The sequence below is a fragment of the Xanthobacter versatilis genome, from assembly GCF_043193975.1.
Lineage (GTDB): Bacteria > Pseudomonadota > Alphaproteobacteria > Rhizobiales > Xanthobacteraceae > Xanthobacter > Xanthobacter autotrophicus_E.
In genome coordinates this window covers 56,657-113,283 of record NZ_JBAFVB010000006.1, presented here as the reverse complement: position 1 = coordinate 113,283, position 56,627 = coordinate 56,657, and the positions used below count along the sequence as shown (strand labels likewise).

Annotated in this window: 51 protein-coding genes and 1 pseudogene (2 of these 52 running past the window's edge); 31 read left to right on the top strand and 21 right to left on the bottom strand. The window is 66.5% G+C overall.

The window, feature by feature from the left end; all coding sequences use genetic code 11:
- Positions 1–2,457, bottom strand: partial view of a type I DNA topoisomerase gene (gene topA, locus V5F66_RS13460; protein ID WP_394000163.1) — the 5' portion only. Its footprint begins 249 nt before the window's first position; 2,457 of the gene's 2,706 nt are visible here — the first part of the coding sequence; the start codon lies at positions 2,455–2,457; its stop codon lies off the left edge, out of view.
- A gap of 321 nt (positions 2,458–2,778) precedes the next feature.
- Between topA and V5F66_RS13455 the strand changes: the two genes are divergently transcribed.
- On the top strand, positions 2,779–2,997 hold the full coding sequence (locus V5F66_RS13455; RefSeq protein ID WP_394094025.1) for a hypothetical protein: 219 nt from the start codon (positions 2,779–2,781) through the stop codon (positions 2,995–2,997).
- Between the two features lie 21 nt (positions 2,998–3,018).
- On the opposite strand, the pseudogene dprA reads toward V5F66_RS13455, so the two are convergent.
- The 4 genes and pseudogenes from dprA to V5F66_RS13435 form a co-directional block, all read right to left on the bottom strand.
- A pseudogene (dprA, locus tag V5F66_RS13450) lies at positions 3,019–4,154 on the bottom strand (DNA-processing protein DprA).
- Positions 4,155–4,161: 7 nt separating this feature from the next.
- Positions 4,162–4,770: a glycerol-3-phosphate 1-O-acyltransferase PlsY gene (gene plsY, locus V5F66_RS13445; protein ID WP_394005934.1), complete on the bottom strand. Its 609-nt coding sequence runs from the start codon at positions 4,768–4,770 to the stop codon at positions 4,162–4,164.
- A gap of 135 nt (positions 4,771–4,905) precedes the next feature.
- Complete coding sequence (locus tag V5F66_RS13440; protein WP_012115890.1) at positions 4,906–6,222, bottom strand: dihydroorotase; 1,317 nt, start codon at positions 6,220–6,222, stop codon at positions 4,906–4,908.
- Positions 6,215–7,162: an aspartate carbamoyltransferase catalytic subunit gene (locus tag V5F66_RS13435; protein WP_394050766.1), complete on the bottom strand. Its 948-nt coding sequence runs from the start codon at positions 7,160–7,162 to the stop codon at positions 6,215–6,217. The genes V5F66_RS13440 and V5F66_RS13435 overlap by 8 nt, the downstream gene beginning before the upstream one ends.
- Positions 7,163–7,442: 280 nt before the next feature.
- On the opposite strand from V5F66_RS13435, the gene V5F66_RS13430 reads away from it, so the two are divergent.
- Positions 7,443–7,898, top strand: a complete 456-nt coding sequence (locus tag V5F66_RS13430) for a hypothetical protein (RefSeq protein WP_012115892.1) — start codon at positions 7,443–7,445, stop codon at positions 7,896–7,898.
- A gap of 83 nt (positions 7,899–7,981) precedes the next feature.
- Here the strand turns inward: V5F66_RS13430 and V5F66_RS13425 are convergent, their stop codons facing one another.
- The 4 genes from V5F66_RS13425 to V5F66_RS13410 form a co-directional block, all read right to left on the bottom strand.
- Positions 7,982–8,917 carry an AEC family transporter gene (locus tag V5F66_RS13425; protein WP_394094024.1) on the bottom strand — a complete coding sequence of 312 codons (936 nt, stop codon included), beginning with the start codon at positions 8,915–8,917 and terminating at the stop codon, positions 7,982–7,984.
- 173 nt (positions 8,918–9,090) lie between these two features.
- Positions 9,091–9,621, bottom strand: coding sequence for a Holliday junction resolvase RuvX (gene ruvX / locus V5F66_RS13420; RefSeq protein WP_394000151.1), 531 nt, complete (start codon positions 9,619–9,621; stop codon positions 9,091–9,093).
- Between the two features lie 53 nt (positions 9,622–9,674).
- A complete protein-coding gene (locus V5F66_RS13415) occupies positions 9,675–10,040 on the bottom strand; it encodes a type II toxin-antitoxin system VapC family toxin (protein WP_394094023.1) in 366 nt (121 codons plus the stop codon).
- The gene (locus tag V5F66_RS13410; protein ID WP_012115896.1) at positions 10,037–10,234 is read right to left on the bottom strand and encodes a type II toxin-antitoxin system VapB family antitoxin; all 198 of its coding nucleotides are present in this window, start codon (positions 10,232–10,234) and stop codon (positions 10,037–10,039) included. Before V5F66_RS13410 ends, V5F66_RS13415 begins: the two co-directional genes overlap by 4 nt.
- Positions 10,235–10,406: 172 nt before the next feature.
- On the opposite strand from V5F66_RS13410, the gene gatC reads away from it, so the two are divergent.
- Both gatC and gatA read left to right on the top strand, forming a co-directional pair.
- Positions 10,407–10,694, top strand: a complete 288-nt coding sequence (gatC, locus tag V5F66_RS13405) for an Asp-tRNA(Asn)/Glu-tRNA(Gln) amidotransferase subunit GatC (protein WP_012115897.1) — start codon at positions 10,407–10,409, stop codon at positions 10,692–10,694.
- Positions 10,691–12,175: an Asp-tRNA(Asn)/Glu-tRNA(Gln) amidotransferase subunit GatA gene (gene gatA / locus V5F66_RS13400; RefSeq protein WP_012115898.1), complete on the top strand. Its 1,485-nt coding sequence runs from the start codon at positions 10,691–10,693 to the stop codon at positions 12,173–12,175. The genes gatC and gatA overlap by 4 nt, the downstream gene beginning before the upstream one ends.
- Positions 12,176–12,353: 178 nt before the next feature.
- Here gatA and V5F66_RS13395 read toward each other — a convergent pair whose 3' ends face one another.
- Positions 12,354–13,490 carry a glycosyltransferase family 2 protein gene (locus V5F66_RS13395; protein ID WP_394094022.1) on the bottom strand — a complete coding sequence of 379 codons (1,137 nt, stop codon included), beginning with the start codon at positions 13,488–13,490 and terminating at the stop codon, positions 12,354–12,356.
- A 174-nt stretch (positions 13,491–13,664) separates the two neighbouring features.
- Between V5F66_RS13395 and gatB the strand changes: the two genes are divergently transcribed.
- Complete coding sequence (gene gatB / locus V5F66_RS13390) at positions 13,665–15,155, top strand: Asp-tRNA(Asn)/Glu-tRNA(Gln) amidotransferase subunit GatB (RefSeq protein WP_012115900.1); 1,491 nt, start codon at positions 13,665–13,667, stop codon at positions 15,153–15,155.
- Between the two features lie 146 nt (positions 15,156–15,301).
- Here gatB and lldD read toward each other — a convergent pair whose 3' ends face one another.
- Positions 15,302–16,468, bottom strand: coding sequence for an FMN-dependent L-lactate dehydrogenase LldD (gene lldD, locus V5F66_RS13385; RefSeq protein ID WP_012115901.1), 1,167 nt, complete (start codon positions 16,466–16,468; stop codon positions 15,302–15,304).
- Complete coding sequence (locus V5F66_RS13380) at positions 16,465–17,223, bottom strand: FCD domain-containing protein (RefSeq protein WP_012115902.1); 759 nt, start codon at positions 17,221–17,223, stop codon at positions 16,465–16,467. The genes lldD and V5F66_RS13380 overlap by 4 nt, the downstream gene beginning before the upstream one ends.
- A 214-nt stretch (positions 17,224–17,437) precedes the next feature.
- On the opposite strand from V5F66_RS13380, the gene V5F66_RS13375 reads away from it, so the two are divergent.
- Positions 17,438–19,327 (top strand): FUSC family protein, encoded by a 1,890-nt coding sequence (locus V5F66_RS13375; protein WP_394094021.1) that lies wholly within the window; start codon positions 17,438–17,440, stop codon positions 19,325–19,327.
- On the opposite strand, the gene V5F66_RS13370 is transcribed toward V5F66_RS13375, so the two are convergent.
- The 3 genes from V5F66_RS13370 to V5F66_RS13360 are packed head-to-tail and all read right to left on the bottom strand — an operon-like array spanning position 19,315 to position 22,891.
- The gene (locus V5F66_RS13370; RefSeq protein ID WP_394094020.1) at positions 19,315–20,583 is read right to left on the bottom strand and encodes a complex I 51 kDa subunit family protein; all 1,269 of its coding nucleotides are present in this window, start codon (positions 20,581–20,583) and stop codon (positions 19,315–19,317) included. The genes V5F66_RS13375 and V5F66_RS13370 overlap by 13 nt on opposite strands.
- 5 nt (positions 20,584–20,588) lie before the next feature.
- Positions 20,589–22,223, bottom strand: a complete 1,635-nt coding sequence (locus tag V5F66_RS13365; protein ID WP_394094019.1) for an FAD-binding protein — start codon at positions 22,221–22,223, stop codon at positions 20,589–20,591.
- A 5-nt stretch (positions 22,224–22,228) separates the two neighbouring features.
- Entirely contained in the window at positions 22,229–22,891 is a 663-nt protein-coding gene (locus V5F66_RS13360) for a 4Fe-4S dicluster domain-containing protein (RefSeq protein ID WP_012115906.1), read from the bottom strand.
- Between the two features lie 315 nt (positions 22,892–23,206).
- Between V5F66_RS13360 and V5F66_RS13355 the strand changes: the two genes are divergently transcribed.
- From V5F66_RS13355 to V5F66_RS13330, 6 genes are all read left to right on the top strand, one after another.
- Positions 23,207–23,365, top strand: coding sequence for a hypothetical protein (locus tag V5F66_RS13355; RefSeq protein WP_394094018.1), 159 nt, complete (start codon positions 23,207–23,209; stop codon positions 23,363–23,365).
- A 135-nt stretch (positions 23,366–23,500) separates the two neighbouring features.
- Entirely contained in the window at positions 23,501–25,387 is a 1,887-nt protein-coding gene (locus tag V5F66_RS13350) for a sensor histidine kinase (protein WP_394094017.1), read from the top strand.
- Positions 25,380–26,705 carry a sigma-54-dependent transcriptional regulator gene (locus V5F66_RS13345; protein ID WP_394094016.1) on the top strand — a complete coding sequence of 442 codons (1,326 nt, stop codon included), beginning with the start codon at positions 25,380–25,382 and terminating at the stop codon, positions 26,703–26,705. The genes V5F66_RS13350 and V5F66_RS13345 overlap by 8 nt, the downstream gene beginning before the upstream one ends.
- A 420-nt stretch (positions 26,706–27,125) precedes the next feature.
- Positions 27,126–28,778, top strand: coding sequence for an NAD-dependent malic enzyme (locus V5F66_RS13340; RefSeq protein ID WP_394094015.1), 1,653 nt, complete (start codon positions 27,126–27,128; stop codon positions 28,776–28,778).
- A 112-nt stretch (positions 28,779–28,890) separates the two neighbouring features.
- Positions 28,891–30,570 (top strand): aspartate:alanine exchanger family transporter, encoded by a 1,680-nt coding sequence (locus tag V5F66_RS13335; protein ID WP_012115910.1) that lies wholly within the window; start codon positions 28,891–28,893, stop codon positions 30,568–30,570.
- Between the two features lie 102 nt (positions 30,571–30,672).
- Positions 30,673–31,557 (top strand): LysR family transcriptional regulator, encoded by an 885-nt coding sequence (locus tag V5F66_RS13330; protein WP_394000377.1) that lies wholly within the window; start codon positions 30,673–30,675, stop codon positions 31,555–31,557.
- A 140-nt stretch (positions 31,558–31,697) separates the two neighbouring features.
- Here V5F66_RS13330 and V5F66_RS13325 read toward each other — a convergent pair whose 3' ends face one another.
- A complete protein-coding gene (locus tag V5F66_RS13325) occupies positions 31,698–31,958 on the bottom strand; it encodes a hypothetical protein (protein ID WP_394000127.1) in 261 nt (86 codons plus the stop codon).
- A 156-nt stretch (positions 31,959–32,114) separates the two neighbouring features.
- Here V5F66_RS13325 and V5F66_RS13320 point away from each other — a divergent pair, with 156 nt between their 5' ends.
- The 10 genes from V5F66_RS13320 to V5F66_RS13275 all read left to right on the top strand — a co-directional run bounded on the left by V5F66_RS13320 (position 32,115) and on the right by V5F66_RS13275 (position 42,443).
- The gene (locus tag V5F66_RS13320; RefSeq protein ID WP_149577635.1) at positions 32,115–32,414 is read left to right on the top strand and encodes an ArsR/SmtB family transcription factor; all 300 of its coding nucleotides are present in this window, start codon (positions 32,115–32,117) and stop codon (positions 32,412–32,414) included.
- On the top strand, positions 32,411–33,475 hold the full coding sequence (locus V5F66_RS13315; RefSeq protein WP_149577636.1) for a permease: 1,065 nt from the start codon (positions 32,411–32,413) through the stop codon (positions 33,473–33,475). Before V5F66_RS13320 ends, V5F66_RS13315 begins: the two co-directional genes overlap by 4 nt.
- Positions 33,476–33,494: 19 nt before the next feature.
- Positions 33,495–33,731, top strand: coding sequence for a thioredoxin family protein (locus tag V5F66_RS13310; protein ID WP_394094014.1), 237 nt, complete (start codon positions 33,495–33,497; stop codon positions 33,729–33,731).
- Positions 33,728–34,144, top strand: a complete 417-nt coding sequence (locus tag V5F66_RS13305) for an OsmC family protein (protein ID WP_432445298.1) — start codon at positions 33,728–33,730, stop codon at positions 34,142–34,144. The genes V5F66_RS13310 and V5F66_RS13305 overlap by 4 nt, the downstream gene beginning before the upstream one ends.
- A gap of 67 nt (positions 34,145–34,211) precedes the next feature.
- Complete coding sequence (locus tag V5F66_RS13300) at positions 34,212–35,399, top strand: thiolase family protein (RefSeq protein ID WP_149577639.1); 1,188 nt, start codon at positions 34,212–34,214, stop codon at positions 35,397–35,399.
- A 232-nt stretch (positions 35,400–35,631) separates the two neighbouring features.
- Complete coding sequence (locus V5F66_RS13295) at positions 35,632–36,507, top strand: substrate-binding domain-containing protein (RefSeq protein ID WP_149577640.1); 876 nt, start codon at positions 35,632–35,634, stop codon at positions 36,505–36,507.
- A 5-nt stretch (positions 36,508–36,512) separates the two neighbouring features.
- Positions 36,513–37,964, top strand: a complete 1,452-nt coding sequence (locus V5F66_RS13290) for a sensor histidine kinase (protein WP_149577641.1) — start codon at positions 36,513–36,515, stop codon at positions 37,962–37,964.
- Entirely contained in the window at positions 37,954–39,276 is a 1,323-nt protein-coding gene (locus V5F66_RS13285; protein WP_149577642.1) for a sigma-54-dependent transcriptional regulator, read from the top strand. Before V5F66_RS13290 ends, V5F66_RS13285 begins: the two co-directional genes overlap by 11 nt.
- A 171-nt stretch (positions 39,277–39,447) precedes the next feature.
- Positions 39,448–39,969, top strand: a complete 522-nt coding sequence (locus V5F66_RS13280) for an arsenate reductase (azurin) small subunit (RefSeq protein WP_012115921.1) — start codon at positions 39,448–39,450, stop codon at positions 39,967–39,969.
- An 11-nt stretch (positions 39,970–39,980) separates the two neighbouring features.
- Positions 39,981–42,443, top strand: a complete 2,463-nt coding sequence (locus V5F66_RS13275) for an arsenate reductase (azurin) large subunit (protein ID WP_149577643.1) — start codon at positions 39,981–39,983, stop codon at positions 42,441–42,443.
- Positions 42,444–42,491: 48 nt separating this feature from the next.
- Here V5F66_RS13275 and V5F66_RS13270 read toward each other — a convergent pair whose 3' ends face one another.
- A complete protein-coding gene (locus V5F66_RS13270; RefSeq protein WP_149577644.1) occupies positions 42,492–43,340 on the bottom strand; it encodes a sulfite exporter TauE/SafE family protein in 849 nt (282 codons plus the stop codon).
- Positions 43,341–43,567: 227 nt separating this feature from the next.
- On the opposite strand from V5F66_RS13270, the gene V5F66_RS13265 reads away from it, so the two are divergent.
- Complete coding sequence (locus V5F66_RS13265; RefSeq protein ID WP_149577645.1) at positions 43,568–44,521, top strand: substrate-binding domain-containing protein; 954 nt, start codon at positions 43,568–43,570, stop codon at positions 44,519–44,521.
- Positions 44,522–44,605: 84 nt separating this feature from the next.
- On the opposite strand, the gene pstB is transcribed toward V5F66_RS13265, so the two are convergent.
- From pstB to V5F66_RS13245, 4 genes are all read right to left on the bottom strand, one after another.
- A complete protein-coding gene (gene pstB / locus V5F66_RS13260) occupies positions 44,606–45,445 on the bottom strand; it encodes a phosphate ABC transporter ATP-binding protein PstB (protein ID WP_012115925.1) in 840 nt (279 codons plus the stop codon).
- The gene (gene pstA / locus V5F66_RS13255; RefSeq protein WP_049776014.1) at positions 45,445–46,386 is read right to left on the bottom strand and encodes a phosphate ABC transporter permease PstA; all 942 of its coding nucleotides are present in this window, start codon (positions 46,384–46,386) and stop codon (positions 45,445–45,447) included. The genes pstB and pstA overlap by 1 nt, the downstream gene beginning before the upstream one ends.
- Before the next feature lie 4 nt (positions 46,387–46,390).
- The gene (pstC, locus tag V5F66_RS13250) at positions 46,391–47,242 is read right to left on the bottom strand and encodes a phosphate ABC transporter permease subunit PstC (RefSeq protein ID WP_081437185.1); all 852 of its coding nucleotides are present in this window, start codon (positions 47,240–47,242) and stop codon (positions 46,391–46,393) included.
- Between the two features lie 162 nt (positions 47,243–47,404).
- A complete protein-coding gene (locus V5F66_RS13245) occupies positions 47,405–48,406 on the bottom strand; it encodes a PstS family phosphate ABC transporter substrate-binding protein (RefSeq protein ID WP_012115928.1) in 1,002 nt (333 codons plus the stop codon).
- A gap of 545 nt (positions 48,407–48,951) precedes the next feature.
- On the opposite strand from V5F66_RS13245, the gene pstS reads away from it, so the two are divergent.
- The 8 genes from pstS to phnE form a co-directional block, all read left to right on the top strand.
- Entirely contained in the window at positions 48,952–49,980 is a 1,029-nt protein-coding gene (gene pstS / locus V5F66_RS13240; RefSeq protein WP_012115929.1) for a phosphate ABC transporter substrate-binding protein PstS, read from the top strand.
- A 45-nt stretch (positions 49,981–50,025) separates the two neighbouring features.
- Positions 50,026–50,913, top strand: a complete 888-nt coding sequence (locus V5F66_RS13235; RefSeq protein WP_149577646.1) for an arsenate reductase/protein-tyrosine-phosphatase family protein — start codon at positions 50,026–50,028, stop codon at positions 50,911–50,913.
- Between the two features lie 81 nt (positions 50,914–50,994).
- Positions 50,995–52,056, top strand: a complete 1,062-nt coding sequence (arsB, locus tag V5F66_RS13230) for an ACR3 family arsenite efflux transporter (RefSeq protein ID WP_149577647.1) — start codon at positions 50,995–50,997, stop codon at positions 52,054–52,056.
- Between the two features lie 52 nt (positions 52,057–52,108).
- Positions 52,109–53,152 carry an ArsJ-associated glyceraldehyde-3-phosphate dehydrogenase gene (locus tag V5F66_RS13225; protein WP_149577648.1) on the top strand — a complete coding sequence of 348 codons (1,044 nt, stop codon included), beginning with the start codon at positions 52,109–52,111 and terminating at the stop codon, positions 53,150–53,152.
- A 1-nt stretch (position 53,153) separates the two neighbouring features.
- Complete coding sequence (arsJ, locus tag V5F66_RS13220; RefSeq protein ID WP_149577649.1) at positions 53,154–54,413, top strand: organoarsenical effux MFS transporter ArsJ; 1,260 nt, start codon at positions 53,154–53,156, stop codon at positions 54,411–54,413.
- A gap of 66 nt (positions 54,414–54,479) precedes the next feature.
- Positions 54,480–55,448: a phosphate/phosphite/phosphonate ABC transporter substrate-binding protein gene (gene phnD, locus V5F66_RS13215; protein ID WP_149577650.1), complete on the top strand. Its 969-nt coding sequence runs from the start codon at positions 54,480–54,482 to the stop codon at positions 55,446–55,448.
- Positions 55,449–55,471: 23 nt separating this feature from the next.
- A complete protein-coding gene (gene phnC / locus V5F66_RS13210; RefSeq protein WP_394070222.1) occupies positions 55,472–56,326 on the top strand; it encodes a phosphonate ABC transporter ATP-binding protein in 855 nt (284 codons plus the stop codon).
- Positions 56,323–56,627: the start of a phosphonate ABC transporter, permease protein PhnE gene (phnE, locus tag V5F66_RS13205; protein WP_149577652.1), read on the top strand. It continues 502 nt past the right edge of the window; the window shows 305 of its 807 coding nt (coding positions 1–305); it begins with the start codon at positions 56,323–56,325; its stop codon lies beyond the right edge, outside the window. Before phnC ends, phnE begins: the two co-directional genes overlap by 4 nt.

Genomic DNA, 56,627 nt, shown 5'->3' with positions numbered 1-56,627 from the left:
GGCTTCGGGATCCACCGATTTGGGCAGGGTGGCGTTGACCTTGCCGTGGTTCACATAAGGCCCGAAGCGGCCAGGCCGCACCGTGACCGGTCCGCCGAGGGTGGGATGATCGCCCAGGGTCCGCCCCGGCGTCGCCGCCCCGCGCCCGCCGCGGCCCTTGGACTGCTTCTCGGCGATCAGCACCACCGCCCGGTTGAGGCCGATGGCGAGAATGTCGTCGCCGTCCTCGATGTTGGCGTAGGTCCGCCCGTGCTGCACATAAGGTCCATAGCGCCCGATGCCGGCGAGGATGGGCTCGCCGTCCTCGGGATGCTTGCCCACCTCACGCGGCAGGGCCAGCAGCTTCAGCGCGGTTTCCAGGTCCACGTCCGCCGGGGCGAGGCCTTTGGGCAGGGAGGAGCGCTTGGGTTTCTCCCCATCCTTGCCCTCGCCGAGCTGGAGATAGGTGCCGAAGCGCCCGGCGCGGATGGTCACGTCCTCGCCGCTCTCTGGATCGATGCCCAGCTCGCGCTTGCCGTCGCCCTCGGGGGCGCCGTCGCCGGTGAGGGGGCGGGTGTGGCGGCACTCGGGATAGTTCGAGCAGCCGATGAAGGCGCCGAACTTGCCCATCTTCAGCGACAGCCGCCCGTTGCCGCAGGTGGGGCAAAGGCGCGGGTCGGAACCGTCCTGGGTCGGCGGGAAGATGTGGGCGGTGAGCATCTCGTCCAGGGCGTCGAGCACCTGGGAGACGCGCAGGTCCTTGGTGGCCTCCACGGCGGTGTGGAAGTCCTGCCAGAAGGCGCGCAGCACCTCCTTCCAGTCGAGTTCGGCGGCGGAGACCTCGTCCAGCTTCTCTTCGAGATCGGCTGTGAAGTCGTATTCCACGTAGCGCTTGAAGAAGCTTTCGAGGAAGGCGGTGACGAGCCGGCCCTTGTCCTCCGGCACCAGGCGCTTCTTCTCAAGCTTCACATATTCGCGGTCGCGCAGCACCGCGAGCACGGCGGCATAGGTGGAGGGCCGGCCGATGCCCAGCTCCTCCATGCGCTTCACCAGCGAGGCTTCCGAATAGCGCGGCGGCGGCTCGGTAAAGTGCTGGGTGGTGAGGATGTCGCGCCGGTCGAGCTTTTCGTTGGCGCTCATGGCCGGCAGGCGGCGGCTCTCCTCGTCGTCGTCCTCGTCGTCCTTGCCCTCGCGATAGAGGGTGAGGAAGCCGTCAAACTTCACCACCGTGCCGGTGGCGGTCAGGTCGAGGGTGCGGCCGCCGGCTTTCGCCTCGATATCGGCGGTGGTGCGCTCCAGCTCCGCCGATTCCATCTGGCTAGCCACGGTGCGGATCCAGATCAGCTCATAGAGCTTGGCCTGCTCGCCATCGAGATGGCGCGCCACCTCGCGCGGATGGCGCGACGGGTCGGTGGGGCGGATGGCTTCGTGGGCTTCCTGGGCGTTCTTGGCCTTGGTGGTGTATTTGCGCGGCACGCCGGGCAGATACTTCGGCCCGAACTGCTTGCCGATGGCGCTGCGGGTGGCGGCCACCGCCTCGGGCGCCATGTCCACGCCGTCGGTTCGCATATAGGTGATGAGACCCACCGTCTCGCCGCCCACATCCACGCCCTCGTAGAGGCGCTGGGCGATCTGCATGGTGCGGGCGGGGGCAAGGCCCAGCTTGCGGCTGGCCTCCTGCTGCAGGGTGGAGGTGGTGAAGGGCGGCTGCGGATGGCGCCGCATGGGCTTGGCTTCCACCGAGCGCACGCGGAAGTCGGCCGCCTCCAGTGCCGCGCGGAAGGCTTTCGCCTCCTCGGCCGTGCCCACGGAGAGGCGGGTGATCTTCTTGCCGTCGGCGCCCGTCAGGCGGGCCTCGAACTCCTCGGCGCGGGGCGTCGCGAGCCTGGCGAGGATGGACCAGTATTCCTTCTGGACGAAGGTTTCGATCTCGCGCTCGCGGTCGCAGACGAGGCGCAGCGCCACCGACTGCACCCGGCCCGCCGAGCGGGCGCCGGGCAGCTTGCGCCATAGCACCGGGGACAGCGTGAAGCCCACCAGATAGTCGAGGGCGCGGCGGGCGAGGTAGGCGTCCACCAGCGCCACGTCGATGGCGCGGGGCGCCTTCATGGCGTCCAGCACGGCCTGCTTGGTGATGGCGTTGAAGACCACGCGCTCGACCTTCTGGTCCTTGAGCGCCTTCTTCTGCTTCAGCACCTCCAGCACGTGCCAGGAGATGGCCTCGCCCTCGCGATCCGGGTCGGTGGCGAGGATGAGGCCGTCGGCCCCCTTTACTGCGGTGGCGATCTCGTTCAGCCGCTTCTGCGCCTTGGGGTCCACCTCCCACAGCATGCGGAAATCCGCATCGGGGTCGACGGAGCCATCCTTGGAGGGCAGGTCGCGCACGTGGCCGTAGGAGGCGATCACCTCGTAGCCGGGACCGAGATATTTGTTGATCGTCTTCGCCTTAGCCGGCGATTCGACGATGACGACCTGCATGACGGACCGTGTCTTTCATAGGGCCGCCGCCCCAGTGCGCGGCCTCAATTGGAATGGCTTCGCCGACGGAACGATCCGCTTACGCGCATCATGTTCCGTCGTGGGACTGCCGGCTTCCGCAACGCGATCCTGATCCCCCGCCGGCCGGATCGCGACACCGGGAAGCGGCCGCAACATGGGGAGCGGATCGGCGCGTGTCAAATTCTGCCCCCGTCTCCAGGCGGTGGCCGCATCCGGCGAACTTACAACCTAAGGTATGTTTTAATATGCATCTCAATCTATAAGACGTGAAGGGCTATCAGTTTTGCCGACGGACGGGCCATGACCGAAGTGTCCTCCTCTCGCCCACGGGGCGACCCCGCCTCTGCGGCCGCCTATATTGCGACCTTCACGGCGGAATTGTCTCGCCTTGCCGAAAGCCATGGGCTCACCACGCTCGCCTATATTCTCGAAATGGCACGGCTTGAGGCTAAGAGCCTGGCCGACGATCCGCTAGCGGGGTCTGAAGGCGGCCTGCCGCGCGGGGACGGCCGAACCTGATCGCTCTCCCGTGCGCGCGGCCTATTTGAGCGCCACCCGCCCCGTACCGGGCCGGTCAAGCCGGCCGGCGAGATCGAGTTCCAGCAGCACGATCTGCACGCCGCCACGCTGCAGCCGGACAGGCGCACCAGATCGTCGATGAGGGTCGGGACCGGCCCGAGCAGCCCGATGATGCGCGCGCGGGCATCCTCTCCCGGCATGGCGGGCTCCATGGTTGGGCCTTCCGCCTCGATGGCATCCGGGCCCTGCCGCCCGGCCATGGGGGTGAGGACAGAGATGACATCGGCGGCTTCGGTGACCAGGGTCGCGCCCTGCTTCAGCAGGCGGTTGGTGCCGCCGGCCCGTGGGTCGAGGGGGGAGCCGGGAACCGCGAACACCTCGCGGCCCTGCTCACCGGCGAGGCGCGCGGTGATCAGCGAGCCTGAGCGCTCGGCCGCCTCCACAACCACCACGCCCAGCGCCATGCCCGACACCAGCCGGTTCCGGCGCGGAAAGTCGCGCGCTCTCGGCTCCCAGTTGAGCGGCATCTCGGAGACGATGGCGCCGGTTGCCGCCACTTTCTCGATCAGGCCCAGATTCTCCGGCGGATAGGGCCGCGCCAGGCCGCCGGCGAAGACGCCCACCGTGCCACCATCGAGGCTGGCCTCATGGGCCGCCGCATCGATGCCACGGGCAAGGCCCGAGACCACCACCCAACCGGCGCCCGCCAGATCCCGCGCCAGCCGCGCGGCGAAGGAGCGGCCGGCGGCGGAAGCGTTGCGCGCGCCGACGATGGCCACCATGGGGCGTTGCAGCACCTCGCCGCGCCCCTTCACGCAGATCAACGGCGGAGCATCGTCGAGCTGGCGCAGGGCGAGCGGATAATCGGCCTCGCCGGTGGCCACCACCCGGGCGCCGAGGCGGGCGAGGGCGGCCATCTCCGCTTCGGCGTCGGCGAGGTCGGGTATGCGCGGCGGCAGCAGGCGCCCGCCGCGCCGGGCCAGCGTCGGCAGGGCTTCCAGCGCCGCGGCGGCGCCGCCGAACTGGTTGATGAGGGCGCGGAAGGTGCGCGGGCCCACATTCTCGGTGCGGATGAGGCGGAGCCAGTCGAGCCGCTGGGCCGTCGAGAGCAGTTCGCCCGGTCCGGGGCCTGCGCCCGATGCCTTGCCCCGTGCCACCGGCGCCTTAGCCCTTCGCGCCGATCTTGCCCTCACTGCCGTCGAGGAGGCGGCGGATGTTGGCGTGGTGCTTGATCCACAGCAGGATGGTAAGGAGCGCCAGCAGCAGCGCCAGCCGGTCGTTCACGAGGGCGGCCGCGGCCGCGACAGTGGCCACCGAGGCGATAAGGGCGGCCAGTGAGGAATAGCGGGTGAAATAGGCCGTCGCCAGCCACACCACCGCAAACACCAGCGCCACCGGCCAGGCGAGGCCCAGCGTGACCCCCAGAAAGGTCGCGACGCCCTTGCCGCCCTGAAAGCGCAGCCACACCGGCGCGATATGGCCCAGAAAGGCGCCGAAGGCTGCCGCCATGGCGGCCGGCGCCCCGAGGAAATGGCTGGCGATCAGCACCGCCGCTGTGCCCTTCAAAGCATCGAGCAGCAGCGTCGCGGCGGCGAGGTCCTTGCGGCCGGTGCGCAGCACGTTGGTGGCGCCGATGTTTCCGGAGCCGATGGAGCGGATGTCGCGGGTACCGGCAAGGCGGGTGAGCAGCAGCCCGAACGGGATCGAGCCGAGCAGGTAGCCCAACGCCAGCGCCACGAGGAGCACCGGGGCGGACGACGGGGCATCAGGCATGAAGACCTCGGAGGCGGACCATGGAGCAAGAGCACTTTCGCGCGCCGTGGAGACCGGTAAGCCTGACGACGGCGCATCGAGACAGGATGCCGACGCAGCGTCGCGAGTCGGGGTGGGCGACGCTGCGTGAGCTCATCAAACGTATTCGTACACGGTCGCCCCGGCAACGATGGTGCGCAGCACGCGCCCGTCGAGGCGGGCCTCGTCGAACGGGGTGTTGCGGCAGCGCGATTTGAGCATGGACGGTTCCAGCACATAGGGCATGCCGGGGTCGAACACCGTCACGTCCGCCGGCGCGCCTGGGCGCAGCGTGCCGGCATCAAGGCCCAGGATCGCCGCCGGACGGGTGGAAAGGGCGGCCAGCAGGGTCACCAGGTCCACCTGGTCCGAGTGCACCAGGCGCAGGGCGGCGGACAGCAGGGTTTCGAGACCGATGGCGCCGGGCTCCGCCTCCGAGAAGGGCAGGCGCTTGCCTTCCACGTCCTGCGGCAGATGATCGGAGACCACCACGTCGATGAGGCCGGAGGCGATGGCGCGGATCAGCGCCTGACGGTCCTCCTCAGCGCGCAGCGGCGGGGCGAGGCGGAAATAGGTGCGGTAGGCGCCGATATCCAGCTCGTTGAAGGACAGGTGATTGATGGTGGCGGACGCCGTCACCGGCAGGCCGGCTTCCTTGGCGCGCTCCAGCACGGCGAGGGATTCAGCGCAGGTGAGCGCCGCCGCGTGGTAGCGCCCGCGCGCGCCGGCGACCAGCCGTACGTCGCGCTCCAGCACGATGGTCTCGGCGGCCTTGGGATTGCCGGAGAGGCCGAGGCGAGCGGCGAAGGCGCCCTCGTTCATGGCCCCCTGCGACATGCTCGCATCCTCGGTGTGGTGCACCAGGAGGGCGTCGAAGTCGCGGGCGTAGGTCAGGGTCCGGCGCAGCACCTGGGCGCTCGCCACGGAACGGTGGCCGTCCGTGAAGGCGACGGCGCCGGCGGCCTGGAGCAGGCCGATCTCGGTCATCTCCTCGCCCTTCAGGCCCTTGGTGATGGCCGCCATCGGGTGAACCCGCACCACCGCCGTATCCCGCGCCCGGCGCAGGATGAAGTCCACGATGGCCGGGTCGTCCACCACCGGGTCGGTGGTGGGCTGGCAGATGATGGTGGTGACGCCGCCCGCCGCTGCCGCGTGGCTGGCGGAGGCCAGCGTCTCGCGATGCTCGGCGCCGGGCTCGCCCACGAAGGCGCACATGTCCACGAGGCCGGGCGCGACCACGGCGCCCTTGCAGTCCACCACTTCCGCGCCGTCGGGCACACCCGAGGCGGCGATGCCGAAGCCGGCATCCTTGATGACGCCGTCGGCGAGATAGACATCGCCGTGGAAATCCGAGCCACGGGAGGGATCGATGACCCGCGCGTTGGCGAGCAAGAGCGGGTGGGGATCGCGGAGGATGAGGCGGCCGTCACGCATTGGGCAGCTTCCGGGCGAGGGTGTCGAGCACGGCCATCCGCACGGCGACGCCCATCTCCACCTGTTCGCGGATGAGGGAGCGGGGCCCGTCGGCCACCGCCGAATCGATCTCCACGCCCCGGTTCATGGGGCCGGGATGCATCACCAGCGCGTCGGGGGCGGCATGGCGCAGCTTGGCCTCGTCGAGGCCGAAATAGTGGAAATACTCCTTCACCGAGGGGATGAAGGAGCCGGCCATGCGCTCGCGCTGGAGGCGCAGCATCATCACGATGTCCGCGCCCTTGAGGCCCTCTTCCATGGTCCGGAACACCTCGACGCCGAGGCTCTCGATGCCCGCCGGCAGCAGGGTGGAGGGCGCCACCAGCCGAACCTTCGCGCCGAGGGTGTGGAGCAAAATGATGTTGGAGCGCGCCACCCGCGAATGCAGCACGTCGCCGCAGATGGCAACGGTGAGGCCGGCGATGCGGCCCTTGTTGCGGCGGATGGTGAGGGCGTCCAGCAGGGCCTGGGTGGGGTGCTCGTGGGCGCCGTCGCCGGCATTCACCACGCAGCAGTCCACCTTGCGCGCCAGAAGCGCCACCGCGCCGGACGCGTGATGCCGCACCACCAAGATGTCGGGGTGCATGGCATTCAGCGTGATGGCGGTGTCGATCAGCGTCTCGCCCTTCTTCACGGAGGACGAGCCCACCGACATGTTCATCACGTCCGCCCCGAGCCGCTTTCCGGCGATCTCGAAGGAGGACTGGGTGCGGGTGGAGGCCTCGAAGAACAGGTTGATCTGGGTGCGGCCGCGAAGCGTGGTGCGCTTCTTCTCGATCTGCCGGTTGAGTTCGACGAACTCCTCGGCAAGGTCGAGCAGACCTGTGATCTCGCTGGCGATGAGGCCTTCGATGCCGAGAAGATCCCGGCCGGAGAGGGTGAAGGCGGAAGCAGCATGCATGGCAAGCGGCAGGCATAGACGCACCCGGCCCGCCCGGCAAGGGAAGCGCGGCAGGAGCCGGTCGCTTTTCGGATCGCCGGTCCGACCGCCGCCCCATCCCGCCACCGCGCGGGCCTTCAGGGTTCGTTCATCATTCGCGCACAAGTCTCCCCGGAAACACCCGCGCGGCGCCACACTTTGGTGCGAAGTCTCGCCGAGCCTGAGATGGAACCGGGACTGCCGGTTCCAGAGTTTATGATCTTGGGGCCTTCAGGGCCTGCGACGTTTGGGAGTTGCTGTCATGTCTTCTCTCCTCCGGGCGAAGCTTATGGCGCTGGCCGTGGCGGCTGCGACCGTCACCGGCGCGGCGGCGCCGGGCCAGGCCGCCGCCATCGGCACGGGCGCGCTGGCGCTCGCGCCGGGCCACGCCGCCTCCGTCACCGATGTGGGCTATTGGTACGGCGGGCGCTACTATCACGGACGCTACCGCGGTCCGTATTACGGTGGCGGGTGCTGGAATTGCGGCCGGAACAATGGCGCGGCGGTGGGTGCCGGCGTCGCCCTCGGAATCCTGGGGGCTGCGGCCATCGCCGGTGCTGCCTCCGCCCCGCCTCCGACCGTCTATTATGAGGAGCCGCCGCCGGTCTATTACGAGCCGGCGCCGCGCGTTTATCTGGAGCCGGCCCCCGAGCCGCGCCCGCGCAGCTGCTGGGTCACCACCGGTCCCGGCGGCGCCGGCTACTGGTCGCCCTGCTGAGGCGAGAGGGCATTCTCGGCAAGATGGACAAGGGCGGCTTCGGCCGCCCTTTTGCTTTTGCGCCGATGCTTTGCGCCGGCCGTTCAGGCCAGGAGCTTCGCCACCGCCACCACCAGCGGCAGCGTCAGCGCAGCGGCGACGATCTGGAGGGTGAGGATTTCCGCCAGCAAGGGTGCGTCGCCGCCCATCTGGCGGGCCAGCACGTAGCCGTTGGGTGCGGACGGAACCGAGGCCGTAATGGCCACCACCATCAGCTCCGTTCCCGAAAGGCCAAAGGCCCGCGCCAGCAGGAGCGCGATAGTCGGTTTTACCAACAGCTTGAGCGCGAGGCTTGCCAGCACGATGGGACGCGGCCGCGCCAGCCGGTCCAGCACCAGCCCGCCGCCCACCACCAGCAGGCCGAGGGCCAGGGAGGCGCGGCCCAGCACGTCACCGAACTCCAGCAGCACGGCGGGCACGGGGAAGTGGGTGGCATTGAGCGCCGCTCCCGCCGCGCAGGCCCAGATATAGGGATTGCGGGCGAGCTGCTCGGCCACATAGGCGAAGGTGGGCGGGTGGCGGCCGGAGAAGCTCGCCAGCACCAGCACGGCAATCACGTTGACCACCGGGATCATGGCCACCAGCGCCAGCGCCGCGATGGTGATGCCCGCCGGCCCGTAGAGCCCGCCGGCCACCGCCAGCACGATGTAGGTGTTCCAGCGCACCGCCCCCTGGAACAGGGAGGTGAAGCCTGGTCCGTCTGCCGCCAGCGCCGCGATGAGCGGCCGGTGGACAAGCAGAATCAGGCCCGAGAGCACCACCACCGAGCCGATCAGCGCCCCGCTGACCGCGAGCACGTTCACCTTGCTGAGGTCGGCCTTGACTGCCGAGACCACGAGCAGGGCGGGGAACAGCACGAAATAGGTGAGCTTTTCCAGCGCCGCCCAGTGGGCGGGATCCTTCAGCAGGATCCGGCGCAGCACGGCACCGAGCGCGATGACGAGGAAAACGGGCGCGAGTGCGCTGAAGATCAGGTCCATGGGCCGACGCATAGCGTGCCTGCCGTTCGGTGGCAGGCAATTAGTCCCTCTCGGGGGCGCGGGAGCCGCCGGGGGCCCCACCTTTAGGCGGGCGGATTGGGGAAATCCACCGTCCCGAAACGGGACAGGCTCGCTCCCGGGCGGGAACGCAGGGGCAACGGGCTGTGATCGAATCAGTCCCGGGGGCCGGTTTCGGATTCGTTCCCGGCGGGGCGGAGCACATGGCGGGAGAGGAAGCCCAGAGCCCCCTCCAGGATGAAGGCGGCAGCGTGCTGGTCCACCACGGCGGCGCGGCGGGCGCGGCTGACATCCGCGGAGATGAGGGCCCGCTCAACCGCTGCGGTGGACAGGCGCTCGTCCCACAGGGCGATGGGCAGCGCCGTGAGGCGCGCGAGGTTGCGGGCAAAGGCGCGGCTCGCCTGCGCGCGGGGGCCTTCGGAGGCGTCCATGTTCAGCGGCAGGCCGAGCACGAATCCCACCGCCCGCCGTTCCGCCGCAAGGGCCAGCAGCCGCTGGGCGTCGGCGGTGAACTTGGTGCGCTGCACCGTCTCCACCACGGTGGCCACCCGACGGTCGGGGTCGCAGGAAGCGACGCCGATGGTCTTGGTGCCGAGATCGAGCCCGAGCAGCGCGCCGCGCGGCGGCAGCAGCGGCGCGATGTCGGCCAAAGGACCGATGGGGGCGGGGGAGGTGGGGTGCGTCATCGCCTATGGCTAAAGCATTTTCGGGTGGGGGTGAATGCGGACCACTTGCGACCTCAGGGGGAAATGTCGAGACCCAGTTCGTCCGCGATGACGCCGAGCCGGCGGTCCCTGGTCCAAAGGCGCGCATCGGGCGTCAGGCGCACCGAGGCGATGAGATGGGCATCCACAAGGCCAATGCCGCGACCATAGAGGCTTACGGCCTCGATCAGCGCGAGCACCTCCGCGTCGTTCGCCACCATGGCACTCGGCAGGTCTGCGAGGGCGCCCAATATGGTGTTGCGGTCGCGGAAATTTCCCAGCGCCAGTTCGTCGATGACGAAGGGATGGGTGAGAATCTCTCCGGCTTCGAGCCGTTCCGCGAGGCGCGTCTCGCCCGTGCGGAAATGGTCGATCCAGATCGAGGTGTCGACGAGAATCATGCCTCGCCGGAGCGGCGACGGCGCACCGGCTCAAGCTGCGGCTCGCTGCCGCCGAGCCGAGCCAGGCGCCGCGCGCTTTCGCGGGCGATGAGCGCCTTCAGGGCTTCGCGGACCAAGGCGGATTTTTCCGTCAGGCCTGTCAGCGCCTGGGCCTTCGCGAGCAGATCGTCGTCGATGGCGAGGGTGGTCCGCATGGCAAAGGTGCTCCCTCCGGCTGCTTGAACATCAATCATAGCATCATCTGATGCGAAAATCCGTGCACCTGCGGCAGTGCGCACCCTCAGTGCCCCGACCACCTCTCGCCGCAAACCCTTCCACCGCGGCATACCCCTTGCTATAGCGGCGGTCAGCTTTTGGGAGCGTATCATGTCCGTCGATCAGGCGACCGTCCGCCGGGTGGCCCATCTTGCGCGCATCTCGGTGCGCGAGGACGAACTCGGCCATCTTCAGAATGAGCTCAACGCCATCCTCGAATTCGTCGAGCAACTGGCCGATCTCGACGTTTCCGGCGTCGAGCCCTTGACCAGCGTGGTGCCCGTGGAACTGCCCATGCGCGAGGATGTGGTCACCGACGGCCACTGCCCCGAAAAGGTGCTTGCCAACGCGCCCGATGCCGAGGGTGGCTTCTTTACCGTGCCGAAGGTGGTGGAATGACCAAGCTCACACAGCTCACCCTCACCCAGGCGCGCGAAGGCCTCGCCCAGGGCGAGTTCACCTCCGTCGAGCTCACCGAGGCCTATCTGAAGGCCATGGAGCAGGCCCGCCCGCTCAACGCCTATGTGCTGGAGACGCCCGAGATCGCCCTGGAAATGGCGAAGGAGAGCGATCGGCGCATCGCGTCCGGCGAGACCGGTCCGCTGGAGGGTATTCCCCTCGGCATCAAGGACATGTTCGCCACCGAGGGCGTGCGCACCACGGCCTGCGCCAAGATCCTCGACAATTTCATCCCCCAGTATGAATCCACCGTCACCTCCCATCTGTGGCGGGACGGCGCGGTGCTGCTGGGCAAGCTCAACAATGACGAGTTCGCCATGGGCTCGTCCAACGAGACCTCGGCGTTCGGGCCCGTCGTCTCGCCGTGGCGGCGCGACGGCGACGAGACCCCGCTGGTGCCCGGTGGCTCGTCTGGCGGCTCGGCGGCGGCGGTGGCGGCGTTCCTGTGCGCGGGCGCGACCGGCACCGACACCGGCGGCTCCATCCGCCAGCCGGCGGCCTTCACCGGCACGGTCGGCATCAAGCCCACCTACGGGCGCTGCTCGCGCTGGGGCATTGTGGCCTTCGCCTCGTCCCTCGACCAGGCCGGCCCGTTCGCCCGCACGGTGAACGACGCGGCGGTGCTGCTGAAGTCCATGGCGGGCTACGACCCCAAGGATTCCACCTGCGTCAACCGGCCGGTGCCGGACTATGAGGAGGCGGTGGGCGCCTCCATCAAGGGCAAGAAGATCGGCATTCCGCGTGAGTACCGCATGGACGGCATGTCCGACGAGATCGACGCCCTGTGGACCGAAGGCGCGCGCTTCCTGAAGGACGCGGGAGCGGAGATCGTCGACATCTCGCTGCCCCACACCCAGTACGCGCTTCCGGCCTATTACATCGTGGCGCCGGCGGAGGCCTCCTCCAACCTCGCCCGCTATGACGGGGTGCGCTTTGGCGAGCGCGTGCCGGGCCGCGACGTGGTGGAGATGTATGAGAACACCCGCGCCGCCGGCTTCGGCCCGGAGGTGCGCCGCCGCATCATGATCGGCACCTATGTGCTCTCGGCCGGCTATTACGACGCCTATTACCTGCGCGCGCAGAAGGTGCGCAGCCTGATCAAGCGCGACTTCGACCAGGTCTTCGCCCAGGGCGTGGACGCGGTGCTGACGCCGGCGACCCCGTCTCCCGCCTTCGGCATCGGTGAGAAGCTGAAGGCCGACCCGGTGGAGATGTATCTCAACGACGTCTTCACCGTGACGGTGAACATGGCCGGCCTGCCCGGCATCGCCGTCCCCGCCGGCCTTTCGGCGGACGGGCTGCCCCTCGGCCTCCAGCTCATCGGTCGCCCGTTCGAGGAGGAGACCCTGTTCTCCCTCGCCGAGGTGATCGAGGAAGCGGCGGGCCGATTCCCGGTGGACAAGCAGTGGTGGCGGGGCTGAGTTGAGTCAAACGAGATCGGCGCCCGCACTTCGGTGCGGGTGCTTGGTGAACATTTGGACATTCACTCAGAGGGGCGTTTGACGCCGTCGCAGGAGTATTGTCACCGTCATGGCCGGGCTTGTCCCGGGCATGACAGGGTGATCGCGGCTCTGCCTTCTTGAGTTTTCAAACGGGCTTTCAGCCCAGCCGCTTCCTGATGGAGCGGCTCAGGCGGCGGACGGTGCCGTCCCACTCTGCCTTGAGCGTGGTGTGGCCGCCGCGCAGTGCCCGCCAGCGCCCCACCAGGGACTTCGACAGGAACTTGGCAAGCCCGCTCTCCGCCGCCTGCCGCGAGGCTGCGCCGCCAGCCTCAAGACGGCTCAGGGAGGCGATCACCGTGTCGATGGCGGATGCCGCCTTGTCATAGGGGCGGATCGCGGCGAGGCCGTCGTAGCGCCGTGCCGCGCCCAGCCGCTCGAACGGGCGCTGCACCGTATCTTCCGGGCCGGTGGCGCCCATGTAGCAGGCGGTGATGCCATCCAGGCTGTCGAGCCTGAGGCCGGGATTGGCCCGCAGCAGCGCCATGGCGCCCATGGGGCCGAGCGCCGTGGTGGCGGGGTCGTAGTCCGGCCGGGTGCGCCAGCGGCAATAGGCCACCAGCGTCTTCGAGACGATCTGGTCGTGGCTGCGCACCGGGAAATGGGCGAGGGCGACCGATTGCAACTGGTGCACCACCACCTTGCGCCGGAAGCAGAAGGCGGCGTGGTTGCCGTCCTCGATCTTCAGCTCTTCATTCGCGGCGACGCTCGCCGGCAGCATCACCTTGGCGCTGAAGCCGGTGAGCTTCTGGGTGCGATCCGAGAAGAAGCTGAAGGGATCGGGGAACTCATCGAGCGGGCGGGGCAGGTAGTTCCACATCCTCAGGCCGCCGGCCTGGGAGTCCGGCAAGCTGGCCAGTTCCGCCTCGAGGCTGGCACGGTCCGGCGTGGTGAGGAATTCATCGCCGTCCAGCAGGAAGGCGAAATCCCACCGCTCCACCGCATAGGCGCGCTGCAGCAGCCCTTTGGTGCGCGCCGCCTGGAAATAGGCCGCCTCCTGCGGGCCGTCGAACACGTTCACCGCCAACCCTTCCGCCGCGAGGGCGTCGAGGATGGCGCGGGTGCCGTCGCGGCTGTGGTCGTCCTCGATGAAGAGGTGATCGACCACCGCGAGGTTGTGCCGCACGAACGCCTCGATCACGTCCGCCTCGTCGCGGACGATGGCGACGGCGGCGAGCCGCAGGCCCTTCGGCGCGGAGGGGGAGGGCGATGAGACGCCGGATGTCGTCACGGTCATGAATGGGAGGCGATGGGGGTTCTCGTTCGCGCCTGCTATAGCACCGGCTGCGCGGCGAGGCGAGGCGGCAACGCACGGCCCGGCGTTGCGCGCACGCCCCGTTGGGGAGTAGTGAGTTTAAGAGAAACGCTGATCGCCCGCGCGCCGACGCGGCGGCTAGTTCCGGGACCTTTCATGACCTTACATGTTCGCCCTACCGATACGAAGAAGCTCATTTCCGGTGCCACCGGCGATTGGGAAGTGGTGATCGGCCTGGAGGTGCATGCCCAGGTGGCCTCCAACGCCAAGCTGTTCTCCGGCGCCTCCACCGCTTTCGGCGGCCCGCCCAATGACCATGTGTCGCTGGTGGATGCGGCCATGCCCGGCATGCTGCCCGTCATCAACCAGGAATGCGTGGCCCAGGCAGTGCGCACCGGCCTCGGCCTGAAGGCGCAGATCCACCTGACTTCGGTGTTCGACCGGAAGAACTACTTCTACCCGGACCTGCCGCAGGGCTACCAAATCAGCCAGTACAAGCAGCCGGTGGTGGGCGAGGGCGAGGTCATCGTGGACCTGCCCGACGGGGAGAGCATCCCCGTCGGCATCGAGCGCCTGCACCTGGAGCAGGACGCCGGCAAGTCCATCCACGACCTGTCGCCCACCCAGTCCTTCGTGGACCTCAACCGCTCCGGCGTGGCGCTGATGGAGATCGTCTCCCGCCCCGACCTGCGCTCGGCGGAGGAGGCGAAGGCCTATGTGACGAAGCTGCGCACCATCCTGCGCTATCTCGGCACCTGCGACGGCGACATGGAGAAGGGCAACCTGCGGGCGGACGTGAACGTCTCCGTGCGCCGCCCCGGCGAACCCTTCGGCACCCGCTGCGAGATCAAAAACGTCAATTCCATCCGCTTCATCGGCCAGGCCATCGAGACCGAGGCGCGGCGGCAGATCGAGATCCTGGAGGATGGCGGCTCCATCTCCCAGGAGACGCGCCTGTTCGACCCCACCAGGGGCGAAACGCGCTCCATGCGCTCGAAGGAAGAGGCGCACGACTACCGTTACTTCCCCGATCCGGACCTGCTGCCGCTGGTGCTGAAGCCCGAGTGGGTGGAGGAGCTGAAGTCCGGCCTGCCCGAGCTGCCGGACGAGAAGAAGGCCCGCTTCATCGCCGATTACGGCTTGAGCCCCTATGACGCCGGCGTGCTGGTGGCCGAGCGCGAAACGGCGGCCTATTTCGAGCAGGTGGCGGACGGCGGCGGCGTCAAGCGCGACGGCAAGGCGGCCGCGAACTTCGTCATCAACGAGCTGTTCGGCCGCCTGAACAAGGAGGGCAAGGATGTCACCTCCTCGCCCGTGACGCCGCACCAGATCGGCGCCATCCTCGACCTGATCGCGGAGGGCACAATCTCCTCCAAGATCGCCAAGGACCTGTTCGAGATCATCTTCACCGAGGGCGGCGACCCGCGCGTGGTGGTGGAAGCCCGCGGCCTGAAGCAGGTGACCGACCTCGGCGCCATCGAGAAGGTGGTGGACGAGATCATCGCCAAGAACCCGGACAAGGTGGCGCAGGTGCTGGCCAAGCCCACCATGCTGGGCTGGTTCGTGGGCCAGGCCATGAAGGCCTCCGGCGGCAAGGCCAACCCGCAGGCCCTCAACGACATCCTGAAGGCCAAGCTCGGGATCTGAGCGCTCTTCGGCACAACCCCAAAAACACCAATGCCCGGCTCGCGCCGGGCATTGTCGTTCTGGCGGGGCCATAATCGAAAAATGTGTGACCGGATCCCGACCTCCAGCCCCGCAGGCAGGAGAGGGGACGTTGCTGCCCCGGCGCCCTACTGCGCCGCGCGGGCGAGCGGCCGCTCGATCTCCCGCACCAAGCTGTCGCGGGAGATGTCGGAGATGGCGCGGGCGCCGGTGAGGGTCATGGCCACCCGCATCTCCTTGGCGATGATGTCGAGCAGGTTCTCCACCCCCGCGCGGCCCGCCGCCGCCAGCGCATAGACGAAGGCGCGGCCGAGCAGCACGCCGTCGGCGCCCTGCGCCAGCATGCGCACCACGTCGAGCCCCGAGCGGATGCCGGAATCGGCCAGGAGCGTCATCTCGCCCTTCACCGCGTCGGCGATGGCCGGCATGGCGCGGGCGGAGGAGAGCACGCCGTCGAGCTGGCGCCCGCCGTGGTTCGACACGATGATGCCGTCGGCACCGAAGCGCACGGCGTCGCGGGCGTCCTCGGGATCAAGGATGCCCTTGATGACCATGGGGCCCTTCCAGAATTCGCGGATCCATTCCAGATCCTTCCAGCCGATGGACGGATCGAAATTGTTGCCGAGCCAGCCCACGTAATCTTCAAGGCTGGTCTTCTCCTTGCGATAGGCGGAGACGTTGCCGAGATCGTGCGGGGTGCCCATCAGGCCCACGTCATAGGCCCAGAACGGGTGCAGCACGGCTTGCACCATGCGCCGGAACGCGGCGTTCGGACCGGACATGCCCGAATGGGCATCGCGATAGCGCGCGCCGGGCACCGGCATGTCGACGGTGAAGACCAGGGTGCGAATGCCTGCAGCCCAGGCGCGCTCCAGCGCGTTCTTCATGAAGCCGCGGTCCTTCAGCACGTAGAGCTGGAACCAGATGGGCTTGCCCACCTGGCTCTGCACCTCCTCGATGGAGCAGACCGAGACCGTGGAGAGGGTGAAGGGAATGCCCTTCTGGGTGGCCGCCTGCGCCGCCTGCACCTCGCCGCGCCGGGCATACATGCCGGTGAGGCCGACGGGGGCGAGGCCTACGGGCATGGACAGCTGCTGCTTGAGCAGGGTGGTGGAGAGATCCACCTCGCCCACGCTCTTCAGCACGCGCTGGCGCAGGGCGAGGTCGGAGAGATCCTCCACGTTCCGGCGCAGGGTCGCCTCGGCATAGGCGCCGCCGTCGATATAGTGGAACAGGAAGGGCGGAAGGCGGCGGCGGGCGGCTTCCCGGTAGTCGGAGGACGACGAGATGATCATGATCTTGCTTCCTTCTGCATCGCCGCCCGGGAAAGGGCCCGCACCGAGCGTCGCTCGCGCGCTGCGGCGTCTTCTATGAGCCGCAGGCTGTCCTCCACGAAATCGAGATGGCGCAGCGCGGCGTCGCGCGCGTCGTCGGCGCGGCCTTCCACGACGGCCTCGAAGATCAGACGATGCTGGTCTTCCAGCGCGTGCGCCGTGCGCGGCAGGCGGTAGAGCTTTTCGAGGCTGGCGGAAATGGAGTGCTGCAGCACGTCGAACAGTCCCGCCATCACCTGGCGCAGCACCGCATTGTGGGAGGCCTCAGCCACCGCCATGTGGAAGGCGGCGTCGGCGCCGGCCTGGGTCGCCTCGTCCGCGCCCTCGGCCTTGAGGAGCCGCTCGAAGGCGGCGGTGAGCCGCGCCCGGTCCTCATCGCCTGCGCGCAGGGCCGCGCAATAGGCGGTGTCGCCATCCAGCGACTTGCGGATCTCCATCACATCCTGCCAGTAGCCTGGCTCCATGCGGGCGAGCGAGGAGAGCGGGGAGAGGGCCTTGTCCAAGGACGATGGAGAGAGCGTGGCGGCCACGAAGGTGCCGCCGCCCTGGCGCGCGGTGAGGATGCCCCGGCTGGTGAGCTGCTGGATGGCTTCGCGCAGCCGCGAGCGCGACACGCCGAAATCCGCCGCGAGCTTGCGTTCGGACGGCAGCCGCGCGCCGGTCTGAAGCCCGCCTTCGGCGATCAACGCCTCGATCTCGTCCGACAGCTTTCGCACCCGCCCCTCCCAGCCGGGAAATTCGGCACCTGTGGTGCCACCTTGTCGCACGGTTACCGGTATAATTGGTCGGACCAATTTCGGCAATCCAAGCGCGATAGCTTGCTATTTTTGTCAGATAACGCAAATCTGGCGCAAGTCAACGGAATAAATGGTCAGACCAATTTGCTCCGGATGGTGACGTTCGCGGGCCCACTGGAGTGACGATCGACACATGACGGGCAAGATCGGGGATGGCGTCGGGGCGGACGTGGCCGGGCGGGACGTGGATGCTGTTCCGGCGCCGCCGGGATGGGTCGCCACCCTGCGCCGGGCGGCGCGGTGGATGGAATTGCGCTCCTTCGGCCTCACGCCGGAGCATTTCACCCTGGCGGAAGGGCTGCGCGCGGCATTGGCGGTGGCGGTGCCGTTGGCGCTCGTGCTGGCAAGCGGGCGTTACCAGTACGGCTGGGCGATCTTCGGCGCCTACTGGAGTTGCCTGTGCGACACGCCGGGACCCCACCGGCTGCGGCGCGCGCTGCTCGCCTTGTTCGTGATCCTCGGCACGCCGGTGGCCTTCCTCGGTTCGTGGCTGGCCTCGTTCGGCACCGTGGCGGCGCTGGTCGCCGCGCCGCTGATCGTGGTGCTCTCGGCCCTTTTGCCCGTGCGCCTCGCCCATGCCGGCCTGTTGTCGGCGCTTGTGGGCGGCGTCGGCGTGGTGGCGGTGGGCTTCCCGCATCCCGCCGCGCAAGCGGGGGAGCTGGCGCTTTCGTTCATGGCCGGCAGCTGCTGGGCCTACCTGCTGGTCAATGTGCTGTGGCGCGTGGATGCCTGGCGGCCGGCGCGGCAAATGAGCGTCGCCGTCTTCACCCGGCTGGGGGACATGCTGGCCGACATGGTGGCCACCGGAGACGGGCCGCATCGCGACGGCGCGTGGCATCCCGCCCATTCCGAGCATCGCCGCGCCGTGCGCTTCGCATTGGAGCGACTGCGCGCCCTCATCGCCCGTTATGAGCGCGAGCCGGAGGCGGACCTGCGCCCCTTCCTCTTGCTGCAGGAGGCGGCGGAGCAGCTGTTCAGCGCCGCCATCGCCCTGGAGCACGATTTCATCCTGCGCGAGGGGCCGGCGCGCGAGCGCATGGCGGCGGCGGATGCCATGCTGGAGGCAGTGCTCGCCTGCCGCGCCACGGTCGCGGAGGGTCCGCGCGGGGGCGATATCCTTGCCCGGCAGGTGGACGCGCTGGGACAGCTCCGCGCCACCCTGCCGGAAGGGCTCGCCGCCGGGTGCCTGCTCGCCACGCAGCAGGCGGTGGGGCTGGTGGCCGCCGCGCAAACCGGTGCGGCGGTCGCATCCCTCCTCCCGCCGGTGGTGGGGGACGGTCGAATTCGCTGGCAGGATGCGCTGAAGCAGGGCGTACGACAGGCGGCGGCCGTGGTGGTGGTGCTCTACGTCGCCATCGTATTCCAGTTCGGCTACCCCTATTGGGCGACGATGGCGGTGGTCATGGTCATGCAGGGCGCGGCGCGGGTCGCCTGGACACGGGGGCTGGAGCGCATCTTCGGCAGCCTGCTGGGCGGCCTTGCGGCGCTGTGCCTGCTGCTGGTGAGCGACGCGCCCCCAACGCTGGCCGGCGTCGCCGTGCTGCTGGCGGGGGTGTCCATCGCGCTGCGCAGCGTCAATTACGCGGTGTTCGTGGTGTTCCTCACCATGCTCTTCATCATCGTGACTGAGCTGGTGCAGCCGGGGGCGGGCATCGGGTCCGCCCGCATCCTCGACAATACGGTGGGGAGCCTGACGGCCGTGCTCGCGGTGCTGCTGCTGTGGCCGGATTTCGGCCCTCCGGTCACCCGCCTGATCGCGGACGGGCTGAACACCAACCGCGCTTATATCGACGCCGTCCGCGCCGGTCGCGACGAGGGAACCATCGCCGCCGCGCGCAGGGCGGCGGGCCTTTCCAGCATCGCCGCAGAAGTGGCGCTGCACGCTCTCGGTGGTCTGCTGCGGCGCTGGCAGCGCCTGTCGCACGAGGATGCGGCGGCGCTGCGCGAACTGCGGATGCTCGCCGGCGAAGCGGCTGCCGCCTGGCACCGCCGCCTGGCCGCAGGCGACCGTCAGGACGCGTAGCGCGCCTTGGGCTCGTACTCGTCCGGGAAGGTGTGGCGCGAGCTTTCCACCACCGTCACCGCGCCGTCGATGAGCGCGCAGCGCCCGCTGCCGGGCAGAATGCGGCACAGATGGTCCAGTGCCTGCCGGTCGGCTTCCACGCCCCGGCCGGTGGCGATGCGCTCCAAGAGGCGGGCCATCTGGAAGGTGCCGCACTTGCAGGACGGGCATTGCCCGCACGAGCCGCTGGCGAAGAAGGCGACATATTCCGCCACCTTGCGCACGATGCTGGTGCCTTCCGAGATGACGATCATGGCGCCGGTGCCGAGCCGCGACTTGCGCGTCTTCACGCTGTCGAAGTCGAGGGCCACGTCGAGGTCGCGCGCCGTGAGCAGCGTGTTGGATGGCCCGCCGGTGAACACCGCCTTGAAGGCGCGACCATCCAGCATGCCGCCGCCATGGACGAAGACAAGTTCCTCAAGGCTGGTGCCCATGGGCAGCTCGTAGAGGCCGGGATTGAGCACGTCGCCCGACAGCGAAAACAGCTTGGTGCCCGCCGCCGCGCCCACGCCGAGGTCGCGATACCAGTCGGCGCCGTTCTTCAGGATGTGCGGCACGTTGGCGAGGGTCTCGGTGTTGTTGATCAGCGTCGGCAGGCCACCCACCCCGCTCTCGAACGGGAATGGCGGCTTGCGGCGGGGGAAGGGGAAGCCGCCGTCGAGCCAGGACACGATGGCCGTCTCCTCGCCACCGATATAGCGGCCCGAGCTGGGCGCCACCGTGAGCGTCACCGGCCGGCCCACCGCCTTGGAGACGGAGGCGAGGAGGTCGCTGGCGGTCCATTCGTCCACCGCCCAGCGCATCTGGTCGATGCCCTCGGCCTGGGCGGGATTGACGTAGAACACCACGCGATTGGCCTTCACCGCGACGGCGGCGATGAGCGCGCCCTCGATCACCTGGTGGGGTGTCCAGCGCAGCAGATGGCGGTCCTTGAAGGTGCCGGGCTCGTCCTCGTTGCCGTTGCAGACCACATATTTCTCGTCGCAGGGCGAGGCCGCGGCGGCGCTCCACTTGCGCCAGGTGGGGAAGCCCGCGCCGCCCATGCCGCGCAGGTCGGCGTCCTTGAGGGTCTCAATGATGGCGTCGGGCCGGGCGAGGGCGGCGGCAAGGCCGGCCCCGCCGCCGGCGCGGCGCCAGAGCGGCAGGTTGGCGCCCAGCTTCAGGGCGGGATCGAGCAGGACGGTGTTGGCCTTCGAGGGGACGTTGGGGCGTGTCATGGCGGTCAGCCCTGGTTGGCGCCGGCCATGTGGCCGCGCAGGTCGAAATGGCCGTAGGCGGGATAGAGGATCGGCGAGCGCGGACCGTCGATCATGCCGGCGTGGCTGAGCTCGCGCTGCCAGCGCTGCACATGCTCGAGGCCGAAGCGGCCGGGCAGGACCCCGCCCGCATGGTCCGCCGCCGCCGTGCCGGCCCGCCGGCCGAACACGAAGATGTCCAGCAGGGCATTGCCCATCAGCCGGTTGCGGCCATGGATGCCGCCCGTCACCTCGCCTGCGCAATAAAGGCCCGGCACGCTGGAGGTGCCGTCGCGGTCGATGGCCACGCCACCGTTCTGATAGTGCAGGGTGGGATAGATCATCAGCGGCTCGCGGGCCGGGTCCACCCCGGCGCGATGGGCGAGATGGGCCAGCGAGATCAGCTGCGTCGTGAGCAGGTCGGGCTTTTCGGCCAGCAGCGCCGGAATGTCGAGGAACACCCCGAGCCCGCCGTCGCGCGATACCCCGCGCCCCTCGGCGCATTCGCGCAGGATGGCGGCGGTCACCACGTCGCGCGGGGCCAACTCGTCGATGAAGCGCTCGCCGAGCCCGTTCACCAGCTTTGCGCCCGCCGAGCGCACCGCCTCCGAGATGAGCCCGCCGGCCAGATGCGGCGGCCAGGCGATGCCGGTGGGGTGATACTGGAAGGAATCCACGTCGCGCAGCCGGGCGCCCATGCGATAGGCGAGGGCGAGGCCGTCCGCCGTGGCGCCGTAATGGTTGGAGGTGGCGAAGCCGGTGAGGTGCAGCCGCCCGGCGCCGCCGGTTGCCAGCACCACTGCGCCGGCGCGCACCACGCGGAAGGCGCGGTGCTCCAGGTCATAGAGCACGGCGCCGGCGCAACGGCCGCGTTCGTCGGAGAGCAACTCCACCACGGGGGAGCGATTGAGCACGGTGACGCCGCGATCCAGCTCCACCGCCTCGCGCAGCACCCGCATCATTTCGAGACCGGTGAAATCGCGATGGCTCAAAATGCGCGCCGCCGTGGTGCCGCCGGCCCGCTTGCGCATCAGCCGCGCGCCGGGGGCGGGTCCGTCCGCCAGATCGAAATTGACGCCGAGGCCGATAAGCCAGCGGATCACGTCCGGCGCGTCGCTGACAAGCTGGGCCACCAGCTGGGGAAAGCCGGCGCCGTGGCCGCCCTTCATGGTGTCGTCGAAATGGCGGCGGAGGCTGTCGTCCTCGCCGATGGCCGCCTGGATGCCGCCTTCGGCCATCACCGTGTTGCTGTCGCCGATGCGCAGCTTGGTGGCGAGGATGACCTCGGCACCGGCCGCGCGGGCCGCCAGCGTCGCGGCCGTGCCGGCGCCGCCACCGCCGATCACCAGCACGTCGGTGGCGATGGGATCGACGGCCACCAGGTCCACGTCGCCGATGAGCGCATTGCCCTCGATGATGCGGGCAAGGGCCGGATGGCACGGCTCGCCGCGATTGGCGCCGACCCGCAGCGGCACGCGGGCGTCCGCGCCATGGTCGGGGTGGTAGGCCTCAAGCAGCTGCTCGCGCGATAGCGCCTCGGGCCGCATCACCGGATCGGCGCCAGGGGAGAGGCGGGCGAGGGCGTCGGCGTAGGGGATGGCGAAGGTCGTGGCGTGGGTCATCGAATTCACCTCCGGGCCGGGGTGGAGGCAGGCTCGGCTTCGGTCCCGGTCAGGTCGAGGCAGGCCTCGCCCAGCTCCAGTTCGTTAAGGCGGCGAATGAGGTCGGAGGGGCGCAGGGTCAGGGCGGTCAGGGCGCGGCGGACCATGAGGCCCAGATGGTTGGGCCAGATGCGCTCGGGGCAGGCGAGGGTGCACAGGTTGCACATGACGCACTGGTCGAACACCTGCGCCACGCCCGCGAAGTCCCCAGCTACCGCCAGCTCCACGCCGCGCTGCACCTCCAGTCCCTTGGGGCAGGCCCGATCGCAGCCGCTGCAATGGCGGCAGTGGGCCGCCTCGGGAAAGATATCGGCGACCGCGTCCGACAGGCGCCAGCTGTCGGTGAAGGTCGCGATGTCATAGACGTGCGGCTTGTCCGGCGTGAAATAGTCGATGAAGCTCACCTGCATGCCGTCTTCGGCCGGGGTCTCGCAGGCCAGCACCGTGGACACCTCGCGTTCGCCCGCCCGGCGGACCATGCAGCGACAGGCCCCGCACACCCCCTGGCCGAGACAGCCCACATTGGCGGTGAGCGGGGTGCCATCGGCGGTGGTGGCCTGGAGGATGGAGACCGGCGCCTCCACCTCCAGCGCGCGCCCGTCGATGCTCAAGCGAATGCGATCACCCATCGAAACCTGCTCCTGTCTTGCTCTTGTTGGGGCAGGCGCGCTGGTGCTCCTCCCCGGTGGTCCCTGGCATAACAAGAGCCGTGCCAGCCGGGGCGGGCTGAGCCAACTGACTGAAATCAAACCTATTTCAAGGAGCCGCCATCGGAGCCGGCTGGCAGTACCGTTCGCTGGACCGATGATCCGCTTGGGCCGTCATTCGGAAACGCGAACGGCGCGCTCTCGAGGAGCGTGCCGCCGGGACCAGGCAGGGCGGGGGAGCCTCAGGCGGGGTCGGAAATCCGCACAGGCGGGGTGCCGAAATTCGGAATTCCGAACGTGATGGGCGCCGTGCTGTGCGGCGAGCATTTGATAAATCAATGGGTTAATGGGGTTCATCCCGATGGCATGGCGCTTGCGGAGCAGATGTTCGGAAATCCGGCCGCGCTGATCCAGGTCATGGAGCACTGCACGCGTCGGTTTAAACTTTCGTCGTAAAGGAAGGACGGCTCGGCCGTGGTCATGGCAACAGCAACCATTGGAAAGGTGTCGGGCGCTGATGCCGGCGCCCGCACCATTCCCTGCCGGTATGCGGGGCGGTGTGGCGGTGCATGCCGGGAATTTCGCGGGGACGTGCTGGACCCCGCCATCTTCGCCGAGCTTGACTGCGTGGCCTACCATCGCCGGCGCGGCGTCCTGGTGTTTCTGCTGGTAGCCTTTGCCGCCGCGGCCGTCGGCTTCTGGCTCGCCTTCACCTTCGACCAGCGGCAGGGCCTGGCCGAGCTGAAGACGTTCGGCGACGAGCAACTGCACCGCTGGAGCGCGCGGCTGGAGCGGGAGATCGACAAGTTCGGCATCCTGCCGCTGACCGTGGCCATGGACCGGGATGTGATCTCCTTCCTCACCGCGCCCGACCAAAGCGAAAAGCGGGACGCCTTGAGCGCCTATCTGGCCCGCCTGAACATCGCCGCCGGCACGCAGCAGGTCTTCGTCATCGACACCAAGGCAGAGGTGGTCGCATCGAGCAACTGGCAGGATGCCAAGAGCTTCGTCGGCCGCAACATCTCCTATCGGCCCTATTACCGGGATGCGGTCCCGGGCAGGGTGACCGGCTATTACGCCATCGGCACCACCGGCAACGCGCCCGGATACTATCTTGCGACGGAAGTCGAGGAGAACGGCCGGCGCGTCGGCGTGGTGGCCGTGAAGATCGACCTGGAACAACTTGAGTCCGACTGGCTGAACGGCACCGCCGAGCCCATCCTCATGACCGATGCCAATGACATCGTGGTCCTGTCCTCCCGCGAGGACTGGAAGTATCGCAGCCTCGGTCCTCTCGATCCCAAGAAGATCGAGCAGATGAACGAGACCCAGCAATACAATCGCCACATCGTGGAGCCGTTGGTCTGGCAGGCTACCGGGGGCGCGGGCGACGGCCGCAGCTTCATTATCACCGGTGACCGCAGCGGCACGCGCACCTATCTCGCCGACAGCCGCTACCTGCCGAATGTCGCCATGACCCTGACCGTGCTTTCCGACACCACGGGCGTGAGCGTCCGGGCCGCCGAACGGGCGACGGTGGCCGCCGTTCTCATCCTGCTGGTGGCGCTGTCGGTGCGCATCGTCAACCAGCGCCGGCTCGCCACCCGGGAGCGGCTGCTCGCCCGCGATGCGCTGCAGGAGGCCTATAATTATTTGGAGCGCCAGTTCGAGGAGCGCAATCGGCAGCTTCGGTCCACCAATGAAGAGCTGCGCCACGAAGTGGTCGAACGCATCAAGGCAGCGCGCCGGCTCAAGTCGTTCCAGGACGAAATGATCCGCACCGAGAATCTGGCGGTGATCGGCCAGCTTTCGGCCGGCCTTGCCCATGAGATCAACCAGCCCCTCGCAGCATTGTCCACCCTGTCGGAAAACGCGGTGCGGTTTCTGGAGCTGAACGACACGAGCACGGTGCGCCACAATCTGGAGCGCATCTGCGATCTGGTACGGCGCATGGGCGTGCTCACCGGGCAGTTGCGCTCCTTTGCCCGGCGCACCGACGGCGAGTTGGGGCCGGTGGATCTCCACCATTCCATCGACAGTGCGGTGGCGCTGCTGGGCCACCGCATCAAGAAGGAAAAGGTGGATCTCGTCGTCCACAAGCCGCAACAGCCGATCACGGCGATGGGCGATGCCGTGCGCCTGGAACAGGTGCTGGTGAACCTCATCAGCAATGCCATGGACGCGCTCACCGGCAATGGCGAGCCGCGGATCGAGATCACCGCGGGCCGCGACGGCGCCTGGGCGGTGATCGACGTGGTCGACAATGGGCACGGCCTGAGCCACACCGTGATGGACCGATTGTTCGAGCCCTTCTTCACCACCAAGAAGACCAGCGGGCTGGGGCTCGGCCTTGCCATTTCGCAGGATATCGTGCGCCGCTTCGGTGGCGACCTCACCGCCGCCAACACCGCCGCGGGCGGCGCTCGTTTCCGCGTCAGCCTGCGGGCCGTCGAAGCCTCGGAGAACGATCATGGTTGATGCCGACGCCATCGTCATCGAGGACGATGAGGACGTGAAGCTCGGCTGCCTGCAGGCGCTGGCGCTGGAGGGCATCAAGGCCATCGGCTACGACAGCGTCGAGGCGGTGCCCAGGCCCCTGTCGCGGGATTTTCGCGGCGTCATCATCTCCGACATCCGGCTGCCGGGCATGGACGGCATGAGCTTCCTCGCCAAGCTCACCAACCACGATCCCGACCTGCCGGTCATCATGATCACCGGCCACGGCGACGTGGCGACCGCCGTGCAGGCCATGCGCGACGGCGCCTACGACTTCATCCAGAAGCCGTTCGCGTCCCAGCACCTGGTGAGCGTGGTGCAGCGGGCGCTGGAGAAGCGCCGGCTCGCCATGGAGGTGCGACGGCTGCGCCGCCAGCTCGCCGCCAAGGGCGACCTGGAAAGCCGCATCGTCGGCCATTCCCCCGCCATCGTGGAGCTGCGCGAGCTGGTGCAGAACGTGGCGGCGGTGCCCACCGACGTGATGATCTTCGGCGAGACCGGCACCGGCAAGGAGCTGATCGCGCGCTGCCTGCACGACCTCTCCGGCCGGCGCGGGCCGTTCGTGGCGCTCAATTGCGGTGGGTTGCCGGAAACCCTCTTCGAAAGCGAGATCTTCGGCCACGAGGCCGGTTCCTTCTCGGGCGCCACCAAGCAGCGCATCGGCAAGATCGAATATGCCAATGGCGGCACGCTGTTCCTCGACGAGATCGAAAGCATGCCCATGGCCATGCAGGTGAAATTCCTGCGCGTGCTGCAGGAGCGGGTGGTGGAGCGGCTCGGCTCCAACAAGGTCATTCCGGTGGACTTCAGGGTGATCGCCGCCACAAAGGCCGATCTTCTGGAACTCTCCAAGGAAGGTCAGTTCCGGAGCGACCTCCATTTCCGCCTGAACATCGTGACCATCGATCTGCCGGCGCTGCGCAACCGGCGCGAGGACATTCCGCTGCTGTTCGAATATTTCGTCAACCAGGCGGCGACCCGCCTCAACCGCGAGCCGCCACCCATCCGGGAGCAGGTCGTCCGTGAGCTGATCGCCCACAATTGGCCCGGCAATGTACGCGAGCTGCGCAACCAGGCCGAACGCTACGCGCTGGGCCTCAGATCCGCACCGGGCTTCGAGGCGGCCGAGGGGCCGGTGTCGCTGGCCACCACGGTGGAGAATTTCGAGCGCAGCCTCATCGCCGAGGAGCTGAAGCGCAACGACGGCAACATCTCCCGAACCGCCGAAGCCATGGCCATCGCCAAGACCACCCTGTTCGACAAGATCCGGAAGTACGATATCCGGGTGAAGGAAGGCTGATGAAAAACGCCGTCTGACTTCTCGAGATGAAAGTAAAACCGCGTTGCCGTAGCCCGGTAGCGCGGTTTTTGTTTGCGCGCCTGCTCCGTGGGCCTTGAGAGTGTCAGGGCGACGTGGGGGCGCGATTGAGGCCTCGGTGGCGCCATATCGAATGGATCAAAAATCGATATTAAATAGGGGCTTGTCCACAGATGAAGAGGCTGCGCGATCCCGGTTCGGGTCGCCGAACGCGGCTTCCGGGCGATGTTCGGAAAACCGGGAGGGCGGGTCGCCTCCGGCTTCATCCAGAATATAAAAAGCGCGATAAATCAATATACTAATATGATTATCCCTCCCTGGCACGGCGCTTGCGAAGTTATTTACGTAGGCCAGATGGCGTTTTGCCTTCCGGCTCGACATTGCAAGCAAGGACAATCTAAAATGGCCACCAATAACCTCGCGAAGATCGAGAAGGCTCTAAAGAGCAACCTGTCCGGACTGAACCTGTTGCATGATCCGGTCCGCAACAAGGGCACGGCCTACACACGCGACGATCGCCGCCAGCTGGGCCTCGAGGGCCTGCTGCCCCACGCCGTCGAGACCCTCGACCGCCAGGTGGAGCGCGTGCTCGACCATCTCGACCATGTGAAGGACGAACTCGACCAGTACAGCTACCTGATGGACCTGGAGGCCCGCAACGAGACGGTCTTCTACAAGGCCGTCATGTCGGATCCCAAGCGTTTCATCCCGATCCTCTACGATCCCACCGTGGCGGATGCCTGCGAAGCATTCGGAAACCTGTATCGTCGCCCCCGCGGCATGTATATCACCCGCCACATGAAGGGGCGCATGGCCGAAGTGCTGCGCAACTGGCCCCAGAAGGACATCCGCTTCGTGTGCGTCTCCACCGGCGGCCGCATCCTCGGCCTCGGCGACATCGGCGCCAACGGCATGGGCATCCCGATCGGCAAGCTGCAGCTCTACACCGCCTGCGCCGCCGTGCCCCCCGACGTGCTGCTGCCGGTCCTGTTCGACATCGGGACCTCCAACGAGCACCTGCGCGCCGACCCCTTCTATCTCGGCACCCGCGAGGCGCCGGTGTCGGAAGCAGAACTCGACGAGCTGACTGAAGAGTTCGTGCAGGCCGTCAACGAAGTCTTTCCCGGCTGCTGCGTGCACTTCGAGGACTGGAAGGGCACCGACGCCATCCGTATGCTTGACCGCTACAAGGACAAGATCCTCTGCTACAACGACGACATTCAGGGCACCGCCTCGGTGGCGCTCGCCGGCATTGCGGCGGCCATGAAGCAGACGGGCGGCAAGCTCAAGGACCAGCGCATCCTGTTCCTGGGTGCCGGTTCCGCGGGTCTCGGCATTTCCAAGCTGATCGCCGCCGAGCTGCAGACGCTGGGCCTCTCGGCTGAGGAAGCCCGCAAGCGCGTCCGCCTGTTCGACGTGAACGGCCTTATCGAATCCTCGCGCACGGACCTGACCGACACTCAGAAGCTGTGGGCGCAGGACGAGAAGCCCACCAACAATTTCCTGGAGGTGATCGAGAGCTTCAAGCCCACCGTCCTGATCGGCGTCTCCACCAAGCCGCGCGCCTTCACCAAGGAGGTGATCGAGGCCATGAGCCGCCTCAACGACCGTCCGGTGATCTTCGCCCTGTCCAACCCGACCCACAAGGCCGAGTGCACCGCCGAGCAGGCCTATACCTGGTCGAAGGGGAAGGCGCTGTTCGCCGCCGGCGTCCAGTTCGATGAAGTGGCTTACGACGGCAAGACCTATCGGCCCGGGCAGGCCAACAACTTCTACATCTACCCGGCCATCGGACTTGCCACCTACGCTGCCCGCCCCAAGCTGCTGAACGACGAATGCTTCATCGTCGCCGCTCACGCAACGGCGGACCAGGTGGGCCCCTCGCTCCAGGCCAAGGGCATGCTGTTCCCGAGCCAGGAGCACATCCTGGAAACCGAGGTCACCACCGCGACCCGCATCGTCGAATACATGTTCGATGCCGGCCTCGCGACCGTCGAGCGCCCGCGCGAGATCCGCTCCTGGGTTGAGAGCCTGCTCTACGCCCCGGCCTACTGAGCCGCGCCCTCTCCTTCGGTCGAGACGGGACGAAAGCTACCCCGCTCAGGGCGTTGCAGCCTGAGCGGGGCGGGCTCCGGGCTGTCCTGGCCGGAACATCGGACATGCCATCATGAACTACTTCGTCGGAACGCTCCAAAAGTATCCGGAGATTGCGCTTTTCCTGACCATCGGCATCGGATTCTGGATCGGGAATCTGAAGCTTGGAAAATTCAATCTCGGCGTCGTCACCAGCACCTTGCTGGCCGGTCTTCTCGTCGGGCAGATCGGCATCAAGCTGCCCGCCGTCATGCAGTCCACCTTCTTCGCCATGTTCCTGTTCTCGGTGGGCTATGCGGTGGGCCCGCAGTTCATCCGCGCGCTGAAGAGCGATGGCCTGCCCCAGGTGGTGTTCGCCATCCTGATCTGCCTTGCCGGCACGGTGACGGCGATCGTCCTTGGCAAGCTGCTCGGCTACAACGCCGCGCTCACCGCCGGCCTGCTGTCGGGCGGCTACACCAACTCGACGGTGCTCGGTGTGGCGGCCGACCTCATGAACCAGTCCGGCCTTCAGCCGGACGAGCTGAAGGCGGCGCTGGCGCTGCTGCCGGTGGCCTATGCGGTGACCTATCCGTTCGGCACCATCGGCTCGGCCTTCATGCTCGCCAACATTGCGCCCAAGGTGCTCGGCTTCGACCTCGTGAAGGTGTGCCAGGACTATGAGCGCGAGCACGGCGGCAACAAGATCGGCACCACGGCCTATCGCGAATTCTCGGCCCGCGCCGTCAAGCTCGCAAACACCGGCCTGGTGGGCAAGACGGTCGAGGACGTGGAGAAGATGTTCCACAACGAGATCTTCATCCGCCGCATGCGCACCTCTGCCGAGGGCCCGATCGTCGACTGCAAGCGCGATACGGTGCTGACGGAAGGAGCGATCCTCGCCGTCTCCGGCGGCCTGTCGGCCCTTCTCGCCTATGCCGATGAGTTCGGCCCCGAGCTGAAGGACGTGCCGCTGCTCGACTTCTCGACCGAGTTGCTCGACCTCGTGGTCACCAACAAGGCCTATGCCGGCAAGACCCTGGGCGAATTGATCCACACCCTGTTCGGCGAGCCCGGCCGAGGCGTGTTCCTCACCAAGTTCACCCGCTCGGATGTGGCCATGGCCATGGGCGAGCAGGTGAAGGTGCAGCGGGGCGACGTGCTCACCATCCTTGGCGCCAAGGCGGACGTGGCCAAGATCGCCAAGGTGCTGGGCTATGCCGACCGTCCCGTGGAAGGCTCGGACATGGCGTTCATGGCCTTCGGCATCGTGTTCGGCAGCCTCATCGGGGCCTTCACGATCCGCATCGGCGGCATCCCGCTGTCGCTGGGCACCGCCGTGGGCGCCATCGTGGCCGGCATCATTTGCGGCTACCTGCGCTCCACCATGCGCACCTTCGGCCACATCCCCGGGCCGGCCATCTGGGTGTTCAACAATGTGGGCCTCAACGGCTTCATCGCCTGCATCGGCCTCAACGCGGCGCTCGGCTTCGTGGGTGGTATCCAGAACTACGGCCTCACCCTGTTCCTGGCCGGCACCCTTGTGACCCTGGTTCCGATCATCGTCGGCCTGCTGCTCGGACACTTCGTGTTCAAGTTCCACCCCGGCATCATGCTCGGCGCCGTGGCCGGTGCCCGCTCCACCACGGCGGCCCTCGGCGCGCTGCAGGAAGCCTCCAAGAGCAACGTCCCGGTGGTGGGCTATGCCACCGGCTACGCGGTCTCCCGCCTGGTGATGGCGCTTTTGACCATCGTGGTGGTCAACGCCTTCTGAACGTCGCCCACCGACCAATCCTTGATGCCGCCGTCCCTCGGGGAGGGCGGCATCCGGGCCGTCAGGGACTGCTCCCTTCTCCAATACGATACGGGTCTCGCCATGGAATTCCGCCCGCTGCGCTCGTTCGTTGAGGTCGTCCGCCAGGGCGGCTTCTCGCAGGCCGCCAAGGCCGTGCTCACCAGCCAGTCGGCCGTCAGCAAGGCCGTGAAGCAGCTGGAGGCGGAAGTAGGCGTCCCCCTGCTCGACCGCATGGGCCACCGCAGCGTGCTGACCCCGGCGGGTGAGGTGGTCTATCGCCGCGCCGTGAAGCTGCTCGCCGACCGCGCCGACCTGTTGGCCGAGCTGGACGAGATCCGCGGCCTGCGGCGTGGCGTGCTGCGGCTGGGCCTGCTGCCTGCCTGCAGCAGCGTGCCGTTCACGCCACTGCTGGCGCTTTATCGCCAGCGCTTTCCCGAGATCGAGGTGCGGCTCGTTGAGCGCGACAGCGCGCAGCTCGAGGACGACCTGCGCACCGGCGACATCGACATCGCCGGCACCCTGCTTCCGATCTCGCCGGAATTCGATTTCGAGCCGCTGCGCCGCGAGCCGCTGGTGGCCGTGCTGCCGTCGGGCCATCCGCTGGCGACGCAGGCCGAGATCCGGCTCGCCGACCTCAGGGATACGCCGTTCATCATGCTGGAGAGCGGCCTTGCGCTGCATCGGATCGTGCTCGACGCCAGCCGCCGCGCGGGATTTGTGCCCGCCATCGCGGCGCGCAGCAGCCAGATCGACTTCACCATGGAACTGGTGGCGGCAGGGCTGGGCGTCGCCTTCCTGCCGCGCATGATCGCGGCACAGAGACACGACGCCGCGGTCTGTCAGGTGCCGCTCGCCGAGCCGGACCTGGAATGGAGCATGGCGATGGCCTGGCGCCGTGGCGCCTATCTGTCCGACGCCGCCAGCGCGTGGCTCGCCCTCGTCCGCGAACGCCATGGCGAGGCGTGAGCCAGCTGGAACCGGGGATGCGAACGCCCTCGAACGAGGTTGTGGGCTGGCGTTCAGAGTGCGGGTACCGGCACGGGTTCGGCCCCTTCCACCTGCAGCATGGCGTTGAAGCGGTGGAAGCCGCGGCACGGGGCGGTGCGTCAGGAGCGCTGCGCGATTGAGGTCAGCTCCACGATCCGGGCCTGCGTGAATTGGGCCTTGAGGTGGTCGAAGATTTCGGCGCGGGTCCGGTGCCCGTTGGTTGCGACGGCGATGGGATATTCCACCACCAGCTTGTCGATCGCATGCGCTTGGCGATGGATCTCATCCAGCAGGCACCAACGCAAAAAGGCCGCCTTGCGGGCGACCCTTGCGAAATCCTCAGGTTTTAAGGATTTTTGGTTGCGGGGGCACGCAACCATCTCAAATTGCTATTTCGAGCCGCAGCATAGATATCCGCTCCGAGGTCGAGGGTGAGGGTTCAATTCCCCCTGATTTCGAGAAGCCCTGCGTTCCCAGTGACAAGCTAATTATAAAATGCGCTTGAACGCATATGCGCATTAAAGTAAAAGAAGCGTATGCAGTCCGCCCTCACCCTTCTGTCGGCCCTGGCCGAACCCACCCGCCTCGCGGCGGTCCACCTCCTGTGGGATGGGCACGAGCATTGCGTCTGCGAACTCGTGCGCGTCCTCGGCGTCACCCAATCCCGCATGTCGCGCCATATGGCGGTGCTCAAGCAGGCTGGCGTCGTGGTGGATCGGCGGGACGCCCAATGGGTGCGCTACCGTCGCAATCCCGAACTGCCGGCCGAGCAGGCAACCATCATCAATGCTGTCCTCACCACCCTGGACGCTTCATCGAACAGGAGAGCCGCATGAGCGCCGACCTGTCATTGACCGGGCGCAAGCCACCGAGGGATGCATCGTCACTGACCTGGGCGGCGGTGACGGCCGCGGCGATCGCCCTCTGGTTCGTGGTCTATGCCCAGCTCGCGCCGTTCTCCCAATGGCTAGTGGCCCGCCTGCCGGTGGAGCAAGGCAGCCATCTCGCTGAAGCGGTCGCGTTCTTCATCTACGACACGCCCAAGGTGCTGATGCTGCTGACGCTGGTGGTCTTCGCCATGGGCGTGGTGCGCAGCTTCTTCTCCGCCGAGCGCACCCGCGCCCTGCTCGCTGGAAAACGCGAGGGGCTCGGCAACATTGCGGCCGCCGGCCTCGGCATCGTCACGCCCTTCTGCTCCTGCTCGGCGGTGCCGCTGTTCGTCGGCTTCGTCTCCGCCGGGGTGCCCCTGGGCGTCACCTTCTCCTTCCTCATCGCCGCGCCCATGGTCAACGAGGTGGCGCTGGGCCTCCTGTTCGCGCTGGTCGGCTGGAAGGTGGCGCTCACCTATCTGGCATTCGGCCTCTCCATCGCCATTATCGCCGGCTGGGTCATCGGACGCCTGCACCTGGAGGGCTGGCTGGAAGACTGGGTGCGCAACGTGCGTGCCAGTCCGGTCGAGCTGCCGCCAAACGGTATGACGCTGGTGGATCGCATCAGGGCCGGCCTCGACGCGGTGCGCGACATCGTCGGCAAGGTCTGGATGTGGATCATCGCCGGCATCGCAGCGGGCGCCTTCATCCACGGCTATGTGCCGGAAGATCTCCTCGCCTCCATCATGGGGCGGGATGCGTGGTGGTCGGTTCCGGCTGCGGTGCTGCTGGGCATTCCCATGTATTCCAATGCCGCGGGCATCATCCCGGTGGTCGAGGCCCTGCTGGCGAAGGGGGCAGCGCTGGGCACCGTGCTCGCCTTCATGATGGCGGTCATCGCCCTGTCGCTGCCGGAAATGATCATCCTGCGCAAAGTCCTAAGCCTCAAGCTGATTGCCGTGTTTGTGGGCGTGGTCGGCATCGGCATCCTCGCCGTGGGCTTCCTGTTCAACGCGCTGTTTTCTTAAAACAAGAAAGGCAAAAGCCATGAAAGACGTGAAGGTGCTGGGCCCCGGCTGCTCTCGCTGCGAGGCAACGGCGCAGATGGTGCGGGATGAGGCGGCCAAGCTCGGGCTCGACGTCACGGTGGAAAAGGTCACCGACTATGCGGTGATCGCCGGATACGGCATCGCCTCGACGCCGGGCATCTTCATCGACGGCAAGGTGGTGCACGCCGGCGGCCTGCCGAAGCCGGACGATCTCGCCCGCTGGCTCGCGGCGTGAGCGCCGCCATGCTGGAATACAAGGTTCACGCGTCGCGCATCGACGTACACGGCAGCCTCGCCCGCACCAAAGAGGCCGAGATCACCCTCGACACCGACATTGGCGGGCGCGCCGATGCTTTCAACCCGGCGGAACTGTTCCTTGCCGCCATCGCGGCCTGCATGATCAAGGGCATCGAGCGGGTGACCCCGATGCTGAATTTCGAGCTGCGCGGGGTGGATGTCACGCTCCACGCCGTTCGGCAGGACGCGCCGCCGAAGATCATCTCGGTGGATTACGAGCTGATCATCGATACGGACGAGACGGAGCAGCGCCTGGCTTTGCTCCACACCAACGTCCGCAAGTACGGCACGATTTCGAACACCGTGGCGGAAGCGACCCGATTGGACGGGACGATCCGAAGGAAGGCATGAGGCGCATCAAGGCGCTGCGCGCACCCGCGCGAATGCGATCTGTCGTTATCCATGAAAGGCCAAGTCCATGACGAAACGAGACGTGGTCATCTGCGCGCCGGTGCGCACGGCGATCGGCACTTATAATGGCGCTCTGAAGGCGGTCCCCGCGACCGAGCTGGGTGCGACAGTCGTGCGCGAGACGCTCCGTCGCTCGGGCCTCGATGCAGCCAAGCTGTCGAGCCTCATCATGGGCAATGTGGTCCAGGCCGGCAACAAGATGAACCCCGCCCGCCAGGCGGCCGTCCATGGCGGCGTACCGGTGGAGGTGCCGGCCATGACTGTGAACCGGGTCTGCGGCTCCGGCGCCCAGGCCGTTGCCTCGGTCGCCCAGGAGATCTGGCTGGGCTTCGCCGATGCGGCGATCGCCGGCGGCATGGAGAACATGGACGCCGCGCCCTACCTCATGAGCGGCGGGCGCTGGGGCTATCGCATGGGCGATGCGCAGATCTACGATTCCATGCTGCGCGACGGCTTGAACGACGCCTTCTCGGGCGAGCATTCCGGTTGGCACACCGAAGACCTCGTGACCAAATGTGGTGTCTCCCGCGAGGATCAGGACCGTTGGGCGGCGCGCTCGCAACAGCGCTTTTCCCAGGCGCAGGCCGCCGGAAAATTCGATGCCGAGATCGTCGGTGTCGAAATCAAGGGCCGCAAGGGGCCGGAGATCTTCGCTCGCGACGAGCACAATCGGCCGGACACCACGATCGAATCCCTCACCAAGCTGAAGCCGGCCTTCCGTAAGGACGGCACCATCACCGCCGGAAACGCGCCCGGTCTCAATACCGGCGCCGCGGCGATGATCCTCGCCGAACGCGATTTCGCCGCGGCGAACGGCCTTGAGCCGCTGGCGCGGCTCGTCGCCTTCGGCGTCGGCGCGGTGGAGCCAGGCATGTTCGGCATCGGTCCGGTACCAGCCGTGCGCCAGGCGCTGGGGCGTGCGGGCTGGACGATCGCGGAGGTCGAGCGGGTGGAAATCAACGAGGCCTTCGCGGCGATCGCCCTCGCCGTTACCCGCGAGCTCGGCCTTGCCGAAGAGGTCGTCAATGTTGAAGGCGGGGCCATCGCCCATGGCCATCCCATCGGCGCGAGCGGGGCGATCCTGACCACGCGGCTCATCCATTCGATGCGGCGCGACGGCCTCAAGCGTGGCATCGTTACCCTCTGCATCGGCGGCGGCCAGGGCATCGCGCTGGCGATCGAAACACTGGCCTGACAGGCAGGTCAGACGCCCGTGCGGGCTGCCGGCTTCGGCCGCGATCCCGCGCGGGTTCTTTGAAAGTGGCCCTCGCGCCGCCAATTGATTCCACGGCAGAAGAACAAGCCTCCTGGCGGGGGCACTGCGCAAATTGTCGTTTCTCACGCCGACACGGATGCCCGTTTGCCTTTCAGGCCATCCGCGTTATTCTTCGATTTAAGAAGAATTACAAAGCGGGAGGCCCTAGCAAATGGGCGCCGGTTCGCGCATCGACCGCAGGGCGGTCCTTGCTGCCGCTGCTTCCATGGTCGGCGCGACGCTCGTGCCCCTGTTGGCGCGCGCCTCGGCCGGCATCATCCGTTTTGGCCTGACCCCCGTCTTCCTGACCTCCGACCTCGAACTGCTCGGCCGGCTTCAGATTTACCTGCGGCGGGCCACCGGCTTACCGGTCGAACTCGTCAGCCGGCGGACCTATCAGGAGATCACCGCGCTGCTGGTCTCGGGTCAGCTCGATGCCGCGTGGATCTGCGGCTATCCGTTCGTCGCCCATCGTGACGCGCTCCAGCTGGTCGCGGTTCCGCTGTGGCGCGGGCAGCCGCTCTATCAGTCCTGCCTCATCGTCGACCGGGACCGTGACGCACGGGACTTCCAGGACCTCAAGGGCGATATCCACGCCTTCTCGGACCCCGATTCCAATTCCGGCTTCCTCGTCACCCGCGCGCTTCTCGCGGAGCACGGCCTGAAGCCCCCGTCCTTCTTCGCCCGCACCTTCTTCACCTACGGCCATCGCAACGTGATCCGTGCCGTGGCCTCGGGCCTCGCCCAATCCGGTTCCGTGGACGGCTACGTCCTGGACGTTATGCGGGAGATCGAGCCGGAGCTGACGTCGCGCGTCGCCATCCTGCGCCGGTCCGAATGGCTCGGCTTCCCGCCCATCGCTGCCCCGCGCCATCCGCCAGACCCGCAGGCGCTCGCCGCGCTGACGGAGGCGCTTGCGCGCATGAACGAGGACGAGGATGGCAAGGCGGTGCTCGCCATGCTGCGGCTCGATGGTTTCGCGCCGCAGGAGGCGAGCCTCTTCGACCCCATCGCCGCAAAGGCGGCGCTCGTCGCGGGCACCGGGTGACGCCCATGATCGCGCGCCTTGACCCCCGCCAGTGGCCCGTCACCCTCAAGGTGCCCCTAGCGGTTGCGGCGCTCATGGTGCTGGTGGGGCTTGCACTCTCCGAGCGCGTGCTGAGCCGGCTGGGGGAGACGCAGGAGCGCCAGTTGCGCGCCTTGGCGCAGACCTATCTGGACAGCCTCTCCTCCGCGGTCGCACCCGCGATCCTAAGAGACGATGTCTGGGAAGTTTATGACGCCATCATGCGGGCACAGGCCCTCAACAAGAGCCTGCATCCGTTGAGCGCCGTGATCACCGACGCGGAGGGCCTCGTGATCGCGGCGTCCGATCCCCGTCGCTTCCCCATTGGGGTGCGTCTCCCGTCCGATCTCGCTCCGCTCGCAACCGGCCGGGATTTCAGATTCGAGGCGGGCGCCAGATCCGCCACCGCGACGCGCGTGCTTTCCTATCCTGGACGCATCGTCGGAATCATCCACGCCACTTTCGACACCAGCCATCTGGCTTTGGAGCGGCGCGACGTCGTCCTCGCGCTCGCGGCCACGAACGGGATGGTCACGCTGCTGCTCGCCGTGGCCGGCTGGTTGCTCGTCGCCCGCATGATGGCGCCGGTGCGCACGCTCTCGCGCTATCTGGGCGCTGCGAGCGAAGGGCGGGCGACGCCCGTTCCCCCGGAGGCGGTCGCGCGCAACGGCGCTGAATTCGCCCGCCTGTTCCTAGCCTACAATGCGCTGGTCCGGTCCATGTACGAGCGGGAGGACCTAGCCCGACAATTGGCGGACGAGCATCGGCTCGGCAGCCTCGGGCGGCTCACCTCGGCGCTCGCCCACGAGATCAACAACCCGCTGGGCGGCCTTTTTAACGCGCTGGCGACGCTGAAGACCCATGGACACCATGCGGCGGTCCGAAAATCGTCCCTCGGCCTTCTCGAACGAGGCCTCGTCGGTATCCGCGACGTGGTGCGCACCACCCTCGCTTTGTATCGGCCGGAGCAGGCGCCGCGACCCCTCGCCATGGCCGATTTCGAGGACCTGCAGCTACTGATTGCCCCCGCGGCGCGCCGGAAGGGTGTCGATCTGAGGTTCTCCGGTCCCGTCGACGTGTTGCTTCCTCTGCCCAGCACCCCGGTGCGCCAGGCCGTGCTGAACCTGCTGCTGAATGCGGTTTCCGCCGCCCCGCCGGGAAGCGAAGTGGCGGTGGATGCGTCGCTCACGCCGACGGCCCTGCATGTAATCGTGTCGGATCGAGGCAGCGGCCTGCCCGAGCCTGCGGGGTGCCTTCTTGCGGCTGGCGGGGAAACGGGTGGCCCACCCTGGGGCGGCGGCCTCGGCTTGTGGACCACCCGGCGCATCCTGGACGACCTCGGTGCCTCGGCCGAGGTCGAGCGGCCTGAAACGGGGGGAACGCGGATCCGTCTTCTCTTCCCTTTCATCGCCCCAATGGAGCTCGCCCATGTCGCATGAGCCTCCCGTCATCGGCCTCGTGGAGGACGATCCCATCATGGGCGAGAGCCTCGCGCAGCGGCTCGGCCTGGAGGGAATGAGGGTGCATTGGTGGCGGACCGGCTGCGCAGCGGTGGCGGATATCCGGAAGATTCGCTTCGAGGCTATCGTATGCGACATCCGCCTTCCGGATCTCGATGGGGAGGCTGTGTTCCGGGAAGCGGCGCACGTGCCTCGGACGCCGCCTTTCCTGTTCGTGACCGGCCATGGCGACATCGACCAAGCGGTGCGCCTGATGCGGTCCGGCGCGGCGGACTACGTCACCAAGCCCTTCGAGATGGAGGACTTCCTGGCGCGGCTCACCGACTTGCTGATGCCGCATGGAACCACGGAAGGCGGCACGTTGGGCGTCTCACCCGCCATCCGGCAGGTGGAGGCTCTGTTGTGCAGGATGGCTCGCCTGTCCTCCAATCTGCTCATCACGGGGGAGACAGGGACAGGTAAGGATGTAGCCGCCCGCTTCATCCATGCGCAATCGCGGCACGCGACCGCGCCGTTTATCGCGGTCAACTGCGCCGCCATTCCCGCCGACTTGATGGAAAGCGAGCTGTTCGGCCACGAGCGAGGCGCGTTCACCGGTGCCGCGCAGCGCCATCTCGGCTATGTGGAGCGCGCCGGCGACGGCACGCTGTTTCTCGACGAGATCGGGGAATTGCGTCCGGAGTTGCAGGCAAAACTCCTGCGGCTGATCGAGAGCAAGACGTTTCAGAGGGTCGGCGGTGAGCGCGAGATCGCCTTCGGCGGCCGTATCGTGACGGCCACCAACGCCGATCTGGCGCTGCGAGTTGTCGAGCGACAATTCCGCGAGGATCTCCTTTACCGCATCAACGCGGTCAGCATTCGCCTGCCATCTCTGCGGGAGCGCCCCGATGACATCCCATGGCTCATGGAGCGCTTCTTTACGGAATATAGCGCGGACACCGAGACCAACCTGAAAGGGATCAGCGCCCTCGCCGAGGAGGCCGCGATGCAGCATCCTTGGCCCGGGAATGTGCGGGAGCTGCGGAACCGGATGGAGCGTGCGGTCGCTCTTGCCTTGGGCCCCTGGCTGATGCCCGGGGATCTCTTTCCCGAGATCGTTCGCGAAGGCGCTGACGCCGGCCTACGGATCGGCTCACTGGAATCCGCGCGCCAGGAGGCGGAGAAGCGTCACATCCTCCGGGCGCTGTCCGCGACCGCGGGCGAACTCTCCGCCGCCGCCCGGCTCCTCGGCGTTGGGCGCACCACCCTGTGGGAGAAGATGCGCCGCCTCGGTTTGGGTAGCGACGGCTGACGGCGCGTTCGGGTTTCCGGACAGACGGCGCCGCAGCATGTTCGGGACGGCGGACGTGCTCGCCTCATCTCGCTCGTTAAATCATTGAATTCTCTACTCAGCTCCGCATGGCGCAGCTTCTGCAGGACGTCTTGCGTCCGAAAGGACCAATACGCTCTGGGAGGAGCTTTCATGAAAAGATGTCCCAGCCTCGTCGATGCCGGCCGCCGCAGCTTCCTGACCGGCGCCGGCCTTGCGACCGCAGGCGCCGCCGTCGCCTCCGTTCTGCCGGCCCAAGCCAAGGCGGCCCCTGCGGTCGCGTTGGTGAGATATCCAGCGAACCGCCTCGCCAATGTGAAGGACCTGAAAGTTAATGAGCCGCTGGACGTGGCCTATCCCGATGACGACGCGCCCGGCGTCCTTCTGAAGCTCGGGACACGCGTGGCCGGAGGCGCCGGACCCGACGGCGACATCGTCGGCTTCACCACCGTCTGCCCGCACAAGGGATTTCCCCTTTCTTACAGCACGACGGACAAGACGCTGAACTGCCCCGGCCATTATTCCCGCTTCGATTGCGAGAAAGGCGGCCAGCAGATCTGGGGCCAGGCGACGCAGAACCTGCCGCAATACGCGCTGCGTGTGGACGCGAAGGGCGACATCTATGCCGAAGGCGTGGATGAGCTGCTCTACGGCCGCCTCTCCAACGTGCTCTGAGGGAGGACACCATGGCTTACAAGCGCCAGATCGGCCAATTGCCCATCATTCCCGCCAATGCGACCGTCCACAACGTCGTCTGCCACTATTGCATCGTCGGCTGCGGCTACAAGGCCTATAGTTGGGACGCCCGATACGAGGGCGGCACGGCGCCGGGCGAGAACGCCTTCGGCGTCGATCTCTCCAGGCAACAGCCGGCAGAGACCGCAGCCTGGTATGCGCCGTCCATGTACAACATCGTCAGGCAGAACGGGCGAGACGTGCACATCGTCATCAAGCCCGACAAGGCGTGCGTGGTGAATTCCGGCCTCGGCTCCGTGCGCGGCGCGCGGATCGCCGAGATGAGCTATTCGCGCCAGCGCAACACCCAGCTCCAGCGCCTCACCGATCCCCAGGTCTGGCGCTACGGACAGCTCCAGCCCACGAGCTGGGACGACGCCCTCGACCTCGTCGCCCGCGTCACCGCAGCGGTGATCGCTGAGCAGGGCGAGGACGGCCTGTTCGTGTCCGCCTTCGACCACGGCGGCGCGGGCGGCGGATACGAGAACACCTGGGGCACCGGAAAGCTCTATTTCGGCGCCATGAAGGTAAAGAACATCCGCATCCACAATCGCCCGGCCTACAATTCGGAGGTCCACGGCTCGCGCGACATGGGGGTGGGCGAGCTCAACAATTGCTACGAGGACGCGGAGCTCGCCGACACCCTCGTAGCGGTGGGCACGAACGCGCTGGAAACCCAGACCAACTATTTCCTGAACCACTGGGTGCCCAACCTGCGCGGAACCTCCCTCGACAAGAAGAAGGCGGAGTTCGGCAGCGAGCCGGTGGCCAAGGCGCGCATCGTCATCGTCGATCCGCGCCGCACCGTCACCGTGAATGCCAGCGAGGTGGAGGCGGGCAAGGAGAACGTGCTCCATCTCGCCCTCAATTCCGGCACCGACCTGATCCTGTTCAACGCCTGGCTCACCTACGCGGCGGAGAAGGGGTGGATCGACAAGGGTTTCATCGCGGCCTCCACGAAGGACTTCGACAAGGCCCTGGCGGCCAACAAGGTGAGCGTGGCGGAAGCCGCTCGCGCCACCGGCCTCAGCGAGGCGGACATCGTCAAGGCGGTCACCTGGATCGGCGAGCCCAAGGCCGGCGGGGCACGTCGGCGGACCATGTTCGCCTATGAGAAGGGCCTCATCTGGGGCAATGACAACTACCGCACCAACCAGGCGCTGGTGAATCTCGCCCTCGCTACCGGCAATATCGGCCGTCCGGGCGGCGGCTGCGTGCGCATGGGCGGCCACCAGGAGGGTTATTGCCGCCCGTCCGACGCCCATGTGGGCCGGCCCGCAGCCTATGTGGACAAGCTGCTGATCGAGGGCAAGGGCGGCGTGCACCACATCTGGGGCTGCGACCACTACAAGACCACGCTCAACGCCATGGCTTTCAAGCGCGCCTACAAGATGCGCACGGACCTCGTGAAGGACGCCATGGCCAGCGTGCCCTACGGCGACCGCGATGCCATGGTGGCCGCCATCTTGGGCGCCATCCGCAAGGGTGGGCTGTTCAGCGTCGACGTGGACATCGTGCCGACCCATATCGGCGAGGCCGCCCATGTGATGCTGCCCGCCGCGACATCCGGCGAGATGAACCTCACCTCCATGAACGGCGAGCGGCGCATGCGCCTTACCGAGCGCTACATGGACCCGCCGGGCCAGGCCATGCCCGATTGCCTCATCGCCGCGCGGATCGCCAATCACATGGAGCGGGTGCTGCGCGCCATGGGCAAAACGGAGGTGGCGGACAAGTTCAAGGGCTTCGACTGGAAGAGCGAGGAAGACGCCTTCATGGACGGCTACGCCAAGAACGAAAAGGGCGGCGCGTTCGTCACCTACGATCGCCTGCGGACCATGGGCACTAACGGCTTCCAGGAGCCCGCCACGGCCTTCGCAGACGGCAAGATCGTCGGCACCAAGCGGCTGTTCGCCGATGGCAAGTTCAACAAGCCGGACGGCAAGGCGGTGTTCGCCGAAACCCGGTGGCGCGGCCTCCAGGCCCCCGGCAAACAGGCGGAGAAGGACAAGTTCGCCTTCCTCATCAATAACGGGCGGGCGAACCTCGTCTGGCAGAGCGCCTATCTTGACGTGGAGAATGAGCTGGTCATGGATCGCTGGCCCTATCCCTTCATCGAGATGAACCCGCAGGACATGGGCGAGCTTGGCCTCAAGAGCGGCGATCTCGTGGAGGTCTACAACGAGAACGGCTCCACCCAGGCCATGGCCTATCCCACCCCCACGGCGAAGCGGAAGGAGACTTTCATGCTGTTCGGCTTCCCGACCGGCGTGCAGGGCAATGTGGTGTCCGCGGGGGTCAACGAGGACATCATCCCCAACTACAAGCAGACGTGGGGCAACATCCGCAAGATCGCCGACGCGCCGGAAGGCGTGCGGCACCTGACCTTCAAGTCGAAGGAGTATCCGGCCTGACGGCGGGCACCATCGGCCGGCGTTCTGGCGCCGGCCGAGACCGCACCCTCATCCGTGGCGCCACACTTTCACCGATGACACGACGAGGATCAGCGCCAGGATGGGAAGCAAGACCTGCTCGGGCACAAGCCCAAGGAGGTGCCCGCCGATGAAGGCGCCCACGATGGAGCCCACCGCCATCACGGCCACGAACACCTTGTTCTGCGCGACGGTGGCGAAGGCGTTGTCGCGGCTGTAGCGGGTGAAGCCGACGATCATGGTGGGCAGGCTCACCGCCAGCGACAGGCTGCCGGCGAGCTTGATGTCCGCGCCGAAGAGAAGCACCAGCGTCGGAATCAGCAGCTCACCGCCGGCCACGCCCATCAGCGAGGCGACCACGCCAATGGCGAATCCCGCAATGACGCCGGCCACGATCAGCCAGGGTCCCGAAAGCAGCGCGGACGCTGCGGTCGATCCGTGTCCGAACAGGAGGGCGACGGCGATCAGCACCAGCAGGACTGCCAAGACCCGGTAGAGGGTGCGGGAGCTGAGCCGGGTGGCCCAGCCGGCGCCGAACCAGGCGCCAACGAGGCTACCCGCCAACAGGTTGAGGATGATCGGCCAGTTGGTCGCGATCGCGCTGAAGGGCACCGTCGCCGCCCTGAACGGCAGCGCGCTAGCGACGACGACCAGGCTCATGGCCTTGTTGAGGATGACCGCTTCGAGCGCCCGGAAGCGGAATGGGCCGATCAGCAGCGGCAGGCGGAACTCTGCGCCACCAAGCCCGATGAGACCGCCGAGCATGCCGATGAGGGCGCCCCCGGCGAAGGCCGGCACCGGCGGGGGGCCAGGGTTGGACCCCCGCTCGTCCCGTGTGTTGGCACGCTCGGACGACAGTGGAATGGACTGCTGGGACATGGATGAGCCTCCGGCCATGATCGTTCGGACGGAGCCGCCATCATGGTATGAAATGATATGAATTGATACGAAAACAAACGATTTGACGGGTATATTGCTGGTTTAATGAGCCGAGCGTGGCGAATAGATGTTGTTTTGTAAAGATAGAATGGTCAGGACGGCTGGCCGAAGGCCGAGCTATATGCCAAATGATATGAAATTAGATGAATTGAGATGCCGGACATTCCATGGATACGCCTAACGCCCTGACTGTCGAAGATGTGGCCGAGCGGCTGCACGTCAGCCGGAGCGGCATTTATGCTCTGATCAAGGCAGGCGGGATCGGCTTCTACAAGGTCGGCCGTAAGATCCGCTTCACCGAGGCGAACGTGCGCGACTATATCGAGCGCTCCGGCAGGGCCGCGCGCGCGCCCGAGCTGGCAGGCCGCCCGGCATTCGACGAGAACCGGTATTTTGACCTGAAGGCGGAGCGTCGGGCCGGGGACGGCTTCATCATCTGCGGCCAGGACCTCATCCTCGACATCCTGTCCAACTTCATGCGCATGCACGGCGTCATGGCGCTCAGGGCCTATATCGGCAGCTACGACAGCCTCGTCTCGCTCTATTACGGCAAGGTCTCCGTCGCGAGCGCACATCTGTGGGACAGCGCCGGCGACGACTACAACGTGCCCTATGTCCGTGCCTTACTGCCTGGCGTGCGCTGCGCGGTGGTCAACGTCACCTACCGCATGCAGGGCCTCTACGTCGCCAAAGGCAACCCGAAGGCCATCCGAACATGGCAGGACTTCGCCCGCGACGACATCACCATGATCAACCGCGAGAAGGGGGCGGGATCGCGGGTGCTGCTCGACGAGAACCTGAAGCTCCTCGATCTCTACGCCAGCCGGATTAAGGGCTACGATAGCGAGAACCAATCCCATCTCGCCGTGGCGAGCGCAGTGGGCCGTGGCGACGCCGACGTGGCGGTGGGGATGGAAAAGGTCGCCCGCCAAGTAGATAATGTGGACTTCGTCCCACTGAAGAGGGAACGCTACGACCTTGTGGTCCGTAAAGAGCATCTCGACACACCGGAGGTCGCGACGATGCTCAAGATCCTGCGCTCGGAGCGGTTCCAGAACGAGTTCAAGAGCATCGGCGGATATGACATCACCGACATCGGGAAGATCGTGGCTGAGACGTGAGGCCGAATCTACTGCCGTCGCTGAAGCGCCCGAATGCCAAGTCCACGAGCGAACTTCCCGCCGCCTCCCACCGAGCCGAACGCCTCAGCCGAACCGGCCGGTGATATAGGAGCGCGTGCGCTCCTCGGTTGGGTTGGTGAAGATCAGGCTGGCCACGTCGTATTCCACCATGTGGCCGAGATGCATGAAGGCGGTGAAATCCGAGATGCGCGCCGCCTGCTGCATGTTGTGGGTGACGATCACGATGGTGTAGGCGCCCCGCAACTCGTCCATCAGTTCCTCGATCTTCGCCGTGGCGATGGGGTCGAGGGCCGAAGTGGGTTCGTCGAGCAGGATGAGCTCCGGATCTGGGGCGAGGGTGCGGGCGATGCACAGGCGCTGCTGCTGGCCGCCCGACAATCCATAGGCGGATTCCTGGAGGCGGTCCTTCACCTCGTCCCATAGGGCGGCTTGGCGTAGCGCGGCTTCCACGCGCCCATCCACTTCGGAGCGATTCCGGATGCCCCGGATGTGGAGGCCGGATGCCACATTCTCATAGACCGATTTCGGAAACGGGTTGGGCTTCTGGAACACCATGCCGATGCGCAAACGCGCGAGCATTGGATCTACTTCCGGCGCCACGATGTTGATCCCCTCCGGATAGAGGATGATCTCGCCCTGATACCGGTTGCCCGGATATAGGTCATGCATGCGGTTGAAGCAGCGCAGGAGCGTGGACTTTCCACATCCCGACGGCCCAATGAGGGCGGTGACCTTACCCTCGACGATCGGAAGCTCCACCCCCTTGAGCGCCTGGTTGTCGCCGTAGAAGAAATTGAGGTTGCGAACAGAAGCGCGCAGGGGGGCGGGCTCCTTGCTGGCCACGGCGTCCAATGCTGGGGTCACGGCGGTCATCTCGTTCTCCGAAAGGCCGGGCTGCAGCATCAGCGCATGCTCCGGCGGATCTTGTAGCGCAGCCAGATGGCGATCGCATTCATCAGCAGCGTCATAAGCAGCAGAATGAGACCGGTTGCTGCTGCGTTCACGTGGAACGCCGCCTGGGGACGTGAAACCCAGTTGAACATCTGGATCGGCATCACCGTGAACGGCGAGTTGAGCCAGTTGAAATTGATGAACGGAAAGGTGTCCTGGACCGGTGAAGGCGGCAGGAAGGCGATGAAGGTGAGCGCGCCGATGGTGATGATGGGCGCGGTCTCGCCGATGGCCCGTGACATACCGACGATGGCACCCGTGAGGATGCCGGGACGCGCGGTGGGCAGGATGTAGCCGCTCACCGTCTGCCATTTGTCGGCGCCAAGCGCATAGGCGCCCTCGCGGATCTCGAGCGGGATGGAGCGCACCGCCTCGCGTGTGGCGACTATGATGATGGGCAGGATGAGAAGCGCCAGCGTGATGCCCGCAACTAGAATCGTCTGGCCCATGGCGAAGCTCTGCACGAACAGGCCGAGGGCGAGCAGCCCATAGATGATGGAGGGCACGCCCGCGAGATTGGTCACATTGATTTCGATGAGATGGGTGATCCAGTTCCGCGGCGCATATTCCTCAAGATAGAGGCCTGCTGCGACGCCGAGCGGCACCGCCAGCGCCGTCGTCACCAGCATCACCAGCGTGGTGCCGACCCAGGCGGACAGAATGCCGGCCTCCGAAGCGCGTCGGGAGGGGAAGCTCGTCAGGAAATCAAGATCAATGCGGCCAAGCCCGTCCACCATGAAGTCCACGATGAGCGACAGCAGAACGATCATGGAAATGACGAGCACGCTGAGGCCCAGGATCGCGAAATTGCGGTCGGACCGATGCGCCCGAGCGACGATTTCCGCGTCGGAGAGGCGGCGGGAGGGTTGAGCGGCGAGCGGCTTCACGGCCATCCCCTCAATAGACTTCACGGTATTTCTGGCGGAGCCAGAAGGCGAGAATGTTGAAGGCGAAAGTCATGAGGAACAGCGTCATGCCCGCCGCGAAGATGGTGAGATAAGCGATGGAGCCATGTGGCACGTCGCCGAGGCTGATCTGGACGATATAGGAGGTGATCGTGGCTGCGCCCTCCAGAGGGTTCAGGGCGAGCTTCGCCTGCTGGCCCGCAGCAATGGCCACCACCATGGTCTCGCCCACCGCCCGCGACATGCCGAGGATGTAGGCCGCCGTCACCCCGGAGAAGGCGCCGGGGATCACCACCCGCGTCGCCGTCTGGAGCCGCGTGAAGCCCAGCGCATAGGCCCCCTCCCTCAGTTCCGCAGGGACCGCGCGCATGGCGTCCTCGCTCACGGAAACGATGTAGGGCAGGATCATGATGCCCATGACGATGCCCGGCACGAGCAGGTTGAAGCCCGCCAGCCCGGGAATGAAGATCTGGAAGATGGGCGTGAGGAACAAAAGAGCGAAATAGCCGAATGCCACAGTGGGCACGCCTGCGATAAGCTCCAGAAACGGCTTGATGGTCTCGCGCACCTGTGGCCGCGCGAACTCCGACAGATAGATTGCGAGCACGGTACCGGCTGGAATCGCGACGAGCAGGGCGATGAGCGAACTCACCAAAGTACCGGATACCAGAGTCATGATGCCGAAGTGCTTGTCCTGAAACACCGGCGTCCATTGTGTGTCGGTCAGGAAGGAGATGATCGACACCTGTGCGAAGAATTTCAGGCTTTCGGACAGGAGGACGTAGACGATGCCCGCCGTGACCAGGACAGAGAGTGCGGCACTGAGAAACAGGACAACGCGCATGATGCGGTCCACCACCCGGCGTCGCGCCAGGAAGACCGGAGAAACCGTCAGGCGCAACCGGCCTGTTCTTGAGTCTGGAGACACCGGTGCGACCACGTCCAACCCTCACCTGAATGGAGGGAGGCGCCGGAGCACCTCCCTCAGGTCCCTCAAGATCACCTGTCAGTAGACGAGCTTTTCCTTGACGAGATCCTCGACGGAGACGCCGACCTTGGACCCGGTGAAGCCGGTGCCGATCTCACGCTTCTTGAAGCGCTCCTGGAACACCTTCAGGGCGGCCTCGGGCAGCGGCACATAGCCGACTTCCTTGACCAGCTCGACCGCGTGCTTCGGGTCCTGGTAGAACTCAACGAACTTCGCCACCTCCGGACGGGTTTCGGCCGCCTTCTTGTTCACGTAGATGAAGATCGGCCGCGACAGAGGCTGGTACTTGCCGGTGCGGGCGTTCTCGACCGACGGCTCCACGGCGGGCGCGGCGTCATCGACCTTGATCTTCACCGCCTTCAGCTTGCCGGTGTTCTCTTCATAGTAAGCAAGGCCGAAAAAGCCGAGGGCGTTGGGATCGCCCGCCACGCCCTGGACCAGCACGTTGTCATCCTCCGATGCGGTGAAGTCGCCGCGGCTGGAATGCTCCTTGCCGACGATGGCGGCGGTGAAATAGTCGTAAGTGCCTGAGTCGACGCCCGCGCCGTAGAGCACCAGCGGCCGATCCGGGTAGCTGTCGCGGACCTGCTTCCAGTTGGTGATCTTGCCCTGGGCCTCGGGCTCCCAGATCTTCTTCAGATCCGCAACCGTCATCTCGCTCGCCCAGGTGTTGGACGGGTGGACGATGACCGTGAGCGCATCAAGGGCGACCGGCAATTCGATATACTCGATGCCGGCTTCCTTGCAGGCCTTCTGCTCGGCGGAGGTGATGGGGCGCGAGGCGTCAGAGATGTCGATCTCTCCGCGGCAGAACTTCTTGAAGCCGCCGCCGGTACCGGAGATGCCGACCGTCACCTTGATATCCTTGTTCGCCTTCTGGAATTCCTCCGCCATGGCTTCGGTCACGGGGAATACCGTGGACGACCCGTCGACCTTGACCAGTGCCTGGGCAGCGGCGCCGTTGAAGGCCGCGCCGGTAGCGAGCAGCGCGAGGGCGCTCGCGAGAGTGATGATCTTCATGAGGATGCCGTCTCCCTGGACAGTGCCGCTAGGGCTTCTGATGCTCACCTAGCCTCACGGGCTCTAAGCATGTTATGTAACAAATTCATGACAATTTGTGTATATCGAGCGATATTCCTGAATCAACAGAGATTTTATCGAATATGACGCAACGTAGTTCTAGGCTATGGTTGGCTTTATTTCATGTAAATCATATGGACATCGTGGCAATTGTCCATGGTTGATTGCAATTTTTGAGAGGCTATCCGACTTCGATTGACGTATATTACTTATATAAAGTCCATATGAAGCGCCTATTATTCATTTCTCCTCCCGAACAAATTTGCCTCTCAACCTCGCGAGCATTCCGTCTCTACATTACATCATTTCCATTTGTATCGACATATCGATAATTTATACTATCGCTGCGATTGGCGCGACGCAAATGGCGTCACAAGAGTGACATGAAGGCCATATAGCGATCTGTCCACTCCTATCGACATAATGACTCGTATGGAGCTATCTGTTTCCAGCGATATGTCGCTAGGACCCAAGGGAGGCCAGCCGTGAATCGCATTCTTGTCTGGACAGCTGCGGCGACGCTCGCGGCCCTGTCGATGTTCGCGCCTCCGGCGCGCGCCGCGGAGGTGCGGGGTGCCGGCTCCACCTTCGCCTATCCGATCATCTGGAAATGGGCGGAGGCGTTTCGTGAGCGCACAGGCCACATCGTAGGATACCAGTCGGTGGGTTCGTCGGCCGGCGTCAACCGTATTAAGGACGGGGTGGTGGATTTCGGCGCGTCCGACAAGCCGCTGAAGCCGGAAGAACTGGAGAAATATGGCCTCGGCCAGTTCCCCATCGTGTTCGGTGGCGTCGTTCCGGTGTTCAACGTGGACGGCGTGGGGCCCGGCCAGCTCCGCTTCACCGGCGCCCTTCTCGCTGACATCTATCTCGGCAAGGTCACGACCTGGTCCGATCCCGCCATCAGGGCCCTCAATCCCGACGTCAAGCTGCCCAACGCGAAGATCGTGGTGGTGCACCGTTCCGATGGATCTGGAACCACGTTCAACTGGGTGTCCTACCTTGCCAAGGCGAGCCCGGAGTGGAAGCAGCAGGTCGGCGAAGGCAGCGCAGTCGCCTGGCCGGTGGGGTATGGCGCGCGCGGTAACGAAGGGGTCTCGACCGAGGTCAAGCGGGTCCCGAATGCCATCGGCTATGTCGAATACACCTATGTGGTGCAGGTGAAGCTGGCCTATGGCCTCGTCCAGAACCGTGCTGGCAAGTTCATCGCACCCAGCGCGGCGGCGTTCCAGGCGGCGGCGCTGAGCTTCGATTGGGCCGGCGCCAAGGACTTTTTCGTCGTCATCACCGATTCCCCCGCCGAGGATGCCTATCCTATTGCGGCGACCACCTTCGCTCTCATGTACCGCGAGCCGAAGGTGCCGGCGAACAGCCAAGCCGCCTTCGAGTTCTGGCGTTTCGCCCTGGGCGAGGGCGAGAAATTTGCGTCCGAGCTCGGCTATGTTCCCTTGCCGCCGGCTCTGGTCCAGCAGGTCAAGGACTATTGGGCCAGGACCTTCAAGGGCGGCGCCTGAGGCACTTGGGCTGACGCGTGAGCAGCATTCGAACGGTGAGACAAGATGGACGAGACGAAGCTGAATGGGGAAGACGCCACGCGGATCTTCGATGCGCTGTCCCAAGGCACGCGCTTCGAGACTTATCGTCTTCTGCTGCGCTATGTGCCCTATGGCCTTCAGGCGGGCGACATCGCCCGCCTGCTGGCGGTAGCGCACAATACCATGTCGGTGCACCTCGGCGTGCTGGAGCGTGCCGGCCTTGTCACGTCGCGGCGCGAGGGACGGTCCATCATCTATGCCGTCAGCTTGTCCACAGCGGGCCCTGTGCTGAGCCAACTGATGGCGGAGATGGGTTTTGCCGTCTCCCCCCGGTGCGGGACCGGCCCCGCGGCCTTTCCACAGCTGCGTCCTGCCGCTGGGAATGATCGCGTCTACAATGTTCTGCTGGTCTGCTCGGCCAACTCGGCACGGTCGCTGATCGCGGAGGCGTTGCTCAACCGCGAGGGGCGAGGCCGCTTCAAGGCCTACTCGGCCGGCAGTCGGCCGAAGCTCAAGCCGCACTCGATGGCTATCGATCTGCTCGACTCGCTCGGCTACGACACGACGAACCTCGCCTCCAAGAGCTGGGATGGGTTCGCCAGGCCGGATGCGCCCCAGATGGATTTCGTCATCACTACCTGCGACGCCGCAGCTGGGGAAATCTGCCCTGCCTTCCCCGGTCATCCGCTACAGGCCCATTGGGGTCTGCCCGACCCGATCCGGGTGAAGGGAACCGAAGCTGAGCAGAAGGCTGCCTTCGTTGCCACCTACCGTCGGCTCGCCGGGCGTATCTCCGCCTTCGTCAACCTGCCATTTGAGCAGCTCGATCTTGCTTCGCTCAAGGAGCGCATCGGCGAGATCGGGAAAATGGAGGGAGCGACGGACCTCACACTCTCGGGACAGGCCGCGTGAACTGTCGTCGTCCTGAAACAGACCGCGCCCACGCTCTCGCCGCAATCGGCCGCAGCTGGCGGCCTTGGGAGATCCCGCACCGTGTCCGTGTTTGAACGCTATCTCACTCTCTGGGTGTTCCTGTGCATCATCGCCGGCGTCGCGCTTGGCGCGCTGGCGCCGTCCGTGTTCCAGACCATCGGGGCGCTGGAAGTGGCGCGGGTCAACCTGCCGGTAGCCATCCTCATATGGCTGATGATCGTGCCCATGCTGGTCAAGATCGACTTTGCCGCGCTCAAGGAGGTCGGCCGGCACTGGCGCGGAATCTCGGTGACGCTGCTGGTGAACTGGGCGGTGAAGCCGTTCTCCATGGCGTTCCTCGGCTGGCTGTTCATCGGCTATCTGTTCCGACCCTACCTGCCAGCCGACCAGATCGATAGCTATATCGCCGGCCTCATCCTTCTGGCGGCGGCGCCCTGCACGGCCATGGTGTTCGTCTGGTCAAATCTCACCAAGGGTGAGCCCCACTTTACCTTGTCCCAGGTGGCGCTGAACGACGCCATCATGATCGTCGCCTTCGCGCCCGTCGTGGGGCTGTTGCTCGGGCTCTCCTCCATCACCGTGCCGTGGGACACACTCTTCCTGTCGGTGATGCTCTACATCGTCGTCCCGGTGATCGCGGCGCAGCTCCTCCGCGGGCGCATCCTGGCGACCGGTGGACAGGCCGGGCTCGATCGCCTGCTCGGCGTGCTCCAGCCGCTCTCCCTGGTGGCGCTGCTCGCCACCCTGGTGCTGCTGTTCGCCTTCCAGGGCGAGCAGATCCTCGCCCAGCCGCTGGTGATTGCGCTGCTGGCCGTGCCGATCTTGATCCAGGTCTATTTCAACTCGGGCCTTGCCTATCTCCTGAACCGGCTGTCCGGCGAAGCCCACTGCGTGGCCGGCCCCTCTGCCCTCATTGGGGCCTCCAATTTCTTCGAGCTGGCGGTGGCTGCCGCCATCAGCCTGTTCGGATTCAAGTCGGGTGCGGCTCTCGCCACCGTGGTGGGTGTGCTCATCGAGGTTCCGGTGATGCTCTCGGTGGTGTGGATCGTGAACCATACCAAGGACTGGTACGAAGCCGGCGGCGTGAGGGTGACGGACGCCGGCGACCGCACCAAAGCCTGAGATCATCGCGGCAACGCCGCACCTTTTCAAAGTTTGCGAGGATGACGGTGCCATGAGAGTAGGGATCAACGGCCTCGGCCGCATTGGACGGCTTTCGCTTCGCGCGGCCATGGGGGCGGCCTACCGCCCGGACAATGATCCGCGCGGCAACAACCGGCTCGAGATCGTTCATCTCAACGAGATCAAGGGTGGGGCGGAAGCCATCGCCCATCTCCTCGAATTCGACAGCGTACAGGGGCGCTGGCGTGCGCCCATCGCAGCCGAGGGCGCGGATAGTGTGCGCATCGGCGAGAAGAGCTTGTCTTTCTCCTCTCACGCGACGCCGGGCGATATCCCCTGGGGCGATCTCGGCGTGGACCTCGTACTGGAGTCCACCGGCAAGTTTCTCACCCCCGCCGTGCTCGAAGGTCACCTGAAGCGCGGCGCCAAGCGCGTAATCGTCGCCGCGCCGGTGAAAGACCCGTCCGTGCTGAACGTTGTGGTGGGGGTGAACGAGCAGCTCTACGACCGAGAGACGCATCCCATCGTCACCGCTGCCTCCTGCACCACCAACTGCCTCGCCCCGGTGGTGAAGGTGGTGCACGAGGCCATCGGCATCCGCCACGGCCAGATCACCACCATCCACGATCCCACCAACACCAACGTGGTGGTGGACGCGCCCCACAAGGACCTGCGCCGCGCCCGCTCGGCCATGCTCTCGCTGCAGCCTACTACCACCGGCAGCGCCACCGCCATCGCCCTCATCTATCCCGAGCTGAAGGGCAAGCTGAACGGCCATGCGGTGCGCGCCCCGGTGCTCAACGCCTCGCTCACCGACTGCGTGTTCGAGCTCAACCGCGAGACCACGGCGGACGAGGTGAACGCGTTGTTCGCCAAGGCCGCCGCGGGTGCGCTCAACGGTATCCTCGGCTTCGAGCCGCGCCCTTTGGTGTCGGCGGACTACGCCCGCGACACCCGCTCCGCAATCGTTGATGGGCCGTCCACCCTCGTCACCGACGGCACCTTGCTCAAGGTCTATGCCTGGTACGATAACGAGATGGGCTATGCCTGCCGCATGGTGGACCTTGCCTGCCACCTCGAACGCGTGGGGCTGTGAGATGGCGGCGTCATCCTCCGCGGGCCTGCGCAACTACGCCATCGTCACCGCGGCCTATTGGGGCTTCACGCTGACCGACGGCGCCTTGCGCATGCTGGTGCTGTTCACCTTCTTCAAGCTCGGCTACTCGCCCTTCACCCTCGCCTTCCTGTTCTTGCTCTACGAGGCGGCGGGCATCGGGGCGAACTTCATCGGCGGCTGGCTCGCCGCCCGCTTCGGCATCACCCGTATGCTGACAGTCGGGCTCACGACCCAGATCGCCGGCTTCCTGCTGCTCTCCGCCATGTCGCCCACCTGGGAAACGGCCGTTCTTGTTGCCTGGGTGGTGGCGGCGCAGGGCGTGTGCGGCGTGGCGAAGGACCTCACCAAGACCGCCTCCAAGTCCGCCATCAAGGTGACGGAGGCCGAGGCCAAGGGTAACGCCGAGGGGCGCCTGTTTCGCTGGGTGGCGTGGTTCACCGGTTCCAAGAATGCCATGAAGGGCTTCGGCTTCTTTCTTGGCGGCGTGCTCCTGGAGGCGTTCGGCTTTCGCTTGTCGCTGTGGCTCATGGCTGCCGTGCTGGCGCTGGTGCTTCTCGGCGTGCTGCTGTCCCTGCCGCCTATGATGGGCAAGGCCAAGGCGAGTAGTTCGGCAAGAGAATTGTTCGGCAAGAGCCGGGGTGTGAACCTGCTCGCTGCTGCCCGCGTCGCCTTGTTCGGCGCGCGGGACGTGTGGTTCGTGGTGGGCGTGCCGGTCTTCCTCTATGGGATGGGCTGGACCTTTCCCATGGTGGGCGGCTTCCTCGCGCTGTGGACCATCGGCTACGGCATCGTGCAGGCATCCGCGCCCGCCGTGGTGAGCCGCAGCCCGGACGGCCTGTCCAAGGAAGTGCCAGCGGCGCGCTGGTGGGCGCTCGGCCTCGCTCTGGTGCCGGTGGCCATCGCCGTGCTCCTCGCCGTGACACCCCTGCGGCCGGACATCATCGTCGTGATCGGGCTCGCCATCTTCGGCGCCGCCTTCGCCGTGAACTCCTCCCTGCATTCCTACCTGATCCTGGCCTATGCCGGATCGGAGAAGGCAGCCGAGGACGTGGGTTTCTATTACGCCGCCAATGCAGCGGGGCGCTTCATCGGCACCCTCCTGTCCGGCCTGCTCTATCAGGTGGGTGGGATCTATGCCTGCCTCGGGGGGTCGGCCCTGATGCTCGCCGTCTGTTTTGGCACCACCCTCCTGCTGCCGCTTCATTCCCAGCCGATGGGAACGCCGGCACCGAGCAGATAAGGCTCCGGCTTCGAGTTCGCGTACCAGCATCGTCCGATTGAACTACACCGTCACTGGAGAGAAGAGATGACGCTACCGCGCTTTCTCGCACGCACCCTCTTGCTTGCCGCCATGTGCCTGGGGCCAAGCATCGCCCATGCCGACTTCAAGCTCGACCCACGCTTCACGGACGCGAATGGCGACATGGTCGCGGACGCGCCGACTGATCCTTCCAAGCAGATCGACCCGGACACGCTGATCTTCTCCTACACCCCCGTTGAGGATCCGGCCGTCTACGCCAAGGTGTGGCAGGAATTCACCGACCATCTCGCGAAGGTGACCGGCAAGAAGGTGCAGTTCTTCCCCGTGCAGTCCAACGCCGCCCAACTCGAAGCTATGCGCGCCGGGCGCCTGCATGTGGCCGGCTTCAACACCGGCTCCAATCCCATCGCCGTCGCCTGCTCCGGCTTCGTGCCGTTCGCCATGATGGCCTCGAAGGACGGTGCCTACGGCTACGAGATGGAGATCATCACCTATCCCGGCTCCGGCATCACCAAGGTCGAGGACATCAAGGGGAAGAAGATGGCCTTCACCTCGGAGACCTCCAATTCCGGCTACAAGGCGCCGTCCGCGCTGCTGCGCTCGCAGTTCGGCATGGAGGCGGGCAAGGATTACGAACCCGCCTTCTCCGGCAAGCACGACAATTCCATCATCGGCGTCGCCAACAAGGATTATCCGGCAGCGGCCGTCGCCAATTCGGTGATGAAGCGCATGATCGCCCGCGGCGTGATCAAACCCGAGCAGGTGGTGACGATCTACAAGTCGCAGACCTTCCCCACCACCGGCTATGGCTATGCCTACAATCTGAAGCCCGAGCTCGCCGCCAAGGTGAAAGAGGCGTTCTTCAGCTTCAATTGGGATGGCACTGCTCTCCTGAAGGAGTTCCAGTCGGCCGAGCCGCCGCAGGAGAAATTCATTCCCATCACCTTCAAGGAGACCTGGGCGGTGGTGCGCCAGGTCGATGACGCCATGGGCGTCAGCTACGCCTGCAAGTAAACTCTGGAGAGAGGGACTGTGGGATGCTGACCATCGCCGGTCTGTCCAAGCGCTACGCCAAGGGGGACAAGGCCCTCGATGATGTTTCGCTCAGCATCCCCGCCGGCCAGGTGGTGGGCCTGATCGGTCCGTCGGGGGCAGGCAAGTCCACCCTCATCCGCTGCATGAACCGGCTGGTGGAGCCCACGTCCGGCTCCATCCGCCTCGGCGACACCGAGATCACCCGCCTCGGAGGCATGGGCCTGCGGCGCGCGCGGCGGCGCATGGGCATGATCTTCCAGGAATATGCCCTGGTGGAGCGCCTCACGGTGATGGAGAACGTGCTCTCCGGCCGGCTCGGATACGTGGGCTTCTGGCGCGCCTTCCTGCGCCGGTTTCCCCAGGCCGACGTTGACCGGGCCTTCGCCGTGCTCGACCGCGTTGGCCTGATGGATCACGTGGACAAGAGGGCGGACGAGCTGTCCGGCGGCCAGCGCCAGCGCGTCGGCATCGCCCGCGCTCTGGTGCAGGAGCCGGACATCATGCTAGTGGACGAGCCCACCGCCAGCCTCGACCCCAAGACCTCGCGCCAGATCATGCGCCTCATCGTCGAGGTGTGCGCCGAGCGCCGGCTCGCCGCCATCGTCAACACCCACGACGTGGCGCTGGCGCAGATGTTCGTCCAGCGCATCATCGGCCTCAAGGCCGGGCGCACCGTGTTCGACGGCCCTCCGGAGGCACTCGACACCGATGTGCTCACCGCCATCTATGGCGAGGAGGACTGGTCGCGCACCATCCGCGAGGCGGAGGATGATGCGGTGGAAGAAGCCGCCGCCGAGGATGCGGTCCGTGTCCTGCGGGTCCAGGCCACGCCATCCGCCGTGGCGAGGACGCTGTGAGCGCTGTGTCCGTTCCGGCGCACCGCTGGCGGCCGCCGCCGCTCGTCGCCAATCCCTGGCTGCGCTATGCACTCATCGGCGGCGCGGCGCTCTATCTGGCGCTCGCCCTCGGCAGCGTCGAGGTCAACTGGGCACGCCTGTCGGACGGCTGGGCGCGCGGGTTGCGCTTCATCTCCGGCTTCCTGGAGCCGAACTTCTCCCGGCGCTGGGACGACATCATCCAGGGCATGATCGAGAGCCTGACCATGACGGTGACCTCCACCGTGGTGGGCATCGCCATCTCGGTTCCCATCGGCATCGG

Coding starts and splice junctions, on each gene's coding strand:
- V5F66_RS13330 (WP_394000377.1), top strand. CDS start 30,673: ATGGAATTCCGCCCGCTGCGCTCGTTCGTTGAGGTCGTCCGCCAGGGC.
- V5F66_RS13375 (WP_394094021.1), top strand. CDS start 17,438: ATGACGGGCAAGATCGGGGATGGCGTCGGGGCGGACGTGGCCGGGCGG.
- lldD (WP_012115901.1), bottom strand. CDS start 16,468: ATGATCATCTCGTCGTCCTCCGACTACCGGGAAGCCGCCCGCCGCCGC.
- V5F66_RS13370 (WP_394094020.1), bottom strand. CDS start 20,583: ATGACACGCCCCAACGTCCCCTCGAAGGCCAACACCGTCCTGCTCGAT.
- V5F66_RS13415 (WP_394094023.1), bottom strand. CDS start 10,040: ATGATTCTCGTCGACACCTCGATCTGGATCGACCATTTCCGCACGGGC.
- V5F66_RS13360 (WP_012115906.1), bottom strand. CDS start 22,891: ATGGGTGATCGCATTCGCTTGAGCATCGACGGGCGCGCGCTGGAGGTG.
- V5F66_RS13235 (WP_149577646.1), top strand. CDS start 50,026: ATGGACGAGACGAAGCTGAATGGGGAAGACGCCACGCGGATCTTCGAT.
- plsY (WP_394005934.1), bottom strand. CDS start 4,770: ATGCCTGATGCCCCGTCGTCCGCCCCGGTGCTCCTCGTGGCGCTGGCG.
- V5F66_RS13440 (WP_012115890.1), bottom strand. CDS start 6,222: ATGCGTGACGGCCGCCTCATCCTCCGCGATCCCCACCCGCTCTTGCTC.
- V5F66_RS13265 (WP_149577645.1), top strand. CDS start 43,568: ATGGATACGCCTAACGCCCTGACTGTCGAAGATGTGGCCGAGCGGCTG.
- V5F66_RS13340 (WP_394094015.1), top strand. CDS start 27,126: ATGGCCACCAATAACCTCGCGAAGATCGAGAAGGCTCTAAAGAGCAAC.
- ruvX (WP_394000151.1), bottom strand. CDS start 9,621: ATGACGCACCCCACCTCCCCCGCCCCCATCGGTCCTTTGGCCGACATC.
- V5F66_RS13345 (WP_394094016.1), top strand. CDS start 25,380: ATGGTTGATGCCGACGCCATCGTCATCGAGGACGATGAGGACGTGAAG.
- V5F66_RS13325 (WP_394000127.1), bottom strand. CDS start 31,958: ATGGTTGCGTGCCCCCGCAACCAAAAATCCTTAAAACCTGAGGATTTC.
- phnD (WP_149577650.1), top strand. CDS start 54,480: ATGACGCTACCGCGCTTTCTCGCACGCACCCTCTTGCTTGCCGCCATG.
- arsJ (WP_149577649.1), top strand. CDS start 53,154: ATGGCGGCGTCATCCTCCGCGGGCCTGCGCAACTACGCCATCGTCACC.
- phnC (WP_394070222.1), top strand. CDS start 55,472: ATGCTGACCATCGCCGGTCTGTCCAAGCGCTACGCCAAGGGGGACAAG.
- pstA (WP_049776014.1), bottom strand. CDS start 46,386: ATGGCCGTGAAGCCGCTCGCCGCTCAACCCTCCCGCCGCCTCTCCGAC.
- V5F66_RS13315 (WP_149577636.1), top strand. CDS start 32,411: ATGAGCGCCGACCTGTCATTGACCGGGCGCAAGCCACCGAGGGATGCA.
- pstB (WP_012115925.1), bottom strand. CDS start 45,445: ATGCTGCAGCCCGGCCTTTCGGAGAACGAGATGACCGCCGTGACCCCA.
- V5F66_RS13280 (WP_012115921.1), top strand. CDS start 39,448: ATGAAAAGATGTCCCAGCCTCGTCGATGCCGGCCGCCGCAGCTTCCTG.
- V5F66_RS13270 (WP_149577644.1), bottom strand. CDS start 43,340: ATGTCCCAGCAGTCCATTCCACTGTCGTCCGAGCGTGCCAACACACGG.
- gatB (WP_012115900.1), top strand. CDS start 13,665: ATGACCTTACATGTTCGCCCTACCGATACGAAGAAGCTCATTTCCGGT.
- V5F66_RS13300 (WP_149577639.1), top strand. CDS start 34,212: ATGACGAAACGAGACGTGGTCATCTGCGCGCCGGTGCGCACGGCGATC.
- V5F66_RS13225 (WP_149577648.1), top strand. CDS start 52,109: ATGAGAGTAGGGATCAACGGCCTCGGCCGCATTGGACGGCTTTCGCTT.
- V5F66_RS13320 (WP_149577635.1), top strand. CDS start 32,115: ATGCAGTCCGCCCTCACCCTTCTGTCGGCCCTGGCCGAACCCACCCGC.
- V5F66_RS13455 (WP_394094025.1), top strand. CDS start 2,779: ATGACCGAAGTGTCCTCCTCTCGCCCACGGGGCGACCCCGCCTCTGCG.
- gatA (WP_012115898.1), top strand. CDS start 10,691: ATGACCAAGCTCACACAGCTCACCCTCACCCAGGCGCGCGAAGGCCTC.
- V5F66_RS13285 (WP_149577642.1), top strand. CDS start 37,954: ATGTCGCATGAGCCTCCCGTCATCGGCCTCGTGGAGGACGATCCCATC.
- V5F66_RS13310 (WP_394094014.1), top strand. CDS start 33,495: ATGAAAGACGTGAAGGTGCTGGGCCCCGGCTGCTCTCGCTGCGAGGCA.
- V5F66_RS13335 (WP_012115910.1), top strand. CDS start 28,891: ATGAACTACTTCGTCGGAACGCTCCAAAAGTATCCGGAGATTGCGCTT.
- gatC (WP_012115897.1), top strand. CDS start 10,407: ATGTCCGTCGATCAGGCGACCGTCCGCCGGGTGGCCCATCTTGCGCGC.
- V5F66_RS13395 (WP_394094022.1), bottom strand. CDS start 13,490: ATGACCGTGACGACATCCGGCGTCTCATCGCCCTCCCCCTCCGCGCCG.
- V5F66_RS13290 (WP_149577641.1), top strand. CDS start 36,513: ATGATCGCGCGCCTTGACCCCCGCCAGTGGCCCGTCACCCTCAAGGTG.
- V5F66_RS13430 (WP_012115892.1), top strand. CDS start 7,443: ATGTCTTCTCTCCTCCGGGCGAAGCTTATGGCGCTGGCCGTGGCGGCT.
- V5F66_RS13425 (WP_394094024.1), bottom strand. CDS start 8,917: ATGGACCTGATCTTCAGCGCACTCGCGCCCGTTTTCCTCGTCATCGCG.
- V5F66_RS13275 (WP_149577643.1), top strand. CDS start 39,981: ATGGCTTACAAGCGCCAGATCGGCCAATTGCCCATCATTCCCGCCAAT.
- V5F66_RS13365 (WP_394094019.1), bottom strand. CDS start 22,223: ATGACCCACGCCACGACCTTCGCCATCCCCTACGCCGACGCCCTCGCC.
- V5F66_RS13295 (WP_149577640.1), top strand. CDS start 35,632: ATGGGCGCCGGTTCGCGCATCGACCGCAGGGCGGTCCTTGCTGCCGCT.
- V5F66_RS13410 (WP_012115896.1), bottom strand. CDS start 10,234: ATGCGGACCACCCTCGCCATCGACGACGATCTGCTCGCGAAGGCCCAG.
- pstC (WP_081437185.1), bottom strand. CDS start 47,242: ATGCGCGTTGTCCTGTTTCTCAGTGCCGCACTCTCTGTCCTGGTCACG.
- V5F66_RS13245 (WP_012115928.1), bottom strand. CDS start 48,406: ATGAAGATCATCACTCTCGCGAGCGCCCTCGCGCTGCTCGCTACCGGC.
- V5F66_RS13435 (WP_394050766.1), bottom strand. CDS start 7,162: ATGCATGCTGCTTCCGCCTTCACCCTCTCCGGCCGGGATCTTCTCGGC.